This window comes from Microbulbifer sp. ABH2_005 (assembly GCF_056160005.1).
The window spans coordinates 3,188,015-3,245,685 of record NZ_JBSWWI010000001.1 but is presented as its reverse complement, the minus strand read 5'-3'; the positions used below and the strand labels follow the sequence as shown (position 1 = coordinate 3,245,685).

The 57,671-nt window shown below is 50.0% G+C and carries 47 protein-coding genes and 1 tRNA gene (1 of these 48 cut by a window edge); 33 read left to right on the top strand and 15 right to left on the bottom strand.

Annotated features, from left to right (window positions below; all coding sequences use genetic code 11):
- The first annotated feature begins 587 nt into the window (after nt 1–587).
- Nucleotides 588–2,534: an aconitate hydratase gene (locus ACXAFI_RS14165; protein WP_475109325.1), complete on the top strand. Its 1,947-nt coding sequence runs from the start codon at nt 588–590 to the stop codon at nt 2,532–2,534.
- A gap of 165 nt (nt 2,535–2,699) precedes the next feature.
- Here ACXAFI_RS14165 and ACXAFI_RS14160 read toward each other — a convergent pair whose 3' ends face one another.
- Nucleotides 2,700–3,395 carry an alpha/beta hydrolase gene (locus ACXAFI_RS14160; RefSeq protein ID WP_475109324.1) on the bottom strand — a complete coding sequence of 232 codons (696 nt, stop codon included), beginning with the start codon at nt 3,393–3,395 and terminating at the stop codon, nt 2,700–2,702.
- A gap of 312 nt (nt 3,396–3,707) precedes the next feature.
- Here ACXAFI_RS14160 and ACXAFI_RS14155 point away from each other — a divergent pair, with 312 nt between their 5' ends.
- Nucleotides 3,708–4,427, top strand: coding sequence for a helix-turn-helix transcriptional regulator (locus ACXAFI_RS14155; protein ID WP_475109323.1), 720 nt, complete (start codon nt 3,708–3,710; stop codon nt 4,425–4,427).
- 198 nt (nt 4,428–4,625) lie between these two features.
- Here ACXAFI_RS14155 and ACXAFI_RS14150 read toward each other — a convergent pair whose 3' ends face one another.
- Nucleotides 4,626–5,102: an NYN domain-containing protein gene (locus ACXAFI_RS14150; RefSeq protein WP_475109322.1), complete on the bottom strand. Its 477-nt coding sequence runs from the start codon at nt 5,100–5,102 to the stop codon at nt 4,626–4,628.
- 667 nt (nt 5,103–5,769) lie between these two features.
- Between ACXAFI_RS14150 and ACXAFI_RS14145 the strand changes: the two genes are divergently transcribed.
- Together ACXAFI_RS14145 and ACXAFI_RS14140 are read left to right on the top strand one after the other, a co-directional pair.
- Entirely contained in the window at nt 5,770–5,997 is a 228-nt protein-coding gene (locus ACXAFI_RS14145; protein ID WP_475109321.1) for a hypothetical protein, read from the top strand.
- Between the two features lie 43 nt (nt 5,998–6,040).
- A complete protein-coding gene (locus ACXAFI_RS14140; protein WP_475109320.1) occupies nt 6,041–6,298 on the top strand; it encodes a hypothetical protein in 258 nt (85 codons plus the stop codon).
- A gap of 356 nt (nt 6,299–6,654) precedes the next feature.
- Here the strand turns inward: ACXAFI_RS14140 and ACXAFI_RS14135 are convergent, their stop codons facing one another.
- Nucleotides 6,655–7,152 carry a GFA family protein gene (locus ACXAFI_RS14135; protein WP_475109829.1) on the bottom strand — a complete coding sequence of 166 codons (498 nt, stop codon included), beginning with the start codon at nt 7,150–7,152 and terminating at the stop codon, nt 6,655–6,657.
- 33 nt (nt 7,153–7,185) lie between these two features.
- Here ACXAFI_RS14135 and tnpA point away from each other — a divergent pair, with 33 nt between their 5' ends.
- Complete coding sequence (gene tnpA, locus ACXAFI_RS14130) at nt 7,186–7,620, top strand: IS200/IS605 family transposase (RefSeq protein WP_475109319.1); 435 nt, start codon at nt 7,186–7,188, stop codon at nt 7,618–7,620.
- Between the two features lie 702 nt (nt 7,621–8,322).
- Here the strand turns inward: tnpA and ACXAFI_RS14125 are convergent.
- From ACXAFI_RS14125 to ACXAFI_RS14115, 3 genes are all read right to left on the bottom strand, one after another.
- Complete coding sequence (locus ACXAFI_RS14125) at nt 8,323–9,048, bottom strand: outer membrane beta-barrel protein (RefSeq protein ID WP_475109318.1); 726 nt, start codon at nt 9,046–9,048, stop codon at nt 8,323–8,325.
- Nucleotides 9,049–12,031: 2,983 nt separating this feature from the next.
- Nucleotides 12,032–12,118: transfer RNA gene (locus tag ACXAFI_RS14120), tRNA-Leu, on the bottom strand.
- Between the two features lie 156 nt (nt 12,119–12,274).
- Nucleotides 12,275–14,218: an acyltransferase family protein gene (locus ACXAFI_RS14115; protein WP_475109317.1), complete on the bottom strand. Its 1,944-nt coding sequence runs from the start codon at nt 14,216–14,218 to the stop codon at nt 12,275–12,277.
- Between the two features lie 323 nt (nt 14,219–14,541).
- Here ACXAFI_RS14115 and queA point away from each other — a divergent pair, with 323 nt between their 5' ends.
- From queA to secF, 4 genes are all read left to right on the top strand, one after another.
- Complete coding sequence (queA, locus tag ACXAFI_RS14110) at nt 14,542–15,615, top strand: tRNA preQ1(34) S-adenosylmethionine ribosyltransferase-isomerase QueA (protein WP_475109316.1); 1,074 nt, start codon at nt 14,542–14,544, stop codon at nt 15,613–15,615.
- Between the two features lie 14 nt (nt 15,616–15,629).
- Nucleotides 15,630–16,748 carry a tRNA guanosine(34) transglycosylase Tgt gene (tgt, locus tag ACXAFI_RS14105; RefSeq protein ID WP_444922597.1) on the top strand — a complete coding sequence of 373 codons (1,119 nt, stop codon included), beginning with the start codon at nt 15,630–15,632 and terminating at the stop codon, nt 16,746–16,748.
- Nucleotides 16,749–16,953: 205 nt separating this feature from the next.
- Entirely contained in the window at nt 16,954–18,822 is a 1,869-nt protein-coding gene (gene secD / locus ACXAFI_RS14100) for a protein translocase subunit SecD (RefSeq protein WP_152452161.1), read from the top strand.
- A gap of 11 nt (nt 18,823–18,833) precedes the next feature.
- Entirely contained in the window at nt 18,834–19,838 is a 1,005-nt protein-coding gene (secF, locus tag ACXAFI_RS14095; RefSeq protein WP_475109315.1) for a protein translocase subunit SecF, read from the top strand.
- A 137-nt stretch (nt 19,839–19,975) separates the two neighbouring features.
- Here secF and ACXAFI_RS14090 read toward each other — a convergent pair whose 3' ends face one another.
- From ACXAFI_RS14090 to pyrC, 3 genes are all read right to left on the bottom strand, one after another.
- Nucleotides 19,976–20,170, bottom strand: coding sequence for a hypothetical protein (locus tag ACXAFI_RS14090; RefSeq protein WP_475109314.1), 195 nt, complete (start codon nt 20,168–20,170; stop codon nt 19,976–19,978).
- A 204-nt stretch (nt 20,171–20,374) separates the two neighbouring features.
- A complete protein-coding gene (gene rnt, locus ACXAFI_RS14085) occupies nt 20,375–21,049 on the bottom strand; it encodes a ribonuclease T (protein ID WP_475109313.1) in 675 nt (224 codons plus the stop codon).
- Nucleotides 21,050–21,144: 95 nt separating this feature from the next.
- Complete coding sequence (gene pyrC / locus ACXAFI_RS14080; protein ID WP_475109828.1) at nt 21,145–22,176, bottom strand: dihydroorotase; 1,032 nt, start codon at nt 22,174–22,176, stop codon at nt 21,145–21,147.
- Nucleotides 22,177–22,495: 319 nt separating this feature from the next.
- Here pyrC and ACXAFI_RS14075 point away from each other — a divergent pair, with 319 nt between their 5' ends.
- From ACXAFI_RS14075 to ACXAFI_RS14030, 10 genes are all read left to right on the top strand, one after another.
- Complete coding sequence (locus ACXAFI_RS14075) at nt 22,496–23,716, top strand: argininosuccinate synthase (protein ID WP_152452169.1); 1,221 nt, start codon at nt 22,496–22,498, stop codon at nt 23,714–23,716.
- A gap of 187 nt (nt 23,717–23,903) precedes the next feature.
- On the top strand, nt 23,904–25,358 hold the full coding sequence (ccoN, locus tag ACXAFI_RS14070; protein WP_152452171.1) for a cytochrome-c oxidase, cbb3-type subunit I: 1,455 nt from the start codon (nt 23,904–23,906) through the stop codon (nt 25,356–25,358).
- 11 nt (nt 25,359–25,369) lie between these two features.
- Nucleotides 25,370–25,987, top strand: coding sequence for a cytochrome-c oxidase, cbb3-type subunit II (gene ccoO, locus ACXAFI_RS14065; RefSeq protein ID WP_152452172.1), 618 nt, complete (start codon nt 25,370–25,372; stop codon nt 25,985–25,987).
- An 18-nt stretch (nt 25,988–26,005) separates the two neighbouring features.
- Nucleotides 26,006–26,239 carry a cbb3-type cytochrome oxidase subunit 3 gene (locus ACXAFI_RS14060; protein ID WP_152452173.1) on the top strand — a complete coding sequence of 78 codons (234 nt, stop codon included), beginning with the start codon at nt 26,006–26,008 and terminating at the stop codon, nt 26,237–26,239.
- Nucleotides 26,239–27,147 carry a cytochrome-c oxidase, cbb3-type subunit III gene (gene ccoP, locus ACXAFI_RS14055; RefSeq protein ID WP_172975323.1) on the top strand — a complete coding sequence of 303 codons (909 nt, stop codon included), beginning with the start codon at nt 26,239–26,241 and terminating at the stop codon, nt 27,145–27,147. The genes ACXAFI_RS14060 and ccoP overlap by 1 nt, the downstream gene beginning before the upstream one ends.
- A 140-nt stretch (nt 27,148–27,287) precedes the next feature.
- Complete coding sequence (gene ccoG / locus ACXAFI_RS14050; RefSeq protein WP_444921351.1) at nt 27,288–28,706, top strand: cytochrome c oxidase accessory protein CcoG; 1,419 nt, start codon at nt 27,288–27,290, stop codon at nt 28,704–28,706.
- An 83-nt stretch (nt 28,707–28,789) separates the two neighbouring features.
- Nucleotides 28,790–29,314 carry a FixH family protein gene (locus ACXAFI_RS14045; RefSeq protein WP_152452174.1) on the top strand — a complete coding sequence of 175 codons (525 nt, stop codon included), beginning with the start codon at nt 28,790–28,792 and terminating at the stop codon, nt 29,312–29,314.
- Nucleotides 29,311–31,752: a heavy metal translocating P-type ATPase gene (locus ACXAFI_RS14040; RefSeq protein ID WP_475109312.1), complete on the top strand. Its 2,442-nt coding sequence runs from the start codon at nt 29,311–29,313 to the stop codon at nt 31,750–31,752. Before ACXAFI_RS14045 ends, ACXAFI_RS14040 begins: the two co-directional genes overlap by 4 nt.
- Before the next feature lie 14 nt (nt 31,753–31,766).
- Nucleotides 31,767–31,946 (top strand): cbb3-type cytochrome oxidase assembly protein CcoS, encoded by a 180-nt coding sequence (ccoS, locus tag ACXAFI_RS14035; protein ID WP_152452176.1) that lies wholly within the window; start codon nt 31,767–31,769, stop codon nt 31,944–31,946.
- A 3-nt stretch (nt 31,947–31,949) separates the two neighbouring features.
- Entirely contained in the window at nt 31,950–32,696 is a 747-nt protein-coding gene (locus tag ACXAFI_RS14030) for a sulfite exporter TauE/SafE family protein (protein WP_475109311.1), read from the top strand.
- A gap of 80 nt (nt 32,697–32,776) precedes the next feature.
- On the opposite strand, the gene nadC is transcribed toward ACXAFI_RS14030, so the two are convergent.
- Nucleotides 32,777–33,631, bottom strand: coding sequence for a carboxylating nicotinate-nucleotide diphosphorylase (gene nadC / locus ACXAFI_RS14025; protein ID WP_475109310.1), 855 nt, complete (start codon nt 33,629–33,631; stop codon nt 32,777–32,779).
- A 481-nt stretch (nt 33,632–34,112) separates the two neighbouring features.
- Here nadC and ACXAFI_RS14020 point away from each other — a divergent pair, with 481 nt between their 5' ends.
- The 8 genes from ACXAFI_RS14020 to ACXAFI_RS13985 all read left to right on the top strand — a co-directional run bounded on the left by ACXAFI_RS14020 (nt 34,113) and on the right by ACXAFI_RS13985 (nt 44,477).
- On the top strand, nt 34,113–36,473 hold the full coding sequence (locus ACXAFI_RS14020) for a DUF1631 domain-containing protein (RefSeq protein WP_475109309.1): 2,361 nt from the start codon (nt 34,113–34,115) through the stop codon (nt 36,471–36,473).
- 168 nt (nt 36,474–36,641) lie between these two features.
- A complete protein-coding gene (ampD, locus tag ACXAFI_RS14015; protein ID WP_475109308.1) occupies nt 36,642–37,202 on the top strand; it encodes a 1,6-anhydro-N-acetylmuramyl-L-alanine amidase AmpD in 561 nt (186 codons plus the stop codon).
- 90 nt (nt 37,203–37,292) lie between these two features.
- The gene (gene ampE, locus ACXAFI_RS14010) at nt 37,293–38,168 is read left to right on the top strand and encodes a regulatory signaling modulator protein AmpE (RefSeq protein ID WP_475109307.1); all 876 of its coding nucleotides are present in this window, start codon (nt 37,293–37,295) and stop codon (nt 38,166–38,168) included.
- 172 nt (nt 38,169–38,340) lie between these two features.
- On the top strand, nt 38,341–39,768 hold the full coding sequence (locus tag ACXAFI_RS14005) for an aldehyde dehydrogenase family protein (protein ID WP_475109306.1): 1,428 nt from the start codon (nt 38,341–38,343) through the stop codon (nt 39,766–39,768).
- Nucleotides 39,769–39,863: 95 nt separating this feature from the next.
- Nucleotides 39,864–40,850 carry a threonine ammonia-lyase gene (locus ACXAFI_RS14000; protein ID WP_475109305.1) on the top strand — a complete coding sequence of 329 codons (987 nt, stop codon included), beginning with the start codon at nt 39,864–39,866 and terminating at the stop codon, nt 40,848–40,850.
- Between the two features lie 33 nt (nt 40,851–40,883).
- A complete protein-coding gene (locus tag ACXAFI_RS13995) occupies nt 40,884–41,459 on the top strand; it encodes a YbhB/YbcL family Raf kinase inhibitor-like protein (protein WP_305848665.1) in 576 nt (191 codons plus the stop codon).
- A 93-nt stretch (nt 41,460–41,552) separates the two neighbouring features.
- The gene (locus ACXAFI_RS13990; RefSeq protein ID WP_444921360.1) at nt 41,553–42,908 is read left to right on the top strand and encodes an AmpG family muropeptide MFS transporter; all 1,356 of its coding nucleotides are present in this window, start codon (nt 41,553–41,555) and stop codon (nt 42,906–42,908) included.
- A gap of 294 nt (nt 42,909–43,202) precedes the next feature.
- On the top strand, nt 43,203–44,477 hold the full coding sequence (locus ACXAFI_RS13985; protein ID WP_475109304.1) for an AmpG family muropeptide MFS transporter: 1,275 nt from the start codon (nt 43,203–43,205) through the stop codon (nt 44,475–44,477).
- 47 nt (nt 44,478–44,524) lie between these two features.
- On the opposite strand, the gene ACXAFI_RS13980 is transcribed toward ACXAFI_RS13985, so the two are convergent.
- Entirely contained in the window at nt 44,525–44,839 is a 315-nt protein-coding gene (locus ACXAFI_RS13980; protein WP_152452192.1) for an MGMT family protein, read from the bottom strand.
- Between the two features lie 247 nt (nt 44,840–45,086).
- Here ACXAFI_RS13980 and ACXAFI_RS13975 point away from each other — a divergent pair, with 247 nt between their 5' ends.
- The gene (locus ACXAFI_RS13975; protein ID WP_475109303.1) at nt 45,087–46,100 is read left to right on the top strand and encodes a DUF481 domain-containing protein; all 1,014 of its coding nucleotides are present in this window, start codon (nt 45,087–45,089) and stop codon (nt 46,098–46,100) included.
- 77 nt (nt 46,101–46,177) lie between these two features.
- Entirely contained in the window at nt 46,178–46,939 is a 762-nt protein-coding gene (locus ACXAFI_RS13970) for an SDR family oxidoreductase (RefSeq protein ID WP_475109302.1), read from the top strand.
- A gap of 116 nt (nt 46,940–47,055) precedes the next feature.
- Here ACXAFI_RS13970 and ACXAFI_RS13965 read toward each other — a convergent pair whose 3' ends face one another.
- Complete coding sequence (locus tag ACXAFI_RS13965; protein ID WP_475109301.1) at nt 47,056–47,847, bottom strand: hypothetical protein; 792 nt, start codon at nt 47,845–47,847, stop codon at nt 47,056–47,058.
- 149 nt (nt 47,848–47,996) lie between these two features.
- Nucleotides 47,997–49,142, bottom strand: a complete 1,146-nt coding sequence (gene cfa, locus ACXAFI_RS13960; RefSeq protein ID WP_475109300.1) for a cyclopropane fatty acyl phospholipid synthase — start codon at nt 49,140–49,142, stop codon at nt 47,997–47,999.
- A 154-nt stretch (nt 49,143–49,296) separates the two neighbouring features.
- Between cfa and ACXAFI_RS13955 the strand changes: the two genes are divergently transcribed.
- The 4 genes from ACXAFI_RS13955 (at nt 49,297) to ACXAFI_RS13940 (ending at nt 55,259) form a co-directional block, all read left to right on the top strand.
- Nucleotides 49,297–49,773 carry an FxsA family protein gene (locus ACXAFI_RS13955; protein ID WP_475109299.1) on the top strand — a complete coding sequence of 159 codons (477 nt, stop codon included), beginning with the start codon at nt 49,297–49,299 and terminating at the stop codon, nt 49,771–49,773.
- Between the two features lie 216 nt (nt 49,774–49,989).
- Nucleotides 49,990–50,283, top strand: coding sequence for a co-chaperone GroES (locus tag ACXAFI_RS13950; RefSeq protein ID WP_444921367.1), 294 nt, complete (start codon nt 49,990–49,992; stop codon nt 50,281–50,283).
- A gap of 48 nt (nt 50,284–50,331) precedes the next feature.
- Nucleotides 50,332–51,972 carry a chaperonin GroEL gene (gene groL / locus ACXAFI_RS13945; RefSeq protein ID WP_444921368.1) on the top strand — a complete coding sequence of 547 codons (1,641 nt, stop codon included), beginning with the start codon at nt 50,332–50,334 and terminating at the stop codon, nt 51,970–51,972.
- Between the two features lie 575 nt (nt 51,973–52,547).
- Complete coding sequence (locus ACXAFI_RS13940; RefSeq protein WP_475109298.1) at nt 52,548–55,259, top strand: LamG domain-containing protein; 2,712 nt, start codon at nt 52,548–52,550, stop codon at nt 55,257–55,259.
- A gap of 141 nt (nt 55,260–55,400) precedes the next feature.
- Here ACXAFI_RS13940 and ACXAFI_RS13935 read toward each other — a convergent pair whose 3' ends face one another.
- A complete protein-coding gene (locus tag ACXAFI_RS13935) occupies nt 55,401–57,188 on the bottom strand; it encodes a sensor histidine kinase (RefSeq protein ID WP_475109297.1) in 1,788 nt (595 codons plus the stop codon).
- Nucleotides 57,166–57,671: the 3' portion of a winged helix-turn-helix domain-containing protein gene (locus ACXAFI_RS13930; RefSeq protein ID WP_152452212.1), read on the bottom strand. The gene runs 172 nt beyond the window's last position; the window shows 506 of its 678 coding nt (coding positions 173–678); the start codon falls outside the window, past its right edge — the gene reads right to left on this strand; the stop codon is at nt 57,166–57,168. Before ACXAFI_RS13930 ends, ACXAFI_RS13935 begins: the two co-directional genes overlap by 23 nt.

Below are 57,671 nucleotides of genomic sequence, written 5' to 3'. Positions count from 1 at the left end.
ACTAGCATGAACAATTAATACTTTAAATATTTCGTTTGATCAATAGACCTCAAAAGAGATTGCTACTTTCAATAAAATACCTGCTTGAAAGCCTTATTGGTGATAATTTTCATGAAAGACTTCAGGGGGGGGAGCGTTTGTGACGGAAATTATACATGCACAAATAAGGACCAAAGGACCTGGTGAGCTGTCGAATATTAAAAATACAATTATCCCCAATACTCTCAAGAAAATAATACCCGAAAATAAAAAACACTGAGGAAATGCTAATTCATTGATATATGCATGTAATTTAGTGGTTTATATATAAAATGTTTTTCGGTTCATGTGATCACTCGGAAAGCTTGGTCCACTTTCTTACCCACAAAATTTGATAGTATTGAATGGGATGAACCCTAGATTACCGTATTTCCCTATGACTATTAGGCTCAATGGTATCGGCCGGACGCTCAATTTACCCTGCCAATACATAAGATCAGTTAGGCGCACATAATAACTATCCTGACCCGGACTACAATGAATCAGGTTCAAGAGGCGCCGCAAGTGGAGCTTCTCAGATTAAGAAAACTTGCTCAAGGGTACCCACTATGGCTATGAACCTCGCACAGAAACTGATCAAGAGTCATCTCGTGAGTGGTTCACTGGAACCCGGTAGCCCAATAGAGATCAAGATTGACCAGACGCTGGCACAGGATGGTACCGGCACTCTGGTGATGTTAGAGCTAGAGGCGCTTGGTTTATCACAAATCAAAACTGAGCTTTCCGCACAGTATGTAGATCACAACCTTCTACAGACGGACTTCAAAAATGCGGATGATCACCTGTTCCTGCAAAGCGCTTGTCGCAAGTTTGGACTTTGGTTTTCACGTCCCGGTAATGGTGTAAGTCACCCGGTACATATGGCTTGCTTTGATATACCCGGAAAGACGTTACTTGGCGCCGATAGCCATACCTGTGCAGCAGGCTCTATGGGTATGCTGGCCATTGGTGCTGGTGGTCTACAGGTGGCCATGGCTATAGCTGGCGTTCCCTTCGCGCTGAAAATGCCGAAAGTGCTCGGCGTAAAGCTTGAGGGTGAATTGCCGCCCTGGGTCAGTGCCAAAGACATCATCTTGGAAATGTTGCGCCGGCAAACAGTTAAGGGCTGTGTGAATAAGATTGTCGAGTATCACGGCCCAGGCCTCGCCAATCTGACTGCTATGGACCGCCATGTAATCGCCAATATGGGCCAGGAGATGGGTACTACGGCCAGTGTCTTTCCTGCCGATGAAGCTGTGAAAGCCTTTCTCAAACAGCAGCATCGGGAATGCGATTATGTAGAAATGAAAGCCGATGAGGGTGCGAGCTATGACGAAGAGGACACCATTAATTTATCTGATCTTGAGCCGCTAATCGCCTGCCCATCCAGTCCAGACAAAGTGGTAACCGTACGTGAAGTGGCGGGTCGCCCTATTTACCAGAGCTATATTGGCTCTTCTGCTAACCCTGGGCTGAGGGATTTCGCCATACCAGCGCGTATCGTCGCAGGTCGTCGATTAGCCGACGATGTCTCTTTTGATATCAACCCAACCTCGCGCCAATTGCTCGAGGAGCTTAGCCGGAGTGGCGATCTCACAAAACTACTTGAAGTGGGCGCGCGCTTGCACCAAACAGGTTGTGGCGGTTGTATTGGTATGGGGCAAGCTCCGGCCACTGGCCGTATCAGCTTACGTACTGTGCCACGTAATTTCCCTGGTCGATCCGGCACAGCAGATGACCAAGTCTATTTATGCAGCCCTGAAACTGCCGCTGCCAGTGCTTTGAAAGGTGTGATCACCGATCCTCGTGATCTGGACATGGACTATCCCAGCTTTAGTGAGCCGGAATATCTGCCAGATATAAGACCTTTACTCCAGCCATCACAAGAAATCCCGGTAGCCGTTGAGCTGATTAAAGGTCCGAATATCAAACCGTTGCCAAACTTTGAAAAGCTTCCAAACACCTTAACGGGTCCGCTTTTACTGAAAGCGGGTGACAACGTTTCGACAGATGAAATACTGCCTGCCGGAGCGGATATTTTACCTTTGCGCTCAAATATCCCCGCCATTAGTCGCTATACATTTTCCCGTATTGATGAAAACTTTTACCAGCGGGCGATAAAATTGAATGGTGACTGTTTTGTTGTTGGTGGTGAAAATTATGGGCAAGGCTCCAGCCGTGAACATGCAGCGGTATCATCACGATTTCTTGGCGTAAGGTGCATAATTGCAAAAAGCATGGCTCGTATCCACCGACGTAATCTCATTAACTTTGGTGTTCTGCCACTACTTTTTGAGAGCTTTGATGATTACGATCGACTTGAGCAGGATTCAATTCTTGAGATTGACAAGCCAATAGCACAACTGAAGTCAAACAATTCTGTAAAGCTTTTGATAAAGTCATCCGGCGAGAGTATTAGTCTACGCAGTGACTTGTCAGCAGATGAAATAGAAGTGCTAGAGGCTGGTGGCATGATAAATCAAGTGCGAGAAAAGTATCTGAGTAATGAGAAATAGTAGGTTTTACTACATCCATAAATTACTCAGATACTTTCATAGATATTTTTATATCGAATAGCCTTTTACGCTAATTGCTATCCTGTTTTTCTAACCACTTTAGAATGATCTGATTTGTTTCTTCCGGTTTCTCCTGTTGAATCCAGTGGCCGCAGTTGAGACTGATTATATCAATATTGGGAACGAACTCTTAGGGATCAAGTCTCGATCGCCGTAAATCATAAGTGCTGGCTTTTGGATGGTTGGCTCTACATCTGCCAAGATCTGCCAATTTCGGTCAAGGTTTCTATACCAATTAATACTACTTATGAACCCTGTTTTCTCAAATGCGGAAATAAAAACAGCCAGTTCGCTATCACTCATTAAGGGCTCGCCAAGTGGTGCTTCTGCTTTGGCGAGATCGATCATCATCATTCCAGGCTCAGGTGGTGCTGGAGGTATGTTCTTGCGGAATATATTGCGAAGGAATTGTGAAGTATTTGCATCTAACACAGTGTCCGCGATGCCTGGCTGTCGGTTAAAGTGAACGATGTAATAGTCGCTTCCTAGGAATTCTTCCATAAACTCGACCCACGGCTTTTCTGTGCGAGCTTGGTAGGGTAGGGCCATGTTTATAATTTTGTTGACCCGGTTTGGATGTAATTGCGCAAGCCCCCAAACCACCATTGCACCCCAATCATGGCCGACAAACGTGGCATCTTTGTATCCGTAGTGATCAAGAAGCGCGACGAGATCACCCGACAAGTTTTCAATGTCATAGTCAGTTACATCGGCAGGACGGGATGAATTGCCATAACCACGCTGGTTTGGAACGATAACGTGGTATCCGGCTGCGGCAAGTACAGGCAGCTGGTGGCGCAAGAATAGGCATGCTCTGGCCAGCCGTGACAAAGCACAATTGGTTTCCCCATATTCGGTTGGCCTGCCTCAAAGACTTCTAACTCAACGCCGTTGACTGGAATAAGAGTGGGCTTGGGGAATTCGGTTAGATTCAACAATGTATTTCTCCTTTTTTGAGGCTCAGTAATGCCCTATGTGCCGGACAGCCCCTTTTCTTCGACTTGGGGCTACGGTGTGCGTTGCAATTTCAGAACTCCTTTGCTGAAAAGAACAGATATAGGCTAAAATCAAATGGTGCCAAATAATGTCACCATTTAATAATATCCTTACAAAATGAGTGTTCGCCTTCGACAAGACGCCATCGTGCGCAGCCTTCGCCGAAATGGTACTTCTACGATTACTGACTTAGCAGAAGAGGTCGGTGTATCCAGGCGTACAGTGTTGCGTGATATTAGCGCACTGCGCGATGAGGGCTTTGTTATCCATTCTGACCCTGGTCCTGGGGGCGGCCTACAATTAGACCCGCAATCGGTCCAAACCACAGCGCGTCTCTCGGTTGCCGAGGTCTTTGCACTCCTTATCAGCGTTGCATCAATGCGTGCGGCCGGGAATTTACCTTTTTCGGGGCTTGCAGATACTGGGCTTGCCAAAATAGAGAAGGCTTTGCCACAGGACAAAGTACGTGATTTGCGTCGGTTTTTAGACTGCTTATATATCGGTAAGCTTTCACCGCAGGTAGACGTATCAAATATTCACGAAATGGAGCCCGCACTGCTCCCCACTTTCGAGACAGCTTTTCTCCAGCGGTTACAACTAAGCTTCCAATACCGTGATGCAAAGGGATCTGTAACCAGTAGGGTTGTTGAACCACAGGCGATGCTGATTTTACCACCTCTATGGTATCTGGTCGCTTGGGATCCCGCACGCAAAGACTTTCGTCATTTTCGAATGGACAGGATCAGTAAACCGGAGTATCTCAAAGGCAAAACATTTCGGCGGCGACATGTTTTATTCGAAGATGGCGTCTCTTCAGTTCGTCATTCACCACGTTAATCTTTGCAAGGTGACAAAAACTGATCTTTGGGATCTGGATACATTTTTGTTAGCGGGTGCGACATAGTGGCTTTAGCTAGGTTATCTTATTCAGAGCCAAAAGAGATGTTGATATGCTATTAGTGTATTGGTTCAACCTGCTTGGAATCTGATTCAATATAGGGGCTAAAACAAAAGTATTTCACTTTTCGCCCATGTTTATTTGAGTAAAAGCTTATTGTCAATTGGGATAAATTCACTCGCCGCATTAAATAATGTGGCAGCGGTCAATTCTGGTACGCCATATACTTCAACCTTTTTATCTCTATCTAATTTGAGCTTATGCACAAGAATATCAAAGTCACCATCACCTGAAACCAAAACTATAGTATCTACCAAGTTTGAATATTCCATTGCATCTATTGTTATCCCCACATCCCAATCACCCTTGGCGGAACCATCGGACCGTTGGGTGAAGGGTTTTAGTTTCACTTCAAAACCGATAGATCTTAAGATATTTTGAAATTGATACTGTTTTCTATCGCCGCGGTCGATAGCGTAGGCCACGGCTTTTACGACTTTCCTTCCATGAGTTGCTTCAGACCAAAACTTATTGTAATCAAAGTTTCGTTTATGGATTTGCCTGCATGTGTAATAAACATTCTGCACGTCAACAAGAATGGCAACCTTTTCCATTTGATATTCCAATAATGTTAAAAGCCTGATACTAAAATAGCGATATTAAGTGTTATTACTTAAGTCGGTACTTTATGTTGCTCGCCTTTCAATTTCAAGTGACAATTGTTAGTCAATACTAAATTTTGAATGTTCTGGATTATAAAAACAGGATATTAAAAATGACAGCATGTATTGGCAAAGTGATGGTATATAAATTCAATGCTGTGCAAACCGAACGCTTGGAATGCCTTCTACCCTTAGTGAATAATGGTGCTGATCGACCAAGTTAGCGCTATCTACTCAACGATATAAATCAAGATAAGCTAATAAGCGCTTAAATCGGTTATTCGGGCCGTATTTCAGAAAATCTGTTTCTCTTAATAAGTAGAGTAGCGTTGAATGAAGTTTAGTCTCCCTTGACTAATTTTAATTGAAACAGGGCTACCTTTCTGAACGACCAATTTTTAGCGATGTTATTAAGCGGTTTTTCGTCGTTTCGACAGATCCCAGTATATTCCGCGACTCATTCAGACCTCAAAAATCTCCAAGACCCCACTTTGTGATAACAGATTGATTTTTAGTCTATTCAGGGCTCATTAAGGGTGTTGAGTCCATTGTGGGTTGACAAAGCGGGATCACCATATCTTATACTGTATGCATGTACAGTGGTTTGGTAAGGGTAGTCATGGGAACCAGAAGCATCATTTTCGACGGAGAGCCTGTCCGGATTTGCCGATATCGCTCGGATTATGACAACCGAGCAATGTATGCTATCTGTATGCTGAATTATACGAAGTATGTGCGCAGCTTTTCAGTTTCTGTAGGTGTAAATCTGCGCAATGAGTTGGATCTGACATTGACGCAGATGCGGGAGGTTGAGCGCAGTATGGATTGGCTGGCAGCCACTGCTTAAGAATGTAAGTGCTTAAGCAGTTTTATTGATAAGGAGATAGATCATGGGAAGAAAGATCAATCGATTCGCAATTTTTGCAGAACGAATTCATTTGATGAATGGCGGTGCAAAAAGTTTTAGGGATTCTGCACCCACAGAGAAAGCCGCCATGGAGCTGGCAGAAGAAATTGCTAAGTCTGAAAAAGCGGTGTTTTATTCTTGGCTGCAAATTCTCGATATTATGACTGGTAACTATACCGAGTATTCAATCAAGACCGGTGGGGTGTTGGAGGAAAGAGAGTGTCCGGACAGTAAAAACTGAATAGCTAATGAATGGCACCCTCTGGCTTCAGCCAGGTTCGATAAAAGTGAAGAGGGCATCATAGAAGAAGGCATTATAGAAGGGAGCCTTAACCGTTGCGAGAGTGGTCGGGGAAATCCTTTTCTTGAGAGGTTGTTATTCTGTTAAAAGGCTATCAGCTATGTTGTTTTGCACTGTTCCAATTTTAATTTGAGCTGTCACTAAAGTCGGTATTTTCACTTAAGTGTCAGCTCACTTGCTATTTAAATTGATTGTTTTCGGTCAGATAGGGGTTGAGCCTATGACCGAAAGATTAATTTTATATTTCTTTTCTTCGTTTAGACCTGTGGTTTTCTCTCAGTCAAAAAAATAATAATTTATTTGTAGTCATTGACAAGCTGCCCATTTGATGATCCCTTGAATTGAGGATGTTCGTCATCAATTTCGTAAAAATCAGATTTTTCGCGGGTGTAAATATGCCCCATGGTTTTCAACCCGGTTGGGCCATCTAGTGATCCTGCAATAATTCCAGTGGCATCGAGATTAAATGGCTCCCAGAAGAGGCTTGAGCCACATTGCTGACAGAAGCCTCTGCGGGCTACTTCTGATGTTTTATACCACGCCAGCCCGTCATCTTTTGTTATCTTAATATTGACCTTGCGAGCCTTTGTGTGAGGGCCGAAACTTCCATGTAGTTTTTGACACATACTACAGTGGCAGTTAACTACGTTGCGTAGTGGCCCTTTAACCTCATATCGTACAGCTCCACACAAGCAGCCACCGGAAGTAATTAATACATAGGTAAACCACCGCCTCTGGCGGTGAGACTTGACAGGGCTCTGCCGTTCCGGCGTGCAGAATGAAAAATATGGCATCCATGAACCGGCAAGTTCTATAAAGGAGGCCATATGCGAGATTGGCAGTGCCAAGCTCACGTGAAGCATTATTGCAGGTACCACGTGGTATTTGTGCCTAAGTATCGAAAGAAAGCATTATTTGGAACATTGAGACGGGAGATCGGAGCGATATTTCGAGACCTATGCCGTCAAAAGGGTATTGAGTTGATTGAAGGGTACGCAATGAGGGATCACATTCATATGTTATTAATGATTCCTCCGAAGTTCAGTGTTTCCAATACGGTTGGGTTTTTGAAAGGGAAATCTGCGATCCAGATATTTCGAAAGTACAAACATGTACAGAGAAATTTTTCAGGAAGACACTTTTGGGCCAGGGGATACTGCGTTAGTACAGTTGGGCTCGATGAGCAGATGATTCAAGAGTACATCAAGAATCAAGAGATTGAAGAGCGCCGTCAAGAGCAGATGCACCTGGCGGGGTTGTAGCTAGCCCCCTTTGGGGGCTTTCACCATACCACCCGCTATGCGGGTGATTGCTGATTGAATTCTTGCTATTCATATAATGAGCCTAAAGCTTAGTTAATATGAGAGTTTAAATTAAATGTGCCTTGTTATTGTCTTTAAGGTGGCTCTTTTAAATTGCTAACGCTAATCTAATAAAGAGATTTAAACATAACTCTTAATAGCCTGGCCAGCTATTTATCCGTTCTTTGATACGATATAAAGTACGATGTGATGGCGGCTCCTTATTACACACATATAGCTAAGTTTGAAGCCAGATTATGTATCATAGTTTAAATCCCCCCGCGGTGATGCTCATGATTTTTACTAGATCTCTATATCTCTGCCGCACAGAAATGCTTTTCGCACGCAGCGGGAGACGTAGTGGTAATAGCGGGTAACCTCTAGTAAAGTTTGAGTACTATTTGGAAGAGGTATTGGACACCCTCTATCTTTCTGGGTATTCATACAGTGCTTTATTTGGTGGTTCAAGTGTTTTCAATATGGGTGAAGCTTGAGGCTACTACCTTAATTGGGTGTCCAGAATTTTTTCTTACGCCTTGAATGTGAGTATTTTAATTTGCAACTTCAACCAATTGACCATTTTCTTGCGGCACTGCTTATTTGAATACTATAGATTGCCTAAGTTTGTTACGGGCTGCCTCATCCCGAGCATTCATTACTGCACTAAAAATGATACCTTGCACCTGCACTCAATAAACCCACATCAATATCATCTAGTTTATAGTTCTCATATTCCACAACTACAGAGGCTCGCCCTATATTATAAGAAAGGCCCATGCCATAAAATATATCGTGGCCTGTGCTCTCTTCCACATACGAATTTCTCCCATCAAAGACTTGAAGATAATCTTCCTCGCAGAAACACACGGATTCTGAAGGCTCACCCCGAAAGAATGTTTCCGCATTCCAAACTGATCTGGCGGATAAGTCCCAATAATATAAACCCGTTTTCATAAAAATATTTAAATTTTCACGAAACGGAAGAATTCCCAAAATTGCTATCGTTTCTCCTTCTGAACTCAAAGAGGTTTTTCCTTTTAAAGAATATGACCCCACTTCATTCCATTGATCAGTCAGCCCTGTACGAGAGCTTGAAAACTCATCCCCTTTAGCTGTGCCAAACTCAACATACCCAAATTCCAGTGCCCAATATTGGGATGGTTGATAGCCGATAGTAAATTTATAAGCATCACCATGAGCATTGATATCTAATTTTGGAGGGGACCACGGTAAAGTATTCCCGTCTAACTCTGAAGAGCCATCATATCTTGATTGTCCTAGATAAGCCCCTACGTAAATGCTGCTCGCAGATTCACTCGCCTGCACTTGAATGCAGCCAGTTACCATTATGGATAAAAATATTTTTCCGTAAAATTTTTCAAATTTCATTTAAATAGCTCAATGATTAAAATTTTATTTTTTCAACAAACATAAAAAGGAGTCTTTGAGAGGCTCCAAAGAAAATTTTGTTGATTGAAAGAAATACGTATATATACTCTGAAGTAATCTATAAGTACTGACTTTATTGGGGATTCTTGCTTCATGCGTAGCCGTTTGATTTTTTGTGCGCAACTGTACTTAAAAAATTCTGATTAGTTGGCTTCTAGCCATACAAAATATGTCACACATTCAAAAAGATTTTTTTTAATCAAAAATTAAGTCTCCAATCGCTTTCCCCTCCTTCTTCATTGTTTGATATTCGCATATTAGACATACTGACTCTAGATCAGCAAGTAATTCTTCCTGATTAACAAGCTGGTAAAGCCAGCTAGTAGACATTAATTCGGGGTGTTTTTCTATAAACCTTGATAGAAGACCTTTCCATACCCAAAATTGTCTATTATATACCTGAATGGATGTTCAATTTTTGCCCTAAACTGCATTTTTATCTTTTCCACCTGTTGTATCTTAGCTTGGTCAGGAAGGTGTCTTACCTGACTCCGCTTATCTGCAGTGTGCTGCTCCACATTTTTAGATTCAAGCTCATTGCATTTTTTCGAGCCCGTTTAGTTAGAATCTCTCCCCAGACTAGCTTCTCTTCACCATGCGGTAGTTTGCTCATCACAGTATTGTCATGTTTGTTGGCTGCTATTGTGTCGAGACTATACATAGGTCCGAGGGCAATATCTGTACCAGTATGCATCTTCATTCCAAACTACTATAGATTGCCTTGTTTGGCTTGGTGCATTTTTGGATTACGCTCCTACTTTTATTCTTAGTTGAAGTAGAGATAGCAGTAGCACCTACAATGGTGCCTTCATGTAGAACCATATCTTTCTCAGAAAGGTATTGATTGATCTTTCTAAAAAGAGCCTTACCCAGCTGACTCAATTCCAGTAAATGGAGAAAGTTAAAAATCCTTGTCTTGAATTGGGTTGCTTATAGTTAATCCAGTAAAATTACTCATAGATTCGATTTCATATAGCGCATCTTTCGCAGCTGGATCGCAGAGATTACAAAATAGCTGTACACAATGAGTGCGCAGCATGATACTCGACGGATGCGTCAATCATCCAGGATTTCTCTGTGGGTAGCAAGAAGATATTTGAGCTTCTAGTCGTTGTTATAGGATCAGAGCATCTATCTGAACAAGAAATTTTTCATGGCGGATTATACTGCGCTTTATATTGTATTCCGCTTCGGCAAAGATGACGTGGTACATTATTTATTGCAGCTTTTATGAATTGAATAATATCAATTGACCTGGAGTTATTTAGAGATTCCTTGGTTCAGCGCGCACTCACCAGCATTCAGCCCTACTCCGCTCTGCTCCTTTACCCAGCGTTGCAGGTTACTTATGGTAGTTCCTGTGGCTCTAGAGATTGAATAGCTCTTTCAAGAGCTTAGAGCTACAGCATTTTTTTGAATTCTGGCTCGTAATGTCTACATTTACCTTTTGTTGTCATACTTTATTTCACTTGGTAGCTTTACCATCTTAGTGAAGTGTCTGGAGGCATTATCATTTACTTTCAAGGGTTTTTGAATAATCGGTTTCATTTGTGTGATGATAAAGAATTCTACCCAAAGAAAGGATCTTAGTATCCGCTGCAATTACTTGTGGTACGAAAGTGCCGCTACACAAGTGGAGTCGTATTTAGCGTCAGACTCAAATGTTGTTATGCTTTTTGGATAATGGATGGAGCTTCACCTTATTGGGTGGCAGGTTCTCTTTGTATTTGATCGGCATGACCATCTTCGGCATGTGCAGCTTCAACTCTTTCGATTATTTTTCCTTCGCTTCTAATGAAGTCGCCGTCAAATGATGATTAGTTTCCCGAATAGAACTGTAGTATCATTTCCGTTTTCATATACTTATTTGTTCAATAAATTGTAAGGGAATAACCTCTTCAAATTGCTCTTTTGTTGGTCCTTTGCTGAAATATTTGTAATCTCCATCTCCATCTCCATCTCCATCTCCATCTCCATCTCCATCTCCATCTCCATTTGCTTTTGTTGTATTGAACTGATAGCAGGTGGCTTTAGCCCTTTACAATGTCTCTCTGACAAAAATAGATTGCTCAATCTCTTCAGTTGTCGTTAGTTCTTTAGTATCTATTTGACTGAATGCATATGGCTTCGAGTAGTTTTTTAATGATTGAGGCTAACTAATCTATAGCAACGAGTTAAGTGCATGATACTAGTTGTATCAGGATCTGGCTCAGCAGACCTTGATATGGAACCTGTGTTATTGGTTCAGAATTACAATTCAGATTTTCCATCTGATAATGCAAAGTTAGCAATAGTCACAAGTTAAGCTGTTAAAGATTCTGATTGGAGCTCGGTTTAGCAAAGGCTAAAATCGTAGAGTTAAATAAAAAACACCAATTGATTCAAGAGTTACTAGTCCAAATCTTTACTTTTTTCGGTTGTACGCTGGTATATAATAAATAATCTGTGGAGCATGGCAATTACAGTACCTACCACTGAGACTACTTGAAGCCACATAATTGGTTTCGGGTAAAGGGCTGTTTCTATGCTCTCCATTCAATACTCCTTTTTTTTAAATCTAATTAGCTAACTCCTAACGCTAATATATAACTGAGCTTTTTTCCCTGCCTGTAGCTTCTTGTTTCTTTTGAAGTGAAAAATTAGAGGCTATTAGGAGAATGCCCTTACGTAATTAAAGTGCAACGGCGAAGATGGTAGTTCTAACCTTGTGTTTCAGGATTTGTGTAAAAGTCGTTAGGCCGTGTGAATTTATCCACTTAAAAGAGCACGTATACAGGCGTAGTGTCATAAATAAGTTGAAACATCACGTTCCCAGGAGTAGAAACACACTATCGTCGACACTTTGGCGCATAATGCATCGTTTTAGATTTTGAGAAAAAATGAAAAAACCCGCGAAAGCCAACGCTATCGCGGGTTTGATAGATGGTACCAGAGGCCGGACTCGAACCGGCACGCTTTTAAGGGCGGGGGATTTTGAATCCCCTGTGTCTACCAATTTCACCACTCTGGCAGGATTTGCAAGAATGATATCAGGCTTAAGAGCTATGTCAAGAGAAAATTTAAGTTTAACTGACCTATGAATTATTGGTTGGTTATGAACTTCTTCATTTTATAAGAGGGAAAGAGAATAGCCCCAAGAGACTTACTCACGTCGATCATATATAAATCATTGGGCCAGTCGTAAGAAATGATAAGTTAGAAGATCGTTTAGCTTTTTACTGCCTGTCGTAGAGATATGGTCGTCGTCAAAATAATAGGAGGCGCTTAAACTTCCCACAGGGCAATGGGTTTCACTACAGAAAGTCTTCGTTGGATTTAGAATGTGAACCATGCTGTATTTATTTGCCTCTTTGGTAAGTATTCCGTTTGTTTTTTTCTGGAAGTTTTCATGTGTAAGTTTTTTAATTGAATTTTGAGCGAGTAATTCTTCTGATATTCCTTCTGTGAGAATAGATTTCATATAAATCTTTTCTGGGGAATCTTTTTGCATTGGAACCTGCAGCATTATTAAAATGTTGGTTTTTTCATCGTTAAGGCGCCCAAGGGTGTAGGATATTCCATGATGAAAAGCTTTAACTGATTCAGTTCTATTTTTTATGCCTGTAGGTTTTAGAGATAAATATTGGAGGCTTTTTCCTGAGTATAAACCTTCTGTGTAGTAGGTCCATCTTGCGGCTAAAAATACAATATCATAATTTTCTTTGGTGATGTGGTCTATTATTTTTTCATTTAACCGGTGGCAATTCCTCTCATCTTGATCCTTGCGGATTGGATAAATTCCAGCTAGTGGAGGGCAGCCCATGAAGCCTGCATATGTGACAGATAAATTATTTTTCAGTGCCACTTTTTCAATAGATGGAAGGGCGTAAAATAAGTGGGAGTCACCAAATGCAAATACTTTCTTGTCGCCTTTTCCTAAAGTGCAAAATTCTTGATGGTCTTCATGAAGGTATTTCTTGTTGAAGCATTTATATTGCTTTCTTGTTATGGTGTCTAGGACTTCTTCGGGGATGTTTTTAAACTCCTTATTCGGTGAGAACTTGAATACAATTGTTCCTAAAATTGTAGTAATTAACACCATGTATAGTGGGTGGTACCTCAAGATGGGTGTGGTGGAGTTAATGTTGGGCTTTCTTGTTTCGATAGTTTTATAGCTAATATATCCTAGTATTATTGAGCAGGGTAAGCCTATGTAAATATAATTTTGGTCGAGAGAGAAATAAGAAATAGCTACAACTAATGGCCAGTGCCATAAATATATTGAATAAGACCAGGCCCCAATTTTCTGAAACGCGAAGTTGTTTGTGATAACGCTGGAGTCTCGGCTCGCCTGAATTATTAGGTATGTGCCAACAGTGGGGAGAGCTGTTAAGAGCCCTGGCCATGCCGCTTCATCTGAAATGAAGAAACATGATGCGAGAATTGTTGTTAATCCCGTTCCCTCTATAATTCTTTTTGTATTTTCTGTTTTTATTTGTAGTGGATAGAGGTAGGCTAGTCCTCCAAGCATCATTTCCCAAGCCCTTGTGGGGAGGAGGTAGAAGGAGGCTACGGGCGCGATACTTGTTGCTATTATTGATGTTCCAAAACCCATAATGGTGCATGCTAGTATAATTTTCTTAAGAGCATTTTGCGATGTGAGCTTCCTTGTAGCTAGCAAGGCTATTGGGTATAGCAAATAAAATTGCCATTCTACCGATAAAGACCAAGTGTGTAGAAGCCACTTCTCGTGAGAGGCTGTATCAAAATAGCCGGACTCCCGCCAATAAATAATATTAGAAAAAAAGCCTGCGCTACCTATTGAGTGTTTTCCTAGATTCTCATAGTCAGTTGGTGTTAGTAGAAGCCAGCTGATGGTAAGTAATATTATGCAAAGGGCAAATAAAGGAGGAATAATCCTGTTGGCACGTGCGGCATAGAATCTTGTTAGGGAGAAGTCTCCCCTTTCCAGCCCACTATAAATAATTTTTGTCATTAAGAACCCTGAAATGACAAAGAATATATCGACGCCTATAAATCCGCCTGGCAGCCATGAAGGTATAAAGTGGAAAAATAAAACTGCAATTACTGCAATGGCCCGAAGGCCATTAATATCGGCTCGAAATGGCAAATTTCTATACTCAAGTTGCAAAAAAGTGAAGGGGTATTTTCCATATGCCTAGAGGAAAGGCTAGCGCGTATAGGTAGGTTCTTAGTTCATGTGTCTTACATACCGTTTACGGCAAATGTTTTGAATCTAGCAAATTTTTTACAGATAGATGATCGTTTATCTTGTTGAGGTGCTGGTGTCAATAGGGGGTACCTATGCATCTGATCAGATTACTGCGTGCAAAGGCTGGCATGGCTGACAATTTTTTGCGTCCCAGTTAACAGCTCCTAAAATTTCCTATAACCTTCGCGACCTCTCCATAGTTTCTAGATTTCCAGGATTCCATGCAGCGTCAGGACTTTGACTTTCATCTGCCCGATGAGCTGATCGCCCGCGCGCCTACTGAAGAGCGCCGCGGCAGCCGTCTTTTGTGTCTGGATGGGCCCAGTGGGGCCATTGCACATCGGCAGTTCCCAGATATTCTCGATCAGGTACAGGCAGGTGACCTGATAGTCTTTAATGATACCCGGGTGATCCCGGCGCGTTTGTTCGCGCAGAAGGAGACCGGCGGTAAGTTGGAAATCCTGGTGGAGCGGGTGCTCAATGAGACGGATATCTGGGCCCATGTACGCTCCAGTAAGTCGCCTAAGCCCGGTTCCATCATTGTCCTTGAAGACGGCACCCGTATAGAGGTGACCGGCCGCAAGGATGCGCTGTTTGAATTGTCCTTCCCCAAAGAAGAGGGTGTGCTGGCGATTCTGGATCGCCTCGGCCATATGCCGCTGCCTCCTTATATTGATCGTGAAGATGATGCCAGCGATCGCGAGCGCTACCAAACCGTATACGGCCGCAATGCCGGTGCTGTGGCGGCGCCGACGGCGGGGCTGCACTTTGATGATGAAATGATCGGGGCACTGCAGGATAAAGGTGTCGAGGTTGTCTTCGTGACCCTGCATGTGGGTGCCGGTACTTTCCAGCCGGTGCGCGTAGACAATATTTACGAGCACCAGATGCACAGCGAAGTACTGGACGTCTCCCAGGAAGTGGTGGATGCGGTAGCCGCTTGCCGCGCTCGCAATGGTAGCGTGATTGCGGTGGGTACCACCAGCGTGCGCGCGCTGGAGAGTGCGGCGCGCAGTGGCCAGTTGCAGGCCACGGTGGGGGAGACAGATATCTTTATTTATCCCGGTTATGAATTCCAGGTTGTGGATAAGTTGGTCACCAACTTCCATCTGCCGGAATCCACCTTATTGATGCTGGTGAGTGCCTTTGCGGGGTACCAGCATACGATGGCCGCTTATAAGGCCGCTGTTGAGGAGCGCTATCGCTTCTTTAGTTACGGCGATGCCATGTTTATTACCCGCGATCCCAATGCCAAAAAAGAAGAAGTCGCACCAGCGAAAGGAGATACCCAGTGAGCCGCGAATGTTTTATGCAGTTTGAAGTGGATAACACTGATGGCAAGGCCCGTCGCGGCCGCTTGCGCTTCCCTCGCGGTGTGGTGGAAACCCCGGCGTTTATGCCGGTGGGTACTTACGGCACCGTGAAAGGCATGTTGCCGAGGGATATCGAAGGGATCGGTGCACAAATTATTCTGGGCAATACCTTTCACCTGATGCTGCGCCCGGGTACCGAAGTGGTTAAAGCCCACGGCGATCTGCACGATTTCACTCAATGGTCCGGACCGATCCTCACCGACTCCGGCGGTTTCCAGGTGTTTAGCCTGGGTGAGCTGCGCAAGATTACGGAGGAGGGGGTTTCCTTCCGCTCGCCGATCGATGGCAGCCCGGTATTCCTGGACCCGGAAGAATCCATGCGCGTTCAGCGGGACCTGGGTTCCGATATTGTCATGATCTTCGATGAGTGCACCCCTTATCCGGCCACCACTGACGAAGCGCGCAAGTCTATGGAGTTGTCCCTGCGTTGGGCGGAGCGCTCCAAGAAGGCCCACGGCGATAGCCCGTCGGCGCTGTTCGGTATTGTCCAGGGCGGTATGTACCCGGAATTGCGCGATGTGTCCTTGCGCGGCCTGACCGAGATTGGTTTCGATGGCTATGCCATTGGCGGCCTGTCTGTGGGTGAGCCGAAAGAGGAGATGATCAAGGTCTTGGATCACCTGGCACACAAGATGCCAGAAGATAAGCCGCGCTACCTGATGGGCGTGGGCAAGCCGGAAGATATTGTCGAAGCTGTTCGCCGTGGTGTGGATATGTTCGACTGTGTCATGCCCACACGTAATGCGCGCAACGGCCACCTGTTTACCTTCGAGGGTGTGGTGAAAATCCGCAATGCCAAACACCGCCACGATACGGGCCCCTTGGAGGAAGAGTGCGATTGCTACACCTGTGAGAACTTCTCCCGCGCTTACCTGCATCACCTGGATCGCTGTGGTGAAATTCTCGGTGCGCAGCTGAATACGATTCACAATCTGCGTCACTACCAGCGCCTGATGCAAAAGCTGCGCGATGCTATTGCCGCCAACGAGCTGGAGGCGTATGTCGCGGAGTTCTACCGCGGCCTGGGTCGTGAGGTTCCGCCGCTGCAGGCCTAGTCCTGTCGCACATTTATCCTATCTGGGGCACAGTCGATCGCACGATTGTGCCCCTGTCATTTGTCCGTTCATTCGATCCCCGTATAATCGCTTCCACTTTTGTCGGCGGCTGTGCACCTTGCAATCTGTGTACTGCGCCCACATATCGAGGCAGATTGCCAAGATTTACCGGCCCTCGGGGTCACACTAGAACAATGAGAACAGCATGAATCGCTACCCGATCTGGAAGTACTTTCTGATTCTCGCGGTTGTGGCCTTCGGCCTGATCTACGCCGCGCCCAACCTCTACAAGCCGGACCCTGCGGTGCAGATTTCCGGGCAGTCCAGTGCCATGGAGATGGATGAAAATGTCCTCACCAAGGCGCGCAAAGCCCTGGATGACGCGGGTATCGCCCACTTCGGTGGCGAGGTGGGTGATAAGGCGATTTTGATCCGCCTCGAATCCATCGATCAGCAGCTGCCTGCCAAGCGCGCGATTCAGGAGGCGCTGGGGCACAGCGATTACGTGGTTGCTCTAAACCTGGCGTCTACTACCCCCCAGTGGCTCAGTGATATCGGCGCCAGCCCGATGAAGCTGGGCCTCGACCTGGCCGGTGGTGTGCACTTCCTGATGGAGGTGGATACCAACACCATCGTAAAAACCAATATGGAAGGCTATGTGCAGGATGTGAAAACCAAACTGCGCGCGGCCAAGGCCCGTTACCGTAGCGTTAACCTGATCGACGATCGCGAGATTGTGGCGCGTTTCCGCAATGAGGAGCTGCGCAGTCTGGCCCTTTCCACCATGCGCAAGGAATTCCCGCAGTTGCAACTGCGCGAGACCGGCAGTGGCGAGAACCTGGAAATCCGGGCCACCTTGTCCGAGCAGGAGATCAAACAGCTTGAGGACTACGCGGTTTCCCAGAACCTCACCACCCTACGCAACCGGGTGAACGAGCTGGGTGTGGCCGAGCCGATCGTACAGCGCCAGGGGCGCAACCGTATTGTGGTGGAGCTGCCCGGTGTTCAAGACACTGCCGAAGCCAAGCGGATTATCGGTAAGACCGCGAACCTGGAATACCGTATGGAGGCCCGCCCCGATGAGCTGGTCACCAACAAGGAGTACTTCGAGTACCGCAGCGAGCGCCAACAGCAGATGTACGGCGGCGCTTGGCTGGAGCGCAAGATCATCATCAAGGGTGACAGCGTGACCAATGCGCGTGTCGGCTACGATGAGAGCGGTCTTCCCCAGGTGAATATCACCCTGGATTCCCGTGGTGGTGAGTTAATGCACCGCGCCACCTGGAAGAATGTCGGCCGCCGTATGGGCACCCTGTTTATCGAGACTCGCTTTACCCCGCAGACCAAAATGGATGCCGAGGGCAATCAGATTGTCGAGCAGGTTAGAACCGAAGATAAAAAGATTATCAGCCTGGCCACCGTGCAGAGCGCCCTGGGCAAACAGTTCCGTGTAACCGGACTGGACAGCCCGGCAGAAGCCCAGGAACTGGCCCTGCTGCTGCGCGCCGGTGCACTGGCCGCTCCCATGTACTTTGTGGAAGAGCGTGTGATCGGCCCGTCCTTGGGTGCGGATAACATCAAGGTGGGCGTGCAATCGGTACAGATCGGCCTGCTCGCAGTCATTATTTGTATGCTGATCTCCTACCGGGTATTTGGTCTCGCCGCCAATATCGCCCTGGCGGTCAATATGATTCTGCTGGTGGCGGTGATGTCGATTCTCGGCGCCACCCTGACGCTACCGGGTATCGCCGGTATCGTATTGACCGTGGGTATGGCGGTGGATGCCAACGTGCTGATCTTCTCGCGAATACGGGAGGAGCTCAGGAATGGGATGCCACCCCAGTCGGCGATTAGTGCGGGCTTCGACAACGCCTACAGCACCATTGTGGATGCGAATATCACTACCCTGATCGTGGCGGTGATCCTCTACGCGATTGGCTCTGGTCCGGTGCAGGGCTTCGCGGTGACTCTGTCTATCGGTATTCTCACCTCCATGTTTAGTGCCATTATGGGTACGCGCGCAATCATCAACTTGTTCTACGGCGGTCGCCGTGTACAGAAACTCTGGATTTAAGGAGGCTGGCCATGAGTGAGACCAAAGTGGAAAGCGGAAAGATTACCGAGTACATGGGCAAGCGCGTGTACGACTTTATGCGCTGGCGCAAGTTTGCCACCGTATTATCTGTTGTGCTGGTGCTGGCTTCGATTGGGATACTGGCGGCCAAGGGCCTGAAATTCGGTCTGGATTTTACCGGTGGTACCCAGGTAGAAGTGGGTTACGAAGTTACTCCGTTTATTAATGACGTTCGCACCCAGCTGCAAGATGCCGGCTTTGAGGGCGCGACGGTTGTTAACTACGGTTCCGATAACGAGCTGATGATCAAGTTGCCCCCAGAGGTAGCCGAAGCAGAGACCCGTATCAGTGCCACCGATCAGGAGACTACCACGCCTATTGGTGACAAGGTGGTTGAGGTTCTGCGTGCTGGTAGTGAGGGCACCGTTACCCTGCGTCGGGTCGAGCTGGTCGGCCCGCAAGTGGGTGCCGAGCTGCGCGACGACGGCGGCCTGGGTATGCTGGTAGCACTGGCTCTGGTAATGATGTACGTCGCTTTGCGCTTCCAGTACAAGTTCTCGGTTGGCGCGGTAGCAGCACTAGGGCACGACGTCATTATTGTGCTGGGCTTCTTTGCTCTGATGGGGTTGGACTTCGATCTGACCGTGTTGGCGGCAGTGCTGGCGGTGATCGGTTACTCGTTGAACGATACCATCGTGGTATCCGACCGTATCCGTGAGAATTTCCGTAAAGTGCGCAAGGCTGAACCGGAGGAGATTATCAATATCTCCATCAGTCAAACCCTGGGCCGTACCTTTATGACCTCGTTCACTACTTTGTTAGTGTTGTGGGCGCTGCAGTTCTTTGGTGGCGAGCTGATTCATAACTTCTCTCTGGCTCTTATTGTCGGCGTGGTTGTGGGTACTTACTCCTCTGTATATGTTGCAGCGAACGTGCTGATGGCATTGAAGATCAGCAAAGAGGATCTGATGCCGCCAGTGAAAGAGGGTGCGGAGCTGGAAGAAGAGGTGCCCTAATTTGGGATAGTCTCTAAATTGAAAAGGCCGCTGATTAGCGGCCTTTTTTATGCCCCCGGTTTTTTCAGTCGCTGACAAGCAAACACTGAAATTGGGGCTTTTGACTGCGAGGTAATTACCGGGCTGGTTGCGAACAGTTAGCTGCGAGGCTTTTTGCCCAAGGTAATATGTTTGGGGCCGGAGGTGTTGGTCTGGCCGCTGACGCCCTTGGGGACCTGCTCGATCTCGCCACCCTTCGCCAAAAAGGCCTGCACTTGCGCCTCAATACTCTCGCTGGTCTCTAGGGGGGCGGTCTGCTTGCGACTGGAAGAGGGGGATGCTTTTTTGGCCACGATGACTGTCCGGTGTTTTGGGTAGGTGAGTCATCATACAGCAAATTGCATAAAAAAGCATCCAACTGCCTAAGAGGCGTCCACAGTGCACAGTTTGCCGCCATTGAAGCGGCAAGGATACTATCAAGTGAAATAGAAACTGAGAGCGATAATAGTCGCTCCAGTTTCATTTGGAGCTCACCTAAGTGAGACGCTCACAGTGAATTAGTCGGCTTCCTGTTCCACGAGTTCCGTATCAGCCACCGGCCAGCCACCCAGCTCACGCCACTTGTTGACGATTCCGCAAAACAGGGTTGCCGTTTTCTCGGCATCGTATTCGGCGGAGTGGGCGCAGCTGTTGTCGAACTCGATACCGGCGACCTGGCAGGCTTTAGCCAACACGGTTTGACCGTAGGCGAGCCCGGCGAGGGTGGCGGTGTCAAAGCAGGAGAACGGATGGAAGGGGTTGCGCTTGATGCCGGTCCGCTCCACCGCCGCATTCACAAAGCCCAGATCGAAGTGGGCATTGTGGGCGACCATAATGGCGCGGGTGCAGCTGTGTTTCTTCACGGCACTGCGGATCTTGCGGAACATTTCCGGTAGGGCGATTTCCTCAGGCCAGGCTTCGCGCTCGGGGGACTCCAGGTCGATGCCGATAAAGTCCAGGGCCGATTGCTCTACATTGGCGCCCTCGAATGGTTCCAGGTGAAAGCTGTGGGTCTCCAGCGGGAAAAGTTTCCCCTCTTCATCCATATCCAGGATTACCGCCGAAATTTCCAGCAGGGCATCGGTACGCGCGTTAAAGCCGCCGGTTTCCAGGTCGATCACAACTGGCAGGAAGCCGCGAAATCTCTGGGCGAGGGAACTCTTGGGTCCTGTGGGTTCTTCCGCGGGGGTCACTTTGAGTCCTTGTAAATCTCAGTTGTGCCAGGATGTTTTTGCCCGGCGGGGTAGGGGATTCGCGGACCCGGGGTCCGCGAAGTTTTGGGCTGGAATTATACGAGTTTCCAGTTCAGGGTTTCACCGGCGGCCAGGGGGATCAGCTTTTCGCCGCCCATATCCAATTCTTCCGGTAGTGGCCAGGACTGCTTCGCCAGAGTAATGGTGCCCTGGTTGCGCGGCAGACCGTAAAAATCCGGGCCGAAATTACTGGCGAAGCCCTCGAGCTTATCCAGCTTGCCGGCGCGCTCAAAGGCTTCGGCGTACAGCTCGATAGCGGAGTAGGCGGTGTAGCAACCGGCACAGCCGCACTCTTGCTCTTTCTTGTGGTGCGCGTGGGGGGCCGAGTCGGTGCCGAGGAAAAACTTCGGGCTGCCGCTGGTAGCCGCTTCAATCAGGGCGGACTGGTGGTCGCCGCGCTTGAGGATTGGCAGGCAATAGAAGTGCGGGCGAATGCCGCCCACCAGCATATGGTTGCGGTTGTACAGCAGGTGGTGCGCGGTAATGGTTGCGGCAACCCCTTCGCGGGCGCCCTGCACGAACTCGACGGCTTGGGCAGTGGTGATGTGTTCGAATACCACTTTCAACGTGGGGAAATCATCAACCAGGCGGGACAGGGTCTTCTCGATAAAAGCGTGTTCGCGATCGAAGATATCGATATCGCTGGTGGTGACCTCACCGTGTACCAACAGCTTCATGCCGCAGGACTGCATTTCTTCCAAAGCCGGGTAAATATTGGCGATGTCAGTTACGCCGGAGTCGGAGTTGGTGGTGGCACCGGCAGGGTAGAGCTTCGCCGCGATCACGCCGGCGGCGTGGGCCTGGCGGATGACTTCGGCATCGGTCTTATCGGTCAGATAGATGACCATCAGCGGCTCAAATGTAAGGCCGGCCGGAACATGCGCGAGTATGCGTTCGCGGTATGCGGCCGCGCCCTCACCGGTGGTGACGGGCGGCACCAAGTTTGGCATCACAATTGCGCGGCGAAATTGTCGGGCGGCATCGCCAACGGTGCGTTCCAGGGCGGTGCCATCACGCAGGTGAATATGCCAGTCGTCAGGGGCGCGAAGAGTGATTTGCTCCGTCATGGTACTCCAGGATATCAATTGCTGTAGAAGAGTCTCTGTGCGGCGCGCATGCTACCCGATGCGGGGTAAAAATGCGATGTGCGAGCCGGTTGAAAGTTAATCAATTGCGTAGACTCACACCTTGGCGCTAGTCGATTGCGAGCAGAGGCGCTACAATCGCGCCCCGATAAAGTATGTGGGTATTTATTGTGCCCATAAATACCGATGCTGGGCATACCTCCAAAAATAACCTCCCCCAGAACAACACAAATTTCACAGAAGGTGATCCAGGTCGCCGCACTTTAGTCGTGGTGGCGAAATCCGGCAGCAGAGGACAGCAATGAGCAAAATCGAGAAGGTGGTACTGGCATATTCCGGCGGACTGGATACTTCAGTGATCGTGCGCTGGTTGCAGGATACCTACGACTGTGAAGTGGTGACCTTCACCGCGGATATTGGCCAGGGCGAAGAAGTTGAGCCGGCACGAGCCAAGGCTGAGGCGCTCGGGGTTAAAGAGATTTATATCGATGACCTGCGCGAGGAATATGTGCGGGACTTCGTTTTCCCAATGTTCCGTGCTAACGCCATCTACGAGGGCGAGTATCTGCTGGGCACTTCTATCGCGCGCCCGCTGATCGCCAAGCGTCTCATTGAGATCGCCAACGAGACCGGTGCCGATGCCATCTCCCATGGCGCCACCGGTAAAGGCAACGACCAGGTACGCTTCGAGTTGGGTGCCTATGCACTGAAGCCTGGGATTCAGGTTATTGCGCCCTGGCGTGAGTGGGATCTAAATTCCCGCGAAAAGCTGATGCAGTACTGCGAGCAGCACAAAATTCCCGTGGACTTCTCTTCCAAGAAGAAAAAGTCCCCTTACTCGATGGATGCCAACCTGCTGCATATCTCTTACGAGGGCGGCATTCTCGAAGATCCCTGGGCGGAAGCCGAGGAAGATATGTGGCGCTGGAGTGTGAGCCCTGAGGCTGCGCCGGAAGAGCCAACTTATATCACTATCGGTTTTGAGAATGGTGATCCGGTCTCTATCGACGGCGAGCGCCTGAGCCCGGCTACCCTGCTGGAAAAACTGAATAAGCTGGGCGGAGCCAACGGCATTGGTCGCCTCGATATCGTGGAAAACCGCTATGTGGGAATGAAGTCCCGCGGTTGTTACGAAACTCCCGGCGGCACCATTTTAATGAAAGCGCACCGCGCTATTGAGTCCATCACCCTGGACCGCGAAGTGGCGCATATGAAAGATTCCCTGATGCCGCGCTATGCCGATTTGATTTACAACGGCTACTGGTGGTCTCCGGAGCGCCGTATGTTGCAGGCCGCAATCGATGAATCTCAGGCAGTGGTCAATGGTGAAGTACGTCTGAAACTCTACAAGGGTAGTGTGAGCGCTGTTGGGCGCCGCTCTGCAGACAGCCTCTTCGATGAGCGCATCGCCACCTTCGAGGACGATGCCGGGGCTTACAACCAGAAAGATGCGGAGGGCTTTATCAAGCTCAACGCCCTGCGCCTGCGCATTGCCGCCGGTAAAGGAAGAAAGTTGATTTAGTCGACTTAGTTGATTTAGATCAGCCAAGGCCGGTGACGGATGCGCTTAAATCCTTATCCGGCCAACAGTGACAGTTATGTGTATGCCTTCGACGTTATAAGCGGGTTCATACATAACTGCCGCAGACCCAGTGGTGGGCCAGGCCCGCTCAGTGGATCCGAATTTTAAAAGCAACGGAAGTAAAAACATGACGACAACGGTGGCAAAGACCGGCCATGTGCCGGACTATGACTACAAAATCGTGCGCCAGTTCACCATCATGTCCGTGGTCTGGGGCATCTTTGGTATGGGCATGGGCGTATTGATCGCGGCTCAGCTGGCCTGGCCCGAGCTCAATGATTTCTGGCAGCCCTTCTCCCACTTCGGGCGATTGCGGCCACTGCACACCAATGCGGTTATCTTCGCATTCGGTGGTAGTGTTCTGTTTGCCACCTCCTACTATGTGGTGCAGCGCACCTGTCAGGTACGTCTCTGGGGTGGCTGGCTAATTCCATTCACCTTCTGGGGATGGCAGGTGGTGATCGTGGCCGCGGCAATTACCCTGCCGATGGGCTTCACTTCTACCAAGGAATACGCTGAGCTGGAGTGGCCGATCGATATCCTGATCGCCATCGTTTGGGTTGCTTACGCGCTGGTGTTCTTCGGCACCATCATGAAGCGCAAGACCTCCCATATCTACGTTGCCAACTGGTTCTTCGGTGCTTACATCATCACCATTGCCGTACTCCATATTATTAATAATTTGGAAATTCCGGTTGCTCCGTTCAAGTCTTACTCTATTTACTCCGGTACCAAGGATGCGATGATCCAGTGGTGGTACGGCCACAACGCGGTAGGCTTCTTCCTGACTGCGGCCTTCCTCGGCATCATGTACTACTTCGTACCCAAGCAGGCTGGTCGTCCGGTTTACTCCTACCAGCTGTCTATCGTGCACTTCTGGGCCCTGATCTCCCTGTACGTATGGGCCGGTGGTCACCACCTGCACTACTCAGCGCTGCCCGACTGGGCGCAGAGCCTGGCGATGGTAATGTCCCTGATTCTGCTGGCACCTTCTTGGGGCGGTATGATCAACGGCATCATGACCCTGTCTGGCGCCTGGCATAAGCTGCGCACCGATCCTACCTTGCGCTTCCTGGTGGTATCCCTGTCCTTCTACGGTATGTCCACCTTCGAAGGCCCGATGATGTCCATCAAGACTGTGAACGCTCTGTCTCACAACACCGACTGGACTGTGGGCCACGTACACTCCGGCGCATTGGGCTGGGTTGCGATGATCTCTATCGGCGCCCTGTACCACCTGGTTCCGGTTCTGTGGAAGCGTCGCGAAATGTACAGCACCAAGCTGATCAACGCGCACTTCTGGCTGGCTACTGTAGGCACCGTTCTGTACATCGCTGCCATGTGGGTTAACGGTATTACCCAGGGTCTGATGTGGCGCGCCTTCAACGCCGACGGCACCCTGACTTACAGCTTCGTAGAAAGTGTTGTTGCGAGCCACCCTGGCTATGTGGTGCGCTGGTTGGGCGGTGCCATGTTCCTGGTCGGTATGCTGCTGATGGCTTACAACGTCTACCGCACGATTACTGAGAAAGTAAACGATGCCGAAGCCGATAACACCGTTCGTGCAGTGCCAGCGGCATAGGAGTTTAGATCGTGAAGAATCATGACATCGTAGAAAAAAATATCGGCTGGATGATCTTTTTCACCATTATCGCCATCAGCTTTGGTGCTCTAGTGGAGATTGTCCCGCAGTTCTTTACCAAGGCGAACTACACTCCGCTGCCGGGTCAGAAGCCGCTGACCGCACTGCAGCTGGAAGGCCGCGATATCTATATTCGCGAAGGTTGCCACGTTTGCCACACCCAGATGGTGCGCCCGCTGCGCGCCGAGGTGGAGCGTTACGGCCATTACTCCATGGCGCAGGAATCCGTGTACGAGCATCCCTTCCTGTGGGGCTCCAAGCGTACCGGTCCCGACCTGGCCCGCGTTGGCGGCCGCTACTCCGATGAGTGGCAGCGCGCTCACCTGTACAACCCGCGCAGCGTAGTACCTGAATCCATCATGCCGGCCTACCCCTGGTTGTTCGACAACGTGGTTACCGGTAACTACACCGCGCGCAAGATGGAAGCACTGCGTCTGGTGGGCGTCCCTTACACCGATGAAGATATCGCCAATGCGGCTGAGCCTTTCAAAGGTGGCAAGGTGAAAGAAATTGACGCTCTGGTCGCTTACTTGCAACAGCTGGGTACTCTGGTCACCCAAAAACGCTAATAGCGAGGAAGGAAACTCGTGACTATCGAAACATTGCGGGAAATCGGACTGGTTCTGGGATCACTGGCCTTCCTGGCTATTTGCTGGTGGGCTTTCTCTCCGAAGCGCAAGAAGCGCTTCGAAGAAGATGCCAATTTGCCATTTGCCGATGATGAGCAACAAGCCGACAAGGATGCGTCAGCCGCTCAGAAGGACGAATCCAAATCCGGGGAAAAGCCCGGGACTGAACGAAAACAGGGGCAGGATAAGTAATGAGTACATTCTGGAGTGTGTGGGTTATTGTACTCACCCTCGCCAATCTGGCGTTGATTACCTGGGTGCTGTTCGCCAACCGAAAAGTGGCAGTGGACGACCAGGCTGAACCGGAAAACAAAACCACCGGCCACGTATACGATGGCATCGAGGAGTATGACAACCCGCTGCCCAAGTGGTGGTTCATGCTGTTTATCGCCACGCTGGTGTTCTCCGTTGGATACTTGGTGATTTACCCGGGTATGGGTAACTTCAAGGGCCTGAGTGGCTGGTCTTCTGTCGGCGCACTGGAGGCTTCCCAGGCCAAGGCCCAGGAGAAGTTCGATGAGCAGTTTGGTATTTATCTCGATATGCCTATTGAGGAAATTGCCCAGAGCCCAGAAGCCCTGAAAATGGGTGGACGGATCTTCGCCAACAACTGCGCTGTGTGTCACGGTGCGGATGCCGGTGGTAACTTTGGTTTCCCCAACCTGACAGATAACGCCTGGCTCTACGGCGGTACCCCGGAGAAAATCCTGGAGACCCTGAACAACGGTCGTCAGGGCATGATGCCTCCGCAGGGGCCGGTTATCGGTGAAGAAGGTGTGCGCAACACCGCCGAGTACGTGCTCTCTCTCAATGGCTTAGAGCACGACAAGGCGATGGCCGCCGAGGGTCAGAAGGTGTTCAACACCGTATGTATGGCCTGTCACGGAATGGATGCCAAGGGTAATCAAGCCCTGGGAGCTCCCAACCTGACCGATGATCTGTGGCTCTACGGCAGCAGCCGCGAGCAGATTCAGCACACCATTCGTGGTGGGCGCTCCAATATGATGCCCGCGCAGAAGGACAAACTGCGTGAAGACAAGATCCGCCTGGTGGCGGCCTATGTCTACAGCCTGTCCAAGCAGGACGAAGAACAGCAGTAATCGAATAAGGCCCGCCTAATTAGTCGGGCCTTTTTTTATACAAGGAACTCCGGGTGCTGCAGGGACGGAGATAAAAGCCTCAACATAAGTGGCTACCTGTGCCCGCGTGCAGATTTTGCCCGTGTGAGAGTGAGGTTTTTGTGAGTGACTTGATCCCCACCCGCGAAGAGCAGGAAGGTAATGGCGAAGTCCGTTACCGCATGCTCTATGAGTCGGACGATAAGATTTATATTCGCCATATTCGCGGTATCTATACCCGAATTCGCAAGTACACAGGCCTGCCGCTGTTACTGGCTTTCTTTTTTATCCCCTGGATCAATATCGACGGGCGCCAGTCGGTCTTTTTTGATCTCCCCACCCGCCAATTCCATATCCTTTGGACAACCTTTGGCCCCCAAGACGGCTTCCTGCTCGCCTGGTTGCTGATTATTGCCGCCTTCGCCCTGTTTGCCGTCACCACCTGGATGGGAAGGGTGTGGTGTGGCTTTACCTGCCCCCAGACCGTGTGGACCATGATGTTTATGTGGGCCGAGCGGGTTTGCGAGGGCGACCGCAATAAGCGTATGAAGCTGGACAAAGCGCCCTGGGGCGTAGAAAAGGTTCTGCGTAAGGGCGGTACGCACGCTATCTGGCTGTTGATCTCGCTGGCCACGGCACTGGCCTTTGTCGGTTACTTTTACGGTATTCGCGATCTGGTAGTGGACCTGGCCACCTTCAATGCCCATCCGCAGGGTGTCTTCTGGGTTGCCTTCTTTACTTTCGCCACTTACATGAACGCAGGCTTCCTGCGCGAGCAGGTGTGCAAGTACATGTGCCCCTACGCGCGCTTCCAGTCGGTGATGTACGACGAGGATACGCTGGCGGTTTACTACGACGCCAAGCGTGGTGAGACTCGCGGTCCGCGAAAGAAAAACGTGGATTATAAAGCCGAGGGTATGGGCGACTGTATCGATTGCTACTGGTGTGTACAGGTGTGTCCGGTAGATATCGATATTCGCGATGGTCTTCAGTTTGAATGTATCAATTGCGGCCTCTGTGTCGATGCCTGCAACAGCGTGATGGACAAGATGGGTTATGAGCGCGGTCTGATTCGCTTTACCTCTGAGGACGAGCTGCAAACTGGCAAGACCAACTTTTTGCGTCCGCGGTTGTTTGGCTACGCAGTCGTTTTGCTAGCCATGGTAGGATTGTTTTCGCATCAGGTGGCAACTCGCAGCCCCATCGAGGCGGAGATTACTCGTGACCGTGGTGCCCGCATGTTCCGGGTATCCCGCGGGGTGGTGCAGAATGTCTACACCGTGAAGATCAACAATATGGATCAGGCGGCCCATGAGTTCACGATTCGTGTTGAGGGCAACCCGAATTATGACTATTCGGTGCGCAAGCCGCGCAGCATTTACCTGAAGGCCGGTGAAATCTATCCGGTACCGATTCGGGTGAGTGTGCCCAAAACTCAGCTGAAGGATACCAAGCACGATATCGATATCGTGGTTCAGGCTGTCGACGACCAGGAGTTGGTCACTAAGCATCGAACGGTATTTATTGGTCCTAAGCAGTAGACGGGACACCGTTCCCGTTGCAAAGTACGGGCCCGTCCTGGCGGGCTCTACTTTTCTGCACAAAACGGTAATTTGGTAACGCGATGAATGAACCAACGTCGAAACCCTGGTATCGGGAATTCTGGGCCTGGATGGTCCTGGCACCGCTGATTGCGGTGGTTGTAGTCTCCTCTATTACGGTTTCCATAGCCGTACGCTTCGCCGACGATCAGGTCAGCGATACCTACTACAAAGACAGTCGCATGTATCACTTCTCTGCCGAGCAGGATCAGCGTGCCAAGGCGTTGGGCCTGGCTGCCCTGGTGCAATTCCAGCCTGCTGAAGGCGGTGTTACCGTCGAGTTGAATGGCAATACCGACTACCCGGAAAAGCTGCTGCTCACCCTGAGCCATCCAGTGGAAGAGGATCTGGACCAGCATGTCGTATTGTCGCAGCTCTCTGTGGGGCGCTATTCCGGTGAAGTGCCGGGCGCCTTAAAAAGTCGCTGGTACCTGCGCTTGATGCCGGAACTCGACCCGAGTGCGCACCAGGATGCGGAATGGCGCCTCAAAGGCGAGATCAACTTTGAGCTGGGCAATGCCGCCCCCATGAATCCCGGCAGTCAATGACCTCTTCTTGTTATCACTGCGGGCTACCGGTGCCCGCGGGCAGTAATCACTCGGTTGTGATCGAAGGTGCCCCGCGCAGTATGTGTTGCCCGGGCTGTGAGGCCGTGGCGAGTGCGATTGTCTCCGGGGGCTTGGACGGTTTTTACCGCTTCCGGGAAAAACAGAGCGACCGCCCGGACCAGAACCAGCCGCAAGAGCGCTGGAAAGCCTACGACCTTCCCGAGGTGCAGCAGCAGTTCGTGCACGATTGGGACGGCGGCCGCCAAATGGCGGCCCTGCTGATCGGCGGCATTACCTGCGCCGCCTGCGTGTGGTTGATCGAGAAGCATCTGGGACAACTGGCCGGCATTGAGAAAGTCTCGGTCAACGCCAGTACCCAGCGTGCGCAAATCGTATTCGATCCCGAGCAAATTCAGCCTAGCGCCCTGTTCGAGGCGCTGGAGCGCATTGGCTACCGCCCGGCGCCGGCCACTGCTGCCAACCGGGAAAGTGTGATTCAGAGTGAGCATCGCGCCGCCCTGCGTCGTCTTGGGGTTGCAGGTCTCGGCACCATGCAGGTGATGATGTTCGCCATCGCCCTCTATTTTGGGGCCGGCAGCGGTGATGTGGGCGAGTTCGAACGCTACTTCCGCTGGGTCTCCCTGTTGGTGGCCACCCCTGTGGTGTTCTATGCCGCGCGACCATTCTTCAGCGCCGCCATGCGCAGCCTGCGCGCACGCCATCTGAGTATGGATGTACCGGTTTCCTTGGCCATTGGCCTGGCCTACGGTGCCAGTTTTTATGCCACGGTCTTCGGCACCGGTGAGGTGTATTTTGAATCCATCTCCATGTTCACCTTCTTTTTGCTGCTGGGGCGCACGGTGGAAATGCGTGCGCGCCATCGCGCCGGGCTCGCCAGCGGTGGGCTCGCGCAGCTGTTGCCGATGACCGCGGCCCGCTATGACGGTAATGATTTAGTACATGTACCGGTAGCGGCCCTGGCGGCGGGTGACAGGATCTTACTGCGGCCCGGTGATACGGTACCCGCCGATGGTGAGGTACTCGAAGGTGAGAGCGGCGTTGATGAATCGCTGCTCAGTGGTGAATCCGCGCTACAGCAAAAGACCCTGGGCAGCCAGGTGTATGCGGGCAGCGTCAACGGCGATTCCAGCCTTACCGTGCGCGTCACCGCCGCGGGGAAATCTACACGATTGTCGGCGATCGAGCGCCTTGTGGAGCGCGCCCAGCTTGATAAACCCGCGCAGGTGGCGCTGGCGGATCGGGTTGCCGGCATTTTTGTCGGAGTGGTTTTGATTGCGGCTGTGAGCGCTTTCGCGGCCTGGTGGCAGTTGGACCCGAGCCGCGCTTTTTGGGTGGCATTGTCGGTGTTGGTGGTGACCTGTCCCTGCGCTTTATCTTTGGCGACACCTGCAGCCCTGGCCTCGGCGACTCTGCGTCTGCAGGAGTTGGGGTTATTGGTGGCCGGTGGCAGTCTTTTGGAGACTCTTCCCCGTATCAGCCGGGTGGTGTTTGATAAAACCGGCACTTTAACGCGCGGCGAACCGCGCATCCTGCGTATTGAATTGCTTCGTGATGGCTGGAGTGAGCAGCGGGTTAAGGATGTGGCAGCGGCCCTCGAGTCGCAAACCCATCACCCTTTAGCGCGCGCATTTCGCGCTTGGCGCGGCAATCTAAGTGCCAGTCAGCTCAAAGTACATACTGGCCGTGGCCTGGAAGGGCAGGTCGAAGGAAATGGCTATCGCCTGGGGCGTGCGGATTTTGCCATCACGCAATCTGTCGAGGCTCCACAAGGGGAGGGGCAGTGGCTGTTGCTGGCGGATGATTGCGGTGCCATCGCCTGGATCGCGCTTGGCGATAAATTGCGGGACTCCGCCGAAGAGGCGGTCGGACAGCTGCGCCGCATGGGGCTGTCGGTTGAATTGTTGAGCGGCGACCAGTCCGCCGAAGTCAAGCGGCTGGCTGCCCAGGCTGGAATTGATCGTTTCCAAGCGGGGGCCTCGCCGGAGGACAAACTCTCCCATATGAAGCAGTTGCAGGAAGCGGGTGAGAAAGTCCTGATGGTGGGCGATGGCCTCAATGATGTGCCGGTACTGTCAGGTGCGGACGCCTCGGTAGCGATGATGTCTGCCGCCGATCTGGCCCAATCTCGCGCCGATGCGATCCTGCTGAATGGCGACCTGAGGGTGTTGGCGCAGTCTGTCGCCCTGGCGCGTAAATGTCGCCGGGTGGTGCGCCAAAACCTGGCCTGGGCGCTGGGTTATAACGTCATAGCGCTGCCCTTGGCGGTATGCGGTCTGGTGCCCCCCTGGGCGGCCGCGATCGGTATGTCGTTGAGTTCGCTGGTGGTGGTAATTAACGCACTGCGTTTATCGCGAGCCAAGCCCGCTGGGGTCGTTTCCGAACGGGAAATGTCCCAACAGCCCGGTTTAGCTCATTAACAGAGGAGTGAAGTGTGGAAAGCCTCTACTTTCTGATTCCCATTGCGGTGGTGTTTGTCGCTCTCGCTATCAAAGTGTTCTTCTGGGCGGTCAACAACGGTCAGTACGACGACCTTGAAACAGAGGGGCGACGTATTTTGTTTGAGGATGATCTGCAGGAATCATCCTCAGAAAACGGGGAAAAGGAGCGGTAACTCGTGGGGGATTGGGGGTTCTTGGCGGCGGCGCTCGCCATCGGTTTTCTCGGCAGTAGTCACTGTATCGGTATGTGTGGAGGTATCTCGGGCGCGCTAGGCATGGCCGTACCCGGCAGGCAGACCGCCTGGGTGCAGTTGGGTTCCTATCAGTTGGGGCGCATTGCCAGTTACACATTGATGGGGGGGCTGGCCGGTGCCTTGGGGGCGGCTGTCATTCCGGCACTAACACCCCTGCGCTTTGCCGCGGGCATTATGTTGATCGTAATGGCGCTCTATGTAGCCGGTATCTGGCGCGGCCTGGTTTGGTTGGAGAAAGGAGGCAGTTACCTCTGGCGTTATGTCCAGCCGCTTTCGGCTAAATTGCTGCCGGTGCGCTCCGCCGGTCAGGCGGTTGCCTTGGGATCACTGTGGGGCTGGTTGCCCTGCGGTTTAGTCTACAGCGCCCTGACTTTTGCATTGGCCCAAGGCAGTGCCGTGCGCTCGGCCTTGGCAATGCTCGCCTTTGGTCTGGGTACCTTGCCGGCCATGTTGGCGACCGGTGCCGCCGCCGTGCAGGTGCGCAATATTGTGCAGAAGCCAGGGGTTCGCCTGGGGTTTGCCGCGGCAATTATGCTGTTTGGCTTTTGGACACTGTGGGGTGCCCTTGGCCATGGTGGTCACGGAGATCACAGCAACCACGGTGCTATGAATACTGTGGAGTCTGTCGAAGAGAAATCCGAGGAAGAAAGTCACCACCATCATCACTGATGGCCCTGGCAGTTTATGGGGCACCGCAATCACAATATAGCGCCGTGCCCCGTTTTAAACGTGCCCCTTTCAGTGCATGCTTAAAAGTCGATACGCAGGGAGAGGTCGATAGCGCGCAGGTGCTTGGTCAAGCTGCCAGAGGAGATGTAATCGACTTCCAGCTCTGCCAGTTGCGCGATTCGCTCCCGATCGACACTGCCGGAAATTTCAATTTTCGCGCGCCCTTTGGCCAATACCAGAGCGCTGCGGGTATCTGCATCGTTGAATTCGTCGAGCATAATCACATCGGCACCGCTATCCAAGGCCTGCTGCAGTTCCTCGAGGGTTTCCACCTCAACCTCTACCAACGCATCCGGTTTGATGGTTCTCGCCTGGGCTACTGCCTTGTCGATACCGCCGGCCGCGGCGATATGGTTTTCCTTGATAAGAAAAGCGTCGTAGAGGCCGATGCGGTGATTGTGGCAGCCACCACATAAAACGGCATATTTTTGCGCGCTGCGCAGGCCGGGAATGGTTTTTCGGGTGTCGAGGATTTTTACCTCGGTACCGGCAGCGCGGGCGGCAAATTCCGCGGCAGTGGTGGCGGTGCCCGATAGGGTTTGCAGAAAGTTAAGTGCGGTGCGCTCGCCGGTGAGGATTGTGCGGGCATTGCCCTCAAGTTCAAAAATCACACTATTGGCGGCGACTTTGTCGCCATCGGCAAAATGCCAGGTGAGTTGTAGCTCGGGATCTAGCTGCCGAAAGATCTCCTCAACCCAGGCACATCCGCTCAGAGTGCAGTCTTCGCGGGTGATCACGCGGGCGCGGGCACTGCGATCGGCTGGGATCAGCTGGGCTGTGATATCACCACTGCCAATATCCTCCTCCAGCGCCGTTCGCACAGCCTTTTGCAGGTCGGTCATGATGTTCGGGATGGTGGAGTCTTTAGGGTGCATTGGCAAACCTCGAAATAAACGCGCGGGCAGTTTACCAAAACCCACTGGATTTGGATTGCCTGGAGCCGAATGCCGCCGCACTTCACACAATTGTCTCGTTAGCAGCTGCCCCAACATTTCGCTGTGACAAGTGTCTCAAATGTGTCGCCAAACTGTGTCAATAGGGCGGTTATCATGGGTAAAATTCTCGCTGAATCGGTGTCGATGCAAGCGCGTGCTAACCTCCTCCTCACTATTCAACTCGCTTGCATTAAAAAGCTCGAAATCTAAGCAAAATCAAGAAGTTATTGGTTTTATTCGAGCAGAATGCCGACAAAATTTAATTAGAGTGGCGAGGTGTTGCTCTGCCCGTAGTCATCCTTTGATAGAAGTGGTGCGGGTAAAAAGTAAGGCTTGGTTATTTACCGCGACTCCCACGGCCAACAAGATTTAAGCCAGCGAATATTGAAAAGCCGGATGGTATTTGAAGGACCTCTTGGAAATGAGTGAATCCAGCAAGGTAGTTTCTCTCTCAGAAAAAAGTGCAGAGCGCTCGGCAGGGCTTACAGGCAAGCCGGCAGTACTGCCGTCGGCTGTTTCAATGTTGAAAGAGAAGGCCTGCGCTGAGCTGTTTGAGCGGGTTAAGTTACTATTTGGCAAAGTAGATGACTCACTTTTCGCTATGGCTGAGCGGGCCCATGGCCAAGAAGAGCAGGATGGCTTGTTCCAGGCTTTGCGCCTGCTGCGGGTTGAGCGGCGCAATATCGCCGAGCGCTTTATCGACAGTGTGCAACAGGCTTTTCAGATTCGCCAGGAAGCTCAGGCCGAGGCCAGCTTCGCTTCGGATAACCTATCGCTGGTCCACAACGATGACCTCGAGCAATTGGTGGCCGCGGATACCATGGTGGCCAATGCCAAACGCGACTTCGCGGAATCTCTTACCGAGTTGTGCCTGCGCCTGGACACTCTCTATGCGGTAAAGGTCTACGACAAGAACAACCCGTTGGGTCCAGATGTGATCTGCGATGCCTTTGTGGAGGCTATCCAGCCCCTCGACCTGCATATCCGCGCCCGCCTCACCCTGTTAAAGAAGTTTGAGCAGCTTGTGATGCAACAGCTGCGGGGTTTTTACGAATTTTGCAACCAGTTGCTGGTGGAGCAGGGGGTATTGCCCTCCCTGAGGGAGCAGCAGCAGCGCGCTGCGCGCCAGCGTTCTGTTTACAGTGCGCCCGGTCCAAGTGGCACCCAGGCTCGAGCGGATGCCAGTACGGTTGTGGGTGAAGGTCAGGGCCAGATTGCCCAAGGGGTTCCAGTTAGTGGCCACTTTGCGCCGGGCCTTATACCAGCTACCGCGGGTATGGCGCCTATGCCGGCAGGAGATCTGCTCAGCCATCTGGGGGCCCTGCAAAACGGCGTTCATTATCAAGGCGGCGGTGCAGCTCAGCTTCTCAACGTGGGGGAGCTATTGCAGCAGCGTTTAGTGGAGGCCAACCAGGCGGCATCGTTGGCAAAAGTCGACAGCGATGTCATCAAACTGGTGGAGATGCTGTTCTCCTTCATTTTGGAAGACCGTAGCCTCGCCACTCCAATAAAAACTCTGTTGGGTCGGCTGCAATTGCCTTTGCTGAAGGTGGCTATCGCCGACAAATCCTTCTTCAGCAAAGGAGGCCATCCCGCGCGCAAGCTGCTCAACGAGCTCGCCGATGCGGCGACAGGTTGGCAGGCCCCAGAAAATTATGAGTCCGACCCGCTCTACCGGGAGATTTCACAGATTGTTGAGCGCGCCCTGAATGAATTTGACCAGGACATCCATATCTTTTCGGCGTTGTTGGAATCCCTGCGTGAATTTATTGCCCGCGAGCGCAAGCGCGCGGAGATGCTCGAACGCCGGGTGGTGGATGAGGCCGATGGTCGCGCAAAAACCCAGGCTGCGCGGGCACGGGTTGCCGCTGTGATGGATGCGTTGGTGGCGGAGCGGGATCTGCCGCCGGTTGTGCAGGACTGGCTTAACAAGGTGTGGAATAACGTATTGTTCCTCACCTGCGTTAAAGAAGGCACCGACAGCGAGGCCTGGAGTCACGATGTGCGCACGGCTCGGGATCTGGTCTGGAGTGTGCAGGCACCGATGCCGGAGGCACGCAAACAACTTTTGAGCCTGCTGCCTTCTCTACAGGAGCGCCTGCGCGAAGGCATTGAGGCACTTTCCTACAACGCATTTGAGGCGCGCAGCCTGTTTGCCGGCCTTAAGGAAATTTACCGCGAACGCTTTGCCCTGGCGCAACGTTTAACGGAAGAGCGCGAGCGCCAGGTTAAGGAACAGGTAGCCCGGGAAGTCCAGGCAGCCACTGCTGTGGAGGCGGCTGTAGAAGATCCCACTGAAACCTCCGATGTAATCGCTGCTGTAGAGTCTCAAACAGCCGAAGTCTTGCGGATTGATGATCCGGTAGAGGTCGAGAGCATCGAAGCCCAGGCGGAAGTTGCGGTGCCGCCAATGGAAGAGATAGAGCAGGCCGTTGCCCAGGCAGAGGTTGCTCCCGCCACTGAGGAGCAGGGGCTGGCACAACTCGCTGAGGACGATCCCCACTGGCAGATGACTTTCCGCTTGGCCCAGGGGAGCTGGTTCGAGTTGAAACGCTCCGAAGACGAGCAGTTCCGCTGCCGTTTGGCGGCGGTGATCCGGGATATCGACCAGTTTATTTTTGTAAACCGCAATGGCGCCAAGGTGGCGGAATTTGCGCGCTTGGAATTGGCCCATGCCTTGCGCTCGGCACAGTTGTTGCCCTTAGATGATGGTATGTTGTTCGAGCGCGCTCTGCAGTCGGTAATCGGCAATGTGCGTAAGAAGCGCAGTGAACAGCGTTAGGGAATAAAGAGCCAATTTATTATGCCCGGTGGTCTGCTGCCGGGCCTCCACTTCTGTCGCGTGACAGCTCCAAACAGGTTGGCATATCGATCAACGCTTCCATAAAATGGTTACTGCTGAAATCCCGAGCTATTCGGGATGGTAGTTTTTTGGAGCGGAGATCGCAGATTGAAATATCAAGTGGATTCCGGCTGGTTATCCGGAGCGCGTCGGGTTCCCAGTCCTCACTGCAACAGCCGGCCAGAAGACTGCCCTGTGGACCTGCTGGTGATTCACAGTATCAGCCTGCCCCCTGGCCAGTACGGCGGCCCCTATATCGATACGTTTTTTCTGGGGCAGCTGGATATCGATGCCCACCCTTATTTTGCGGAAATTGCCGCTTTGCAGGTTTCTGCGCACCTACTTATCGATCGCGATGGCATCGTTACCCAATATGTGCCGCTGGATCGACGCGCCTGGCATGCGGGCAAATCGGAATTTAGGGGGCGCAGTAACTGCAATGACTTCTCTATTGGCATCGAGCTGGAGGGGCTGGATACAGATATTTATACCGATGCCCAGTATTTGGCACTGGCAGAGGTGACACGCGCCATTATGCAGGCCTATCCAGATATAGGGATCGATAAAATTACCGGGCACTCCGAAATCGCTCCTGGGCGCAAGTTAGATCCGGGACCGGGTTTTGACTGGGCGCGTTACCTGGAGGAAGTGCAGAAAATCACTGGGTAATCATGAGTGGTGTTTAGGCAGCATTACAATCGAGTTCCGGTACTATTGTGTCGGTAATTTAATTTCTCTACAGATTATTACGGCAACGTTATGACCTTGCTGATTATTTTATTTACATTGGCCCTAGTGCAAATTTGGGGATCGGGTGCGCCTTTGCACCGCGATCGTTGGTTCGATCGCTGGAGTGCCTATGTTGGGGGGCTTGCCAAGCTGCGTGAAAAAGAGGGTTTGCAGCTCGGGTTCAGCATCCTGCTACCGGTTCTGGCAGTGGCGCTGGTAATGGTTCTAATAGAATCTTCCTTCGGCGCTCTGGGGGTGCTGTTGCTGGGAGTTCCCCTGTTGCTCTACTGTCTGGGACGTGGAAATTTTAATGACATTTTGAGCGCTTATCTGCGCAGTTGGTATCGGGGTGATTTTAAAGGTGCCGCCGAAGCAGCGCGCCCCCTGTTACAGGACATTCATGAGGATGCTGCCGAGGGTGGACGCCTGCATGAACAGGTTTTTCGCGGTGCGGCATACTGTGCTTTTGAGCGGCTTTTTGCCGTATTGTTTTGGTTTATTTTACTGGGGATTCCCGGGGCGCTGTTGTTTCGTCTAAGTGCCCTGTATGCAGAACGGGCTCGGGGAACCGAAAGAGAGGCGACAGCTGCCCGCTGGCTGTGGCTGTTGGAGTGGGTACCTGTGCGGGTAATGGGACTCAGCTTTGCGATTGTCGGAAATTTTGCCGGTTGTTATCGGGCCTGGAGACAGTGCCTGATGTGTCGGGAGCGGGATACTGCCCAAGTGCTTGAAGCTTATCTCGAGGGCGCGTTGGGTGGCATTGACGCCAATGAGTGCAGTGCCACTGCAGACCTCTCCCATATCCAGCGTCAAAGTGGTGCGGAAATTGAGGGCTTACAGGCGTTGCTATCCAGATCCCTGTTGCTTTGGATTACCGTGCTGGCGTTGGTAGTCCTGTTTTTCTGAGTGTGAATATGCACACCTTTCTGGATCAAAATTCTCCCCTTTTTCTATATAAAGGGAAAAATTGCTACCAGTTGCTTGACTTATAACCTGCTTCCAAGAAGATTGCGCCCGCTGCAGAGTCCCGGTCCTAGGCCTGGCTGCGGGCGACATATACTCATTGGAGAATATAGGGTTGAAGGTTTCATTACTGGAAGCGCAAATGCTGTCAGATCTCAGTGTGGGAAGTGGTGGCAATGCCGCAGCCTTGGTTGCCGGCCTGAGGGCTTATTTTCGCAGTGGAGTCACTGCAGAACTGGGCTGGAGGCGTCGGCAGTTGAGTCAGTTGCGCAAAATGCTCAGCGAAAACGAAGCCCGCTTTATTCATGCCCTGGGGGAAGACTTACACAAGGCTCCGCAGGAAGCCTATCTGACTGAGATCGCTTTCCTCTACAGTGATATCGATCATACCCTCAAGCGCTTAAAGCGCTGGGTTCGCCCGCGCAAAGTGTCCTCACCACTACTGACCCAGCCCGCAACTAGCTATATCCGTCCGGAACCTCTCGGAGTGGCTCTGATAATTGGTGCCTGGAACTATCCTTTGCAGTTGCTGCTATCGCCATTGGTCCCCGCAATCGCTGCGGGAAATTGCGCCGTGGTTAAGCCATCAGAGCTGGCACCCACTACCTCTCAATTGATCGCAGAACTGTTGCCGAGCTATCTCGACCGCGATGCATTTGCCTGTGTTGAGGGCGCTGTAGCCGAGACCACTGAGCTGCTGGAGCAGCGCTGGGACCATATTATGTATACCGGCGGTGGTAGGGTCGGGAGAATTGTTATGGCCGCCGCAGCCAAACACCTGACGCCGGTCACTTTGGAACTTGGGGGAAAGAGCCCCTGTATCGTTGCGGACGATGCCGATATTGAGCTCGCCGCCCGTCGCATCGCTTGGGGTAAGTTCACCAATGCGGGGCAGACCTGTATCGCACCGGATTATGTACTGTGCACTCAGCATACCGCCGATTTATTGGTACCGGCTATTCAACAGGCGTTGATAGCAATGTTCGGCGAGAACCCACAAAAGAGTCCTGATTATGGGCGTATCGTCAATAGCCGGCATACGCTGCGCCTGGCGGATCTTCTCAGTGGTGGAGATGTTATCTATGGCGGTGATGTGGATGTTGAAGAGTGTTATATGGCACCGACTTTGATGCGCTGTGTCAATCTTGAGGCGCCTGTCATGCAGGAGGAGATATTCGGGCCAATTCTGCCGGTGATCGAGCTGGATGAGTTCGGAAAAGTGGAGGCATTTGTTAATCAACGGGAAAAACCGCTGGCATTGTATGTCTTTACCAAAAGCGATGACTTGGCCGATCGCATTGTCTCAAGCTGTAGCTCTGGTAACGCCTGTGTGAATGACTGCATGATGTTTATGTTGGCCCAGGATCTGCCGTTTGGCGGAGTGGGAGCCAGCGGAATGGGTTGCTATCACGGAGAGCATGGTTTTAAAACCTTTAGTCACTACAAGGCCGTAATGAAGCGCAAGAATATTTTGGATTTCAATCTACGCTATGCCCCTTTCAATAAACGAAAATTTAGCTTGTTGAGAATGTTGCAGAGGTAGAGCCGCCGGGGCTTGTGGCTGGAAGAGGGAAATGTACTGGTTTTTTAGGGGAGTGAATTGGTACATTCAGCAAAAATTATTTAGACAAGAAAGCCATGCCATCGGACCGTAACGACCTGCCCACTAGCGCGGATGTTTTCTGCGCTGCTCAAACTATTTCTGGCTCTGTTCATAGAACACCACTCATTCGCTCCCAATTACTCGACCAAATAGGGGGCGCTAATCTCTGGTTCAAATGCGAGCACCTGCAGAAAGTGGGTGCTTTCAAGGCCCGCGGTGCCACCAACGCCCTTGCCAATCTGCCCGATGGGGTACAACTGGTGGCAACGCACTCCTCGGGAAATCACGGCGCGGCCCTGGCCTGGGCGGCAGCTGAGCGCGGCCTGCCCTGTATAGTTGTGATGCCAGAGACGGCGCCCAAGGCCAAGCGAGTGGCTGTGCAGAGTTACGGTGCCAAAATTATCAGTTGTGGTTCCAGTCAAACCGAGCGTGAAGCCGCATTGCAAGCGGTAGTAGAGGAGACTGGTGCCCATGTGGTTCCGCCTTTTGATGACAGCCGCATTATCGCTGGGCAGGGCACTGTTGCGCTGGAAATGATGCAGCAGTGTCGCAATCGGGGCTTCACTCCAGATGTGATCCTGGCTCCGGTAGGGGGTGGGGGGTTGCTGGCAGGTATCGGCCTGGCCATGACGGCTCTTGCACCGGATGTGTTGGTGATTGGCGCTGAACCTGCAGGTGCTGATGATGCCCAAAGATCTTTACGCGGTGGGGTGCATATCACTACCCAGCAGCCCAATACCATTGCCGATGGTCTGCGTACCACACTGGGACGCAGGAATTACCCCGTGATTCGTCGCACGGTGCGGGATATTGTGACAGTTTCTGAAAATGGTATCGTGCGGGCAATGGAACTGTTGTGGACGCGCACCAAGCAATTGGTGGAACCCTCTGCGGCGGTTGGCCTGGCGGCGGTGCTTGAGCACGGTGCGCGCTTTCGCAATAAGAATGTTGCGATAGTCCTCACCGGCGGCAATATGGACCTGGATAGGGCCTCGAACCTATTGGCCGGTGTAGAAGAATAACGGTATAGAAGAATAAACATGGGAGCATTGGAAATGAATATAGGATTTCGCCGTTTTAGTTACCGCAAACTCAGTAAAGGCCTGCTGGCATCAGCACTTTTCCTGGCGACAATGGCTGCGCAAGCAGGGCAGCTGACCCTCTCTTCCAGCTCCCTGAAACCCGGTGGGAAGATGCCGCTGGCCCACGTGTATAGCGGATGTGGTGGGGAGAACCTCTCTCCCCAGTTGAGCTGGAGTGGCGCGCCGGAGGGAACTAAAAGCTATGCGGTGATGGTCTATGATCCCGATGCGCCTACTGGCAGCGGTTGGTGGCACTGGGTGATGTTTAATATCCCCGCTGATGTAACCAGCTTGCCGGAGGGCGCGGGTGACCTTAAAAACGGCTTGATACCTGAGGCGGTTCAGGGGCGCAATGATTATGGCAACCCCGGTTATGGGGGTGCCTGTCCTCCTAAAGGTCACGGCGATCACCGCTATCGATTCCGGGTCTATGCACTGAAAGTGGATTCTTTGCCGCTGGATGAGAATTCCTCCCCCGCCAAGGTGGGCTTCAATGTCAATGCCAATAAATTGGCGGAAGCCGAGCTTGAGGTTCTGTGGGGCCACTGAGCGCATCAGTTCTAAATTGATGGCCAAGTGCGGGCTGGTTGCCCGCATTATTTTACCAAGGCCAATTATGGGGTTTAAGGGGAAAGGTTGAATATGTCGCAGCAGCAACTGACATGGGGGCAAGCCCTCGGTGCTTACCTTAAGCCTCGTGTACTCACCATGTTTTTTCTTGGCTTTTCTGCCGGCCTTCCGCTCTTATTGGTGTTCTCTACCCTGACCGCCTGGCTGAGAGATTTTGGTGTAAGCCGTACAGCTATTGGTTTCTTCGCTTGGGTGGGAATTACCTTTTCGATAAAAGTGCTTTGGGCCCCAATTATTGACCAACTACGATTGCCTTTTTTCACTGATAAGTTGGGTAAACGCCGTGGTTGGATGTTGGTATCTCAAGTGGGGATTGCTATCGGGCTAGTAGGTATGGCCAGCGTTAACCCGCAGCAATCACTGATGGAAGTAGCCCTGCTCGCTTTATGGGTTGCCTTCTGCTCAGCTTCGCAGGATGTGGCAATTGACGCCTACCGAATAGAGGCCATGGATGAAGATTACCAGGGTGCTATGGCGGCTAATTACGTATTTGGTTATCGAGTCGCAATGCTGATTGCCGGAGCCGGGGCGTTATTTATTGCGGATGCTTTCAGCTGGTCAGGTGCTTATCTTGTGATGGCAGCCCTCATGGGGGTGGGGGTGATTACATGCTTGGTGGTCTCCGAGCCTGATCACAGCAAGGTGAACAAAGAGGCAGATAAGCTGCAAGGTGAGTGGGAAGAACGCCTGTTGGGGAAGGGCGAGCACAGCCGCCTGAAACAGTGGTTTATTCGAGCCGTAGTGTGCCCTTTTGTTGAATTCTTTCAGCGCAATGGTCGCTTTGCCCTTGTTTTATTGGTTTTTATCGGTATTTTCCGTCTCAGCGATATTGCCATGGGCATCATGGCGAATCCGTTTTATCTGGATTTGGGGTTCACCAAGACTGAAATCGCGGAAATCAGTAAACTATTTGGGTTTTTCTGTACCATTATCGGTTCCTTTCTCGGCGGGGTTTTAGTTGTTCGCTATGGTGTGCTGCGCCCATTAATACTCGGTGCAGTGATGGTGGCGTGTACCAATCTCTTGTTTGCTCAGCTTGCACTGATAGGACCGGACAAGGCGTGGCTCGCGCTGGTGATTAGTGCTGACAATATCAGTGGTGGTATGGCTAATGCTGTGCTCGTTGCCTACCTTTCCAGCCTGGCCAATAAGGCCTATACAGCCACCCAATATGCACTGTTCAGTTCACTCATGACACTGCCGGGTAAATTTATCAGTGGCTTCTCCGGTATCGTGGTGGATGCTCAGGGCTACGCCCACTTCTTTATCTACGCGGCATTAATGGGGCTGCCGGCCATATTCCTTTCTATCTATTTTTGGCGGCGGGAGAGACGCGGCTGGAGTGAAGAACAGCCCCAGCCGGGTTAAGGGCTTATCGCGTCCATAAGGTGCCCCTCACTTTCCGTTTTTCCTTTCGAACTCTTATCGATTTTTCTTTTGGCCACTGAATGTGGCCTTTAGCGTTTTTGGTTACCAGCTATTTGTGCATTGGGTGACGGCAGTCACCGAGCATTTTCGTCAGCTTGTGTCTATGTTGATGGAGGGAAAACCCACTCCTTTTTCTGCGCATAGTCATTGCTGCCTCCCCCATGAGGACTACCGGATTTGTTTACGGTAATTGGCACTTTTCAATGCAGAGTTAACGAATAAACACGACAAACTATGTCCCACGAAACAGTCAGGGAAGCGATATTTAACCGGAGAATGCTGATCTGTATCGGCACCGGCTTTTCCTCGGGGATGCCGTTGTTTGTACTGATACAGTTGGTGCCCGCTTGGCTGAGAACCGAGGGAGTGGACCTGGCGACGATTGGTATTTTCTCCCTACTGGGATTGCCCTATACCTGGAAGTTTCTTTGGGCGCCGCTTATGGAGCGCTACGCTTTCCCGATATTAGGGAGGCGGCGGGGGTGGATGCTGGTGATGCAGCTCCTGCTGATCGTCTTTATTGGCGCACTGGGGATGTTCAACCCTCAATTTAATATTTGGACGATCGCAGCCCTGTGCTTCGGTGTCGCCTTTTTTAGCGCCAGCCAGGATATTGTCCTGGATGCCTTTCGCCGGGAAATCCTACCGGACTGGGAGTTGGGACTCGGCAACTCTTTTCACGCCAACGCTTACCGCATTTCCGGCTTAGTGCCGGGGTCTCTCAGCTTAATTCTCTCTGATCACCTGGCCTGGGGGCAGGTGTTTTGGGTGACGGCGGCCTTTATGCTGATTGCGGTATTTATGACCTTAATGGTTTCCGAACCGCAGCACCCTGCCGCGCGACCAAGATCACTACGTGAAGCCATCGTTTTGCCTTTTGTGGAGTTTTTTAGTCGCAATGGCGTCAGGCATGCCGTCTTGGTGTTGGCCTTTATGTTTCTGTACAAGTTAGGCGATAGCATGGCTACTGCCCTGGCGACGCCTTACTACCTGGATATGGGCTATTCCAATACGGATATTGGTATTGTCGCTAAAAATGCCGGGCTTTGGCCGGCGGTAATTGGTGGCTTTCTCGGCGGGCTGTTAATTGTGCGCATCGGCATTAATAAATGCCTGTGGATTTTCGGGGTTATTCAGCTTGTTTCGATCTTTGGTTTTATGATTCTGGCCCAGGCCAATGAGGGATTGGTGGGTACCCCCGGGTTCAAGCCCAGCCTCTGGTTACTGGCGGTGGTTATTGCTTTTGAATACTTGGGGGTGGGGCTTGGAACCGCAGTGTTTATTGCCTTTATTGCTCGAACCACGAGTAAATTGCATACCGCGACACAATTAGCGCTCTTTACGGCGCTGACCTCCCTGCCCAGAACTTTTGCCAATGCCTCTACGGGCTATTTGGTGGAGTCTATGGGATGGATCAACTTCTTCTTGCTGTGCGCCGTTCTTGCGGTTCCAGGGATGTTGTTACTCTTTGCCGTGGCCCCGTGGAAGGGGGAGGGCGAAGAAGCCTGATATTGCGGGCCATATCGCTCTTTAGCTTGTTTGCCGGACAGGCTCCCCTAGGGCTTCCACCGATATCTAGCCATATCCACTCGCCCTTTGAGAAAGCTAACCCCCTCCTTCTGTAGTCGCTCCCGCTGGCGCGAGGCCCCGGGCTCGGGCAGGGAGATACGTCCCTGGGCGTTGATGACTCTGTGCCAGGGGAGATTTGTGTCTTTGGGTAACTTCCTCAGTTGTTGGCCGGCGAGTCGAGCTGCTCTGGGAAAGCCGGCCATTTCTGCCAAATCCCCATAAGTGACTACATAGCCACTTGGGATTGAGGCCAAAACGCGACATATTCTGGCAAGTGCACTGCTAGTTTGTTCTTCGCTCACTAAATCTCTCTACTTAACCACTTATCGGAAGTTTGCCTCAGTTTGCCGCAATTGGTGCCGAATAGGCTATAAATGCGTATCTAAAGCTGCCGTGCCCGTTTTTTCCTTTTGCTTGTTGAGTAGTAACGGCGTGCCAGATTATTGACAGTTATGGCATTATTGCAGCTTGTTTCGTTTTTTTTAGAACGGTTTTCACTGTTGGTTCACCCAGAAACTTTAAGGTCCTCCTGTGGTTCTATCGACACGCTTGTCTAAGTTTTTCACGCAAACTCTTCTCTGCCTGGCCCCTTTGTCACTCCATGCCGGTGTGCTCACCCTTGAGAATGGTGATCGTATCCAGGGAGAGCTGGTTCTGGTTGATAGCGAGCAGGTAATTTGGAAGTCAGAAACTTTTGGCCAGGTCAAAGTTGATAAGTCCAAAGTTGTTTCTATGGATGTCGATACTGACTTGAAAATTGCCGGGCGCGATGAGCCTTGTACCCTGGCGGGGCACCACCAGGAACAATGGGAAGTTTATTGCGCAGAGGGAGATGGTTGGTTGATAGATTTTCCCGGTGTTGAGCGCGCCGAACCCTATCCCCACTTTGTCAGTAACCCGGTGGTATTCCATGGCAATGTCAGTGCGGGCGGGGTCTTTGAATCCGGCAACCGTGAGCGCGAAGATCTAGATGCAAATATTAATCTGGATGTGCGTCACGGAGACTTCCATCACTTGCTCAGTGCCCTATATCAGAATCAGGACAGTGAAGCCGACGGTGACCTGGAAAAATATCAGTTCACTTATGATCTCCGCTGGATCTTTGCGGAAAAATGGTTTGCCGCGGCGAATACAGCGCTCGAACACGAAGAAGCACGAAACTTAGACTTGGGCACCACGATGGGTCTCGGTCTGGGTTACTTGTTTTACGATACCGATAAAACCGCTTTTTCCCTGGAAGGCGGTGTCAGTAGCCTGCAGGAAGACTTTATCGATGCAGAACTGAGCGAAGGCCAGGATGACCAGTATGTTGCGGGTCGCATAGCGATGAATTATCGCTATAAATTTTCCCTCGGCCCGGAAATTTACTTCGACCAGGAAACACTGCAATCCTTTGATCACGGTGATGACTATCAGGCGAATGCCAAAGTCGGGGTGCGCACCCCATTGGTGGAAGGTGTTTTAATGGAAATTGGCTATCAGTGGCAATACGACAATACCCCGTCACTGGAGAGTGAAAAAGAAGATACCAAGGTAACCGTGGGTGTCGGTTATGAATGGTAAGATTTTGCTGGCACATTCTGTTAGGGAAGGTGTCAGGGCACAACCGCAATAAAATATTAAAAAATAAGGAGTTCATCATGCAGATTGCCGGCAGCATAGTGGCGATTACTGGCGCGGGCCAAGGTTTAGGGCGTGCAATGGCGGAATACCTGGCTGCGCGCGGAGCCCGGCTGGCATTGATTGATGTCAACGAGGACGGTCTCAAGCAGAGCGTCGCCGCTTGTGAGCAGCACGGCGCAGAGGCGCGTAGCTATGTGATCAATGTCGCCAATGAAGAAGAGGTGGACAAGGGCTTTCTGCAAATTGCTGAGGACTTCGGTGGCCTGCAGGTGCTGATCAATAATGCCGGTATTATGCGCGATGGCATGTTGCTGAAATGTAAAGAAGGCAAAGTGACTGACCGAATGTCTCTGGCCCAGTGGCAATCGGTAATTGATGTGAACCTGACCGGCGTTTTCCTCTGTGGTCGAGCGGCTGCGGGGATTATGGCGGAGAGTGGCAAAGGCGGGGTAATGATTAATATCTCCAGTCTTTCCCGTGCCGGCAATATGGGGCAAACCAATTACTCTGCCAGTAAGGCGGGGGTTGCCGCAATGACGGTAACTTGGGCCCGCGAACTGGCCCGCTACGGTGTACGGGTGGCCGCAATTGCCCCGGGTTTTATTGGCACCGATATGGTTGCGCAGATGCGCCCAGAGATCCTGGAGAGCCTGGTAAAACAGGTGCCGCTGCGCCGTCTCGGGGATCAGGATGAGATTGCCTCCACCGTTACCTTCATCCTGGAAAATGACTTTATCACTGGTCGTGTTCTAGATGTTGATGGTGGTGCGCGTCTCTAGTAGCCCAGAGATCTAGTTAAAAGGGTGAACACTGTTCACCCTTTTAACCTATTCCTTCCCCAATCCTGATATTTTTCCCTGGCCTAAGTCTAATTCAGGCTATTTCAATAGCCGACTCATGGCTTATTTTTTGGGCTTCCCTGTTTACTCAGTTGGCTAAATCTCTTGCGAAAGATTAGGTAGATTATTAAGCAGACAACGATCCATACAACAGTGGACATGACTTCGTGGAAAACAGTCTTGTTGAGAGATAAATGAAAGTCTCTGAATAAAAAACCTTTTATCAGTGTGATCCAGGCGAGAAGCATCTTGCTCATATGTAAAGCCCACCAGGGCCTGCCGGAAATATGAGGGCGAAAAGTAAAGGTATAAACGTCGAACGCGGCAAAAATCAACATGATTGCTGATGGGACAAGAAAGATATTGGCATAGCTGGGGTGATGGCCAATGTCATACAAGAACACCTGGAAATAAAAAATGGCTACCCAGGCAGCCACCAGGGTCAATAGCCAATCGAAAAGGTTGGAAGTAATACGGTCATCTTTTGAGTGTTTGGTTCTAGGCCAGATGCGATAAGCGGAAAATATCGCATAGCAGAATATAGAAATTAGCCCAAGCAATAAAAGATCCGGATGCGTGTTGTACACATAGGCGGTATCTATCTGATATTTGGGGATGTCTGCTTTCAGGTGTGGGACAATGAATGGGTTAAAAAGCATTAATATTGCGCTACCAGAAAATATAACGGCTAGTAACAATGAGGTTATACCGCAGGCGCGGTGGTAGATGCTCCCTTTCTTCATCAATATGGTCAGCGGGATAGCAAGAACGGTGAGGACAATCGCTGTGAAGGTGTGAATTTGTATCAGCAGCTTTAGGCCATCAGTAGTTTCAAATAAGAAATGCATTGCAGGAAATCCTTAACCAGTGAGGCTGGCCTGTAGGATAGGTAGGGCGCTTGATGAAGAGGGCAAGAGCTGGGTGGCTGTCTTTTGGCCAGTCACCCGTGCTCAATTTTAAATGTGTTTATATTCGCATGGATAGGCGTTGTATTTGCTCAGCAAATACGTTCCACCCCACCGGTGCGATTATTGGAAAACATCCATTGCCACAACTGCAGCCTTCGTGATCTAAATGTTGCAGCGCTGGTTAATAAATAAAATCGCCACATGCGAGAAAACTTTCTTCCGTAACGATCTGCAAAGCGGGGCCAATTGCGTTCAAAATTTTCATGCCAGGCCAGGAGTGTTTTGTCGTAGTCCGGCCCGAAATTGTGTAAATCTTCACTGGTGAAAATTCCCTGCGCAGCTTGGGATATTCGCACTGCTGTTGGTATTTCGCCATTTGGGAAAATATATTTTTCGAACCAGGGGTCTGTATTGGTGGGCTTGGATTTACCGATGGTGTGCAGGAGTAAAATACCGTCTTTCTTCAAGCAGCGCTTACCGACTTCCATAAAGGCTTTATGATTTTTGTGGCCCACATGCTCGAACATGCCAACACTGGCAATGCGGTCAAAGCGCTCATTAAGAGCACGATAATCCTGCAGGTGTACCTTAATAGGCAGATTGGCATAGCGCTCCGAGGCATAAGCCCGCTGTTCGCGGGATATGGTGATACCAACACACTCTACCTGGTATTTTTGCGCGGCATAGCCAATCAGGCTTCCCCAGCCGCAGCCGATATCCAGCAGCTTCATACCGGGCTCTAATTGCAGTTTACGGCATATGAGGTCCAGTTTTGCCTCCTGGGACTCATCCAGGGTTTGCGCATCTTTCCAGTAACCGCAACTGTAGGTAAGGCGGCTGTCGAGCATGGCGGCGTAAAATTCATTGCCGAGATCGTAGTGGTGTTCACCCACTTCGAAGGCTCGATTGCGACTTTGCAGGTTGATGCAATAGCTGCGCAGATAGCGCCAGGTATTGCGCCAGGTTTTCATATGACGATCTAGGTCTGCCTTGATCACACGGGTCATAAACTGATCTAAAGCCGGAACATCCCAGTCGCCTCGCATATAGGTCTCGCCCAACCCCAAACTTTGACGAGCGACAATCTCGTCCAGTGCTTCTTCCCGGTGCAGCTGGATGTCCCAGGGTCTGTCACCATTAATTCGAACATCGGCCTCGGCCAAAATATCATCGACTAAATGTCGGCTGCGACCAATGGTCGGTGCCTCCAAGGCATCCTGCTGTTCGCTTGCCATCTAAGCCTCCCTCTCTCCCGGTTATTGTGGGGTTGAATATGGCGCCCTTGAATAATTTGCCTCGCCACTCCATTTACTTCAGCATATCGACAACACCTCAAGCTCCTTCTCGCCCTTATAGTTGGGATGGGCTTTTAGATCAGGAATTCTCTCTATGCGTCCCTTGCTGCTTCTATTTATAGTCCTACCTGTACTTGAAATGTGGGTGTTAATCACCGTAGGGAGAGAAATCGGCGCCTTGCCAACCATTGGACTGGTATTTTTGACAGCCATCGTTGGTGTAACCCTCCTGCGTCGCCAGGGGTTGTCGACCCTGATGCGGGCTCAGGAGAAGATGCGTACCGGTGATATTCCCGCCAAAGAGATGGTCGAGGGGATTTTTCTCGCTGTGGGCGGCGCGCTGCTGCTGACCCCTGGATTTATCACCGATGCCATCGGATTTGCCTGCCTGATACCGGGGTTGCGCCAACTGCTATTGGGAAGACTGTTGCGTCATGTCACCATAGTCCGCCCCGGTGGCCCCCACAGATCCGACTCCAGTCAGCGTGGTCCAGACATCATCGAGGGAGAGTTTTCACGAGATGAGAAAAAGTCTAGAGAACAGGTGGGCCACAAGCGTGATAAAGACTGATTTGGTTAAATAGTGCACATTTTTACTCTTCACCCGGTACTTTTGTAGTTTTTTCACAGAAGAGTGTTGAAATCTATTCTCGCGCCCATAGATAGGGAGCAACTCTGAATTAAACCCCGCCCCTGATAATCAGGGAGGGGTGAGGTTACTGGCCCCTAGGGCTGGTACCGCCGATGTTGAAAAACCTTAAAAAACGACTCAATGGAGAACTTATCCATGAAAATTCGTCCTTTACACGACCGCGTCGTAGTACGCCGTAAGGAAGAAGAAGCGATGTCAGCTGGCGGTATCGTACTGCCGGGCGCTGCCAAGGAAAAGCCGAACCAAGGCGAAGTGGTAGCCGTGGGTGAGGGCAAACTGCTGGACAATGGCGATGTTCGCGCACTGTCAGTCAAGGTAGGTGACACTGTTGTTTTCGGTCGCTACGCCGACAGCAATACCCTCAAGGTGGACGGCGAAGAGCTGATCATCATGAACGAAGGTGACATCTACGGCGTGTTGGAAGGCTAATTTAAGCACCCAACGTTACTCGCACAAAGAATTTGAGGAATAAGAATCATGGCAGCTAAAGACGTAATTTTCGCTGACGACGCTCGTCAGAAAATGCTGAAAGGCGTAAACATTCTGGCAGACGCCGTTAAAACTACCCTGGGTCCTAAAGGCCGCAACGTAGTTCTGGACAAGTCCTTCGGTGCTCCTACCGTAACTAAAGACGGTGTTTCCGTAGCCAAAGAAATCGAACTGAAAGACAAGTTCGAAAACATGGGTGCGCAAATGGTGAAGGAAGTTGCTTCCAAAGCTTCCGACACTGCTGGTGACGGCACCACCACTGCTACCGTTCTGGCTCAGGCTATCGTAACCGAAGGCCTGAAGTCCGTAGCTGCTGGCTTCAACCCAATGGACCTGAAGCGCGGTATCGACAAAGCCGTAGTTGCTGCTGTTGAGCACATTGCGAGCCTGTCCACTCCTTGCGCCGACACCAAGTCTATTGCTCAGGTAGGTACTATCTCCGCTAACAGCGACGAGAGCGTTGGTACCATCATTGCTGAAGCTATGGAAAAAGTTGGCAAAGAAGGTGTTATCACCGTTGAAGAAGGTTCCGGCCTGGAAAACGAGCTGGACGTAGTAGAAGGTATGCAGTTCGACCGCGGCTACCTGTCTCCTTACTTCATCACCAACCAAGAGAACATGACTGCCGAGCTGGACAATCCGTTCATCCTGCTGGTAGACAAGAAAATCTCCAACATCCGTGACCTGCTGCCCCTGCTGGAGCAAGTAGCTAAAGCTTCCAAGCCGCTGCTGATCATCGCCGAAGACGTAGAAGGCGAAGCACTGGCTACTCTGGTTGTAAACAGCATGCGCGGCATCGTTAAAGTAGCTGCTGTTAAAGCGCCTGGCTTCGGCGACCGTCGTAAAGCCATGCTGCAGGACATCGCTATCCTGACTGGCGGCACCGTAATTTCTGAAGAAGTTGGTCTGGAGCTGGAAGGTACTACTCTGGAGCACCTGGGTACTGCTAAGCGCGTAACCCTGTCCAAAGAGAACACTGTAATCGTTGACGGTGCTGGCGATGTTAAAGACATCGAAGCTCGCGTTGGCCAGATCCGTGCGCAGATCGAAGAGTCTTCTTCCGACTACGACAAAGAGAAGCTGCAAGAGCGCGTAGCCAAACTGGCTGGCGGTGTTGCGGTAATCAAAGTAGGCGCCGCTACTGAAGTAGAAATGAAAGAGAAGAAAGCCCGCGTTGAAGACGCACTGCACGCTACCCGCGCTGCAGTAGAGGAAGGTGTAGTACCTGGCGGTGGTACCGCTCTGGTTCGCGCTACCCAGGCTATCACTGTAACTGGTGACAACGAAGACCAGAACCACGGCATCGCTGCAGCCCTGCGCGCTATGGAAATGCCTCTGCGTCAGATCGTTGCCAACGCCGGTGACGAAGCGTCTGTAGTTGTTGATAAAGTGAAGCAAGGTGAAGGTAACTTCGGTTACAACGCAGCTACTGGCGAGTACGGCGATATGCTGGAAATGGGTATCCTGGACCCAGCTAAAGTAACTCGCTCTGCACTGCAAGCGGCTGCTTCTATCGCTGGCCTGATGATCACCACTGAAGCCATGGTTGCAGAGATCCCGGAAGACAAGCCGGCTGCTCCTGATATGAGCGGCATGGGTGGTATGGGCGGTATGGGCGGCATGATGTAAGCCGGCCATTTAGCCTCTCTAAAAAGCCCCGCAAATGCGGGGCTTTTTTTTTGAATAATAAAAATAAGAGCAAAAGATAGGGCCAGTTTTTATTGTGGTGCGCAGTACAAAGCAGTATGAATTCAGTAACAGGCCAAGGCTTTTCACTTAAATTTTTTGGTTGTGCCTTAAATCCTATGACTTCAGCATGTTCAGTAAGAAGCTCAACGGTTCCCTTGAGTGTGTCATTGATAGGTGGAATTTTAGCTGTAATTAATTTAATAGGCAGGAAACAAAGATCGCTGACTCCAGATATACACTGTTGAGATTGGAAGTGGCAATTATCGGGGGGGGGAGGTCGATAGCTTAATTTGAAAAGTGGACTGATTTACTGGTAAACCCTACAGGCGCAACTCCAAATGAGAAAACTAGGGTGTTTTTAGGAATAAGAACACACTAAGGGGCCTCTGAATAACTCCGTTGAAGTAATCATTGCTATTTATATATGTATATTAAATATATTTAATGTTCAATCCAGCCTGACGTTAAGCTGCTCTTTTAAACTCTTTCTCATTAAATGAGAGGAAAGAGTAGATATGTTAACGCCAAAAGGTAACCTTGTGCTGGCTATATGTCTTGCCGTGCTAGGTTGTAAAGATTCGACTAACTCTAATCAGGGTGTGGCATCAGAATCAAAAGCGCCACAAGATGGCTTCACTCAAACAGAGAAAGGTTTTTTTGCGTATTATACTCGTGTTAATTCACCAGATATTCCAGAAAAAATCTCAGGCCCCTATGCCGATGTTATTGTCAACATTGATGGAAAAGGCAAATTTGTTTTTTCGCGCGAACATAGTTATAGACCCGTTTGGCATTTTTCGGGTGGTTCGACACCTGTTGACCATTTGGCTGATATTCCTGGTGAAGCAAATGTACGGTTTGATAAGTCAAATGATTTTTCCTTTGTTCGTATTTTAGAGCAGACAGATAAAAAAATTGTCATTCATTGGCGCTACTTTCCTGAAGCCGATGCATTGAAAGGAAGAGATCCCGAAGGGGTGGTTCACGAGATATTTACCATCACTCACGATGGCAGTATCACGCGTTTATATCGCCCGGGTACTGACAGCATTACAGATTGGAAGGCGGGTAAAGGATCTGTACTTCAAACTATGCGCCTCACGGAAAGCGGTATTGTTGATGTGCATGAAAAGCCTGGTTCCTTGGTGTTAGATGCTGCAGATATTAATAAGAGAGCGATTGTTAACCGTTCACTCCCAAATCAACCTATAGCGTACTGGAAGTTTGATGAAGGGGAGGGCACTAGTACTACCGATAGCCAGAATTCAGCTACAGGATATATTGACAGTCATGGTGGTGATTGGATTGGTGGTGTATCTGGTTCGGCGCTCTCTTTAGATGGTTACAGGTCTGCTGTGGTTGTGGCGCAGGATGAAATTCCTAAACTAAGTAACTCTGTTTCTATTGAAGCTTGGATCAATCTAGCGGCATATCCTTGGAACAATGCACCTATCATTCACCAGTCGAAGGAAGTAGGAAAAGAGGGCTTCTATTTTGGAGTAAATTCCAGCGGAAAGCTGTTGTTTACTGCGAATGGTAAAACACTAGTCTCCCAAAGTGTCATTCCAAGGAATCAGTGGGTTCAGGTTGGCGTTTCAGCAAGAAATGATGTATCCCTGTTTATCAACGGGATAGCAGATAAAAGTCAAGCCTTAAATATAGATCTATCAACCCCTGATATGCCATTAATAATTGGTATGAATCAATCAGCATTACCTGCCACCGATGGGGTGCGGGAAGGTGAAGTTGATGAGTTCAATCATTTCTCGAGTCTATTTGGTATTGAAGGGGCAGTTGATGAAATCGCTCTTTATAATCGAGCACTAACCGCTAAGGAGTTTACCGATACCTATAATGGCTTTAAATCTGCATTAAAAAGTGATCCTGATTCAAGCTACAAAAAGCGGCAACTGCCTGATCTGGAAAAATACCCGCAAAAATTTGGTGGCATCTATACAAAATTAGAATTTAATGATGCTTGGGATAATATGTGGAGAGTGACAGAGAGCGAGGATATTGTTGTCCGATTCGATGATAAGCCAATTAGCTATGTTTATTGGCGAGGAACTTCTCATGGTATGAACCTCGTAACAGATAATCGGTGGATGTCTGACCAGAGTGTTGAACTGATAATACCAGACCCGGATGATCCTGAAACACCAGCCTCAGTTTTCAATCCAATCGTCTCTTTGGCCGAGCATATGTCTGATAAAGCGGCCTTACGTACCCATGTTCGTATGATTGAAAATACATCGGCACGGGTTAAAGTTCACTGGCGTTATGCTGCGGCAGATGTATTTGATTTGCCTGTAATGAATACTGCTTATATTGATGAGGTGCATACAATTTATCCCGATGGTGTGGCAATCCGGGATGTGTTTTATCATCCTGCGGCTGATGAAGGGGGGATTGAATTTTATCAGGACTTTCAATGGCTGCTGGGTCCGGATCAAAAAGCTGAAGACTTTTTGAATTACAATGCGGTTTCAATTTCAGGTCTTACAGGTGAAAGTTTTGATGTCCTATATCCTAGGCCGGATAATGATCAGACGCCTTTGCCTGGTAATATTGCTGTTCTGAATAGCCAAACTAATTGGAAGGTCTTCGGAGTAAGTCAGGGCGGAGGTTTCTTCCCCTCCTCTAATGAGGAAAGCTCAGAGTATATTGACTTCTTGGGCAGTGTTTTCCCCTTTGCGGGGCCGTGGAATCATTGGCCGGTGGCACAAATCCCTTCAGATGGTCGATTTTCTGTTACCAACGATCGAGTATCTCACTTTGCAGTCGGGAATCTTGAAGCTTTTGAGTATGGTACGGGATCTATGATGTATGGTTTTACCCAGGGTACCCCAACAGATCTACAAGGTTTGGCAAAATCATGGATCTCTCCGCCTAAAATGAATGCTATCAAGGGCGCTGACAGTAATACGGTCACTTATATTACTGACGAGCGTGCTTATAGACTGACAGCTTCAAAAGCAGCAAATGAAATATCCCTGATGGTAAAGGCCAGTGATACAAATCCTTTACAGAACCCGACATTAGTTGTTCGCCAATGGGGATCAAATGAACTCCCACAGGTAAAATATAATGGTCAAATTTTAACTGAAGCAAAAACAGGTATTATCAGGGATACAGATGGCACTCAAAGTTTAATCATATGGCTACCTGTGGCAGCAACTTCAGACGTAACTATTGATATTAAACCAAATCTTGATGTAAACGGTTAATCCTAGTAATTCTTAGTTTAAATTGAGTGAGTAATTAGAAAGGCAGCTATCCTGAAGGATAGCTGCCTTTGGAACAGCTAACTTTTCTTCAACGTTAAGGTATAAACGTGTCCTATTACATCTATATTACTTGCAAGATCATTATAGTTGAGCCGTTTCAATGTTCTTGGAGCTAGATGAGTCTTGGAAGTGTGATTTCTTCCTTATTGGAATATCTATCTGAACAAGTAACCCTTTGCAATTGTTGAGTTTGATTTTGGCATTATGTAAATTACAAACAGCCATTACAAGACTCAGCCCTAGCCCATTACCTCTCGTATGCCTGTGTGATTCCAGTCTATAAAACCTTTCAAAGACCTTTTGAAGGTCGTCCTCTGGAATTCCAGGTCCTCTATCATGCAATTCTAAGTGAAGGTAGTTCCCATCTTTATGGAAAGAAGTAGTTAGGCTTATATCTAGATTTCCACTGTGGGGGGCATACTTAATTACATTGTCCAATAGGTTGGCAATAGCTTGTGACCATTGCTCTTTATCCCCATAGATAAAATGCTGTTCATCATTTGAATTAAGGGATAATTGTATTCCCAGATCTTGGAATGTTGGTTCATAGACATCGACGAGTGTGTCAATGACATGATGTAAAGAAAAGCTCTTAAACGCTGATCTACGTGCGCCTTGCTCAATTTGTGAAATTCTTAGTAAGGCATTAAAGCAATCAATAATCCTATCGTTTTCGTCTATGATAGCCTCAATAGTCCCTCTCTCCAGTTTTTCCATAGAGAGTAATAATTCTAATTGGCCTCGGAGACGTGTAAGAGGAGATTTTAGATCATGGGCAATATTGTCGGAAACTTGCTTCACTCCAGACATTAGCTGCTGGATTTTGTCTAACATTGAGTTGATATGAAGAGCGAGTTGATCATAGTCGCTGCCACTATTGTTAACTGGCACGCGTTTGCTAAGGTCTCCCATCTTAATTTGACGGCATACTTGGTTGATTTCACTGATTCTTTTTACGGCATGCCGGGATACAAGATATCCACATAACAGGCTTATGAGTACGGTAATTAAAAATCCTATAAAAATAATAGTTTTAAGCAATTCCAGTAATTCGTATTCCCTGGTGAATTCCCTTCCCAGTAATAATGAACCTCCATCGGATAGAGGATAAGCTTTTACAAGGCAAACCTTTTGGTTATTTTCTTGTTGAAATGTGGAGTCTGAGTTAGAAATAACTGTGTACGCAGACTTATATTTTAGATTTCCAGGCGTAGGTCTTTCGATATTGCTAAGGATGGAATTATGATTGCTGTCTAAAATTTGTACACAGAGCTCTTCGGTGTCTAAAAAATATTCGGCTTCGATATAGTGCTTTGCAAGTAAAGTTTGATCACTTTGTATCTTTTTATGGTATTCAGGCCAATCGTTAAATCGCTCGTCCGTTATGTTATCTATATAGTCGTGGAAGTCTTCAGGGAACTCGCTATTCAACAAGTGCCAAATCAGAATAGAGGGTATATATTTTAGTGGTGGGTTTATATCTTCACCGAGTGCAAATAGTCGCCCCTGAGCGGCAAGTTTTTCTTGTTGATCTAAATTTTCTTGGGAAATAAGGTTAGTAAAAAACTCTATATAGCTCTTTGTGAATTTTGACGGTGATGCTTCGTTATTGATAAAGTTTTTAGGTTTTATTTCTTGGAATTTAGGATATATTCTAGGGTGAAAAAATCCAAGCTCGTCGATCTCTGTGATGGACTCTTTGGCGGTTTCCTCAATTAGAGAAAGCGCAGGTTCAACTAATGATTTTTTTGTTAAAAAATAAGTTGCTATTAGAGATATAGTAGAGCTAAGGCAGACAAGGCTGAATGTAATAGTCGCTAATTTGAAGTTTGAACTCTTCAGAAGTTTAATCTTTTTTGTGAAGGACATATCCAGCCCCCCTAATCGTATGAATAAGTGGGGTTTCGAGTGGGTGGTCAATTTTTTTTCTGAGTCTGCTAATATGCACTTCAACTACGTTGGTTTTTGGATCGAAGTGTAGATCCCAGACTTGCTCCAGTAGCATAGTTTTTGTGACGACCTGCCCCTCATGTAGCATCAAGTACTCTAGAAGCTTGAACTCTCTAGTTAACAAATCGATTCTTCGGTCTTTGCGCTGGGCTTGTCTGCTTAACAGGTTTAGCTCAAGGTCTGAAACAATGAGGGACTTTTGAGCGCTGGACAGAGGGCGACGCTTACCAATTACTTCTATTCTGGCTAGAAGCTCAGCGAATGAAAACGGCTTGGCTAGGTAATCATCACACCCATTACGTAATCCTTCAACGCGATGATCTACTTCCCCCAGATTGCTTAGCATCAAAACTGGGGTATATATTTTCATTTCTCGCAAAGCTTTTAGTAAATTCAACCCGT

What these genes read in the sequence shown, in the direction of transcription:
- ACXAFI_RS14165 (WP_475109325.1), top strand. Translation starts at nt 588, where the DNA reads ATGGCTATGAACCTCGCACAGAAACTGATCAAGAGTCATCTCGTGAGT.
- ACXAFI_RS14155 (WP_475109323.1), top strand. Translation starts at nt 3,708, where the DNA reads ATGAGTGTTCGCCTTCGACAAGACGCCATCGTGCGCAGCCTTCGCCGA.
- ACXAFI_RS14150 (WP_475109322.1), bottom strand. Translation starts at nt 5,102, where the DNA reads ATGGAAAAGGTTGCCATTCTTGTTGACGTGCAGAATGTTTATTACACA.
- ACXAFI_RS14145 (WP_475109321.1), top strand. Translation starts at nt 5,770, where the DNA reads ATGGGAACCAGAAGCATCATTTTCGACGGAGAGCCTGTCCGGATTTGC.
- ACXAFI_RS14140 (WP_475109320.1), top strand. Translation starts at nt 6,041, where the DNA reads ATGGGAAGAAAGATCAATCGATTCGCAATTTTTGCAGAACGAATTCAT.
- ACXAFI_RS14135 (WP_475109829.1), bottom strand. Translation starts at nt 7,152, where the DNA reads ATGCCATATTTTTCATTCTGCACGCCGGAACGGCAGAGCCCTGTCAAG.
- tnpA (WP_475109319.1), top strand. Translation starts at nt 7,186, where the DNA reads ATGCGAGATTGGCAGTGCCAAGCTCACGTGAAGCATTATTGCAGGTAC.
- ACXAFI_RS14125 (WP_475109318.1), bottom strand. Translation starts at nt 9,048, where the DNA reads ATGAAATTTGAAAAATTTTACGGAAAAATATTTTTATCCATAATGGTA.
- queA (WP_475109316.1), top strand. Translation starts at nt 14,542, where the DNA reads ATGCAGCGTCAGGACTTTGACTTTCATCTGCCCGATGAGCTGATCGCC.
- tgt (WP_444922597.1), top strand. Translation starts at nt 15,630, where the DNA reads ATGCAGTTTGAAGTGGATAACACTGATGGCAAGGCCCGTCGCGGCCGC.
- secD (WP_152452161.1), top strand. Translation starts at nt 16,954, where the DNA reads ATGAATCGCTACCCGATCTGGAAGTACTTTCTGATTCTCGCGGTTGTG.
- secF (WP_475109315.1), top strand. Translation starts at nt 18,834, where the DNA reads ATGAGTGAGACCAAAGTGGAAAGCGGAAAGATTACCGAGTACATGGGC.
- pyrC (WP_475109828.1), bottom strand. Translation starts at nt 22,176, where the DNA reads ATGACGGAGCAAATCACTCTTCGCGCCCCTGACGACTGGCATATTCAC.
- ACXAFI_RS14075 (WP_152452169.1), top strand. Translation starts at nt 22,496, where the DNA reads ATGAGCAAAATCGAGAAGGTGGTACTGGCATATTCCGGCGGACTGGAT.
- ccoN (WP_152452171.1), top strand. Translation starts at nt 23,904, where the DNA reads ATGACGACAACGGTGGCAAAGACCGGCCATGTGCCGGACTATGACTAC.
- ccoP (WP_172975323.1), top strand. Translation starts at nt 26,239, where the DNA reads ATGAGTACATTCTGGAGTGTGTGGGTTATTGTACTCACCCTCGCCAAT.
- ACXAFI_RS14045 (WP_152452174.1), top strand. Translation starts at nt 28,790, where the DNA reads ATGAATGAACCAACGTCGAAACCCTGGTATCGGGAATTCTGGGCCTGG.
- ACXAFI_RS14040 (WP_475109312.1), top strand. Translation starts at nt 29,311, where the DNA reads ATGACCTCTTCTTGTTATCACTGCGGGCTACCGGTGCCCGCGGGCAGT.
- nadC (WP_475109310.1), bottom strand. Translation starts at nt 33,631, where the DNA reads ATGCACCCTAAAGACTCCACCATCCCGAACATCATGACCGACCTGCAA.
- ACXAFI_RS14020 (WP_475109309.1), top strand. Translation starts at nt 34,113, where the DNA reads ATGAGTGAATCCAGCAAGGTAGTTTCTCTCTCAGAAAAAAGTGCAGAG.
- ampE (WP_475109307.1), top strand. Translation starts at nt 37,293, where the DNA reads ATGACCTTGCTGATTATTTTATTTACATTGGCCCTAGTGCAAATTTGG.
- ACXAFI_RS14000 (WP_475109305.1), top strand. Translation starts at nt 39,864, where the DNA reads ATGCCATCGGACCGTAACGACCTGCCCACTAGCGCGGATGTTTTCTGC.
- ACXAFI_RS13995 (WP_305848665.1), top strand. Translation starts at nt 40,884, where the DNA reads ATGAATATAGGATTTCGCCGTTTTAGTTACCGCAAACTCAGTAAAGGC.
- ACXAFI_RS13990 (WP_444921360.1), top strand. Translation starts at nt 41,553, where the DNA reads ATGTCGCAGCAGCAACTGACATGGGGGCAAGCCCTCGGTGCTTACCTT.
- ACXAFI_RS13985 (WP_475109304.1), top strand. Translation starts at nt 43,203, where the DNA reads ATGTCCCACGAAACAGTCAGGGAAGCGATATTTAACCGGAGAATGCTG.
- ACXAFI_RS13970 (WP_475109302.1), top strand. Translation starts at nt 46,178, where the DNA reads ATGCAGATTGCCGGCAGCATAGTGGCGATTACTGGCGCGGGCCAAGGT.
- ACXAFI_RS13965 (WP_475109301.1), bottom strand. Translation starts at nt 47,847, where the DNA reads ATGCATTTCTTATTTGAAACTACTGATGGCCTAAAGCTGCTGATACAA.
- cfa (WP_475109300.1), bottom strand. Translation starts at nt 49,142, where the DNA reads ATGGCAAGCGAACAGCAGGATGCCTTGGAGGCACCGACCATTGGTCGC.
- ACXAFI_RS13955 (WP_475109299.1), top strand. Translation starts at nt 49,297, where the DNA reads ATGCGTCCCTTGCTGCTTCTATTTATAGTCCTACCTGTACTTGAAATG.
- ACXAFI_RS13950 (WP_444921367.1), top strand. Translation starts at nt 49,990, where the DNA reads ATGAAAATTCGTCCTTTACACGACCGCGTCGTAGTACGCCGTAAGGAA.
- groL (WP_444921368.1), top strand. Translation starts at nt 50,332, where the DNA reads ATGGCAGCTAAAGACGTAATTTTCGCTGACGACGCTCGTCAGAAAATG.
- ACXAFI_RS13940 (WP_475109298.1), top strand. Translation starts at nt 52,548, where the DNA reads ATGTTAACGCCAAAAGGTAACCTTGTGCTGGCTATATGTCTTGCCGTG.
- ACXAFI_RS13935 (WP_475109297.1), bottom strand. Translation starts at nt 57,188, where the DNA reads ATGTCCTTCACAAAAAAGATTAAACTTCTGAAGAGTTCAAACTTCAAA.